At 74.0% G+C, this 56,280-nt stretch carries 53 protein-coding genes and 3 pseudogenes (2 of these 56 cut by a window edge); 18 read left to right on the top strand and 38 right to left on the bottom strand.

The window, feature by feature from the left end:
* From AB0J86_RS22790 to AB0J86_RS22800, 3 genes are all read right to left on the bottom strand, one after another.
* Positions 1 to 527, bottom strand: partial view of a HAMP domain-containing sensor histidine kinase gene (locus tag AB0J86_RS22790; protein ID WP_363859679.1) — the beginning only. The gene continues 1,048 nt to the left of window position 1, outside the view; only the first 527 of its 1,575 coding nucleotides appear in the window; the start codon lies at positions 525 to 527; its stop codon lies off the left edge, out of view.
* A 47-nt stretch (positions 528 to 574) separates the two neighbouring features.
* Positions 575 to 1,303 carry a response regulator transcription factor gene (locus AB0J86_RS22795; RefSeq protein ID WP_363859600.1) on the bottom strand — a complete coding sequence of 243 codons (729 nt, stop codon included), beginning with the start codon at positions 1,301 to 1,303 and terminating at the stop codon, positions 575 to 577.
* A gap of 89 nt (positions 1,304 to 1,392) precedes the next feature.
* The gene (locus tag AB0J86_RS22800; protein WP_363859601.1) at positions 1,393 to 2,718 is read right to left on the bottom strand and encodes an efflux RND transporter periplasmic adaptor subunit; all 1,326 of its coding nucleotides are present in this window, start codon (positions 2,716 to 2,718) and stop codon (positions 1,393 to 1,395) included.
* Between the two features lie 415 nt (positions 2,719 to 3,133).
* On the opposite strand from AB0J86_RS22800, the gene AB0J86_RS22805 reads away from it, so the two are divergent.
* From AB0J86_RS22805 to AB0J86_RS22815, 3 genes are all read left to right on the top strand, one after another.
* A complete protein-coding gene (locus AB0J86_RS22805) occupies positions 3,134 to 3,763 on the top strand; it encodes a hypothetical protein (protein WP_363859602.1) in 630 nt (209 codons plus the stop codon).
* 176 nt (positions 3,764 to 3,939) lie between these two features.
* Positions 3,940 to 5,658 (top strand): twin-arginine translocation signal domain-containing protein, encoded by a 1,719-nt coding sequence (locus AB0J86_RS22810; protein WP_363859603.1) that lies wholly within the window; start codon positions 3,940 to 3,942, stop codon positions 5,656 to 5,658.
* 11 nt (positions 5,659 to 5,669) lie between these two features.
* Positions 5,670 to 6,269: a hypothetical protein gene (locus tag AB0J86_RS22815; RefSeq protein ID WP_363859604.1), complete on the top strand. Its 600-nt coding sequence runs from the start codon at positions 5,670 to 5,672 to the stop codon at positions 6,267 to 6,269.
* 56 nt (positions 6,270 to 6,325) lie between these two features.
* Here AB0J86_RS22815 and AB0J86_RS22820 read toward each other — a convergent pair whose 3' ends face one another.
* The gene (locus tag AB0J86_RS22820) at positions 6,326 to 6,649 is read right to left on the bottom strand and encodes a hypothetical protein (protein WP_363859605.1); all 324 of its coding nucleotides are present in this window, start codon (positions 6,647 to 6,649) and stop codon (positions 6,326 to 6,328) included.
* Between the two features lie 331 nt (positions 6,650 to 6,980).
* Here AB0J86_RS22820 and AB0J86_RS22825 point away from each other — a divergent pair, with 331 nt between their 5' ends.
* Positions 6,981 to 7,277: an MTH1187 family thiamine-binding protein gene (locus AB0J86_RS22825; protein ID WP_363859606.1), complete on the top strand. Its 297-nt coding sequence runs from the start codon at positions 6,981 to 6,983 to the stop codon at positions 7,275 to 7,277.
* Between the two features lie 58 nt (positions 7,278 to 7,335).
* Here the strand turns inward: AB0J86_RS22825 and AB0J86_RS22830 are convergent, their stop codons facing one another.
* Both AB0J86_RS22830 and recO read right to left on the bottom strand, forming a co-directional pair.
* A complete protein-coding gene (locus AB0J86_RS22830) occupies positions 7,336 to 8,157 on the bottom strand; it encodes an isoprenyl transferase (protein WP_363859607.1) in 822 nt (273 codons plus the stop codon).
* Positions 8,154 to 8,975 carry a DNA repair protein RecO gene (recO, locus tag AB0J86_RS22835; protein WP_363859608.1) on the bottom strand — a complete coding sequence of 274 codons (822 nt, stop codon included), beginning with the start codon at positions 8,973 to 8,975 and terminating at the stop codon, positions 8,154 to 8,156. The genes AB0J86_RS22830 and recO overlap by 4 nt, the downstream gene beginning before the upstream one ends.
* Before the next feature lie 129 nt (positions 8,976 to 9,104).
* Between recO and AB0J86_RS22840 the strand changes: the two genes are divergently transcribed.
* Complete coding sequence (locus tag AB0J86_RS22840; protein WP_363859609.1) at positions 9,105 to 9,884, top strand: DUF4097 family beta strand repeat-containing protein; 780 nt, start codon at positions 9,105 to 9,107, stop codon at positions 9,882 to 9,884.
* 93 nt (positions 9,885 to 9,977) lie between these two features.
* Here AB0J86_RS22840 and AB0J86_RS22845 read toward each other — a convergent pair whose 3' ends face one another.
* From AB0J86_RS22845 to AB0J86_RS22885, 9 genes are all read right to left on the bottom strand, one after another.
* Positions 9,978 to 11,180, bottom strand: coding sequence for an acyltransferase (locus AB0J86_RS22845; protein ID WP_363859610.1), 1,203 nt, complete (start codon positions 11,178 to 11,180; stop codon positions 9,978 to 9,980).
* 201 nt (positions 11,181 to 11,381) lie between these two features.
* Positions 11,382 to 12,224: an NAD(P)-dependent oxidoreductase gene (locus AB0J86_RS22850; protein WP_363859611.1), complete on the bottom strand. Its 843-nt coding sequence runs from the start codon at positions 12,222 to 12,224 to the stop codon at positions 11,382 to 11,384.
* 134 nt (positions 12,225 to 12,358) lie between these two features.
* Positions 12,359 to 13,270, bottom strand: a complete 912-nt coding sequence (gene era, locus AB0J86_RS22855) for a GTPase Era (protein ID WP_363859612.1) — start codon at positions 13,268 to 13,270, stop codon at positions 12,359 to 12,361.
* A complete protein-coding gene (locus AB0J86_RS22860) occupies positions 13,267 to 13,659 on the bottom strand; it encodes a cytidine deaminase (protein WP_363859613.1) in 393 nt (130 codons plus the stop codon). Before AB0J86_RS22860 ends, era begins: the two co-directional genes overlap by 4 nt.
* Positions 13,652 to 15,037, bottom strand: a complete 1,386-nt coding sequence (locus AB0J86_RS22865) for a hemolysin family protein (RefSeq protein WP_363859614.1) — start codon at positions 15,035 to 15,037, stop codon at positions 13,652 to 13,654. The genes AB0J86_RS22860 and AB0J86_RS22865 overlap by 8 nt, the downstream gene beginning before the upstream one ends.
* Complete coding sequence (gene ybeY / locus AB0J86_RS22870; RefSeq protein ID WP_363859615.1) at positions 15,037 to 15,504, bottom strand: rRNA maturation RNase YbeY; 468 nt, start codon at positions 15,502 to 15,504, stop codon at positions 15,037 to 15,039. The genes AB0J86_RS22865 and ybeY overlap by 1 nt, the downstream gene beginning before the upstream one ends.
* 16 nt (positions 15,505 to 15,520) lie before the next feature.
* Entirely contained in the window at positions 15,521 to 16,579 is a 1,059-nt protein-coding gene (locus tag AB0J86_RS22875) for a PhoH family protein (RefSeq protein ID WP_363859616.1), read from the bottom strand.
* Between the two features lie 263 nt (positions 16,580 to 16,842).
* Positions 16,843 to 18,222: a serine hydrolase domain-containing protein gene (locus tag AB0J86_RS22880; RefSeq protein ID WP_363859617.1), complete on the bottom strand. Its 1,380-nt coding sequence runs from the start codon at positions 18,220 to 18,222 to the stop codon at positions 16,843 to 16,845.
* 170 nt (positions 18,223 to 18,392) lie between these two features.
* Positions 18,393 to 18,743 carry a histidine triad nucleotide-binding protein gene (locus AB0J86_RS22885; RefSeq protein ID WP_363859618.1) on the bottom strand — a complete coding sequence of 117 codons (351 nt, stop codon included), beginning with the start codon at positions 18,741 to 18,743 and terminating at the stop codon, positions 18,393 to 18,395.
* A gap of 78 nt (positions 18,744 to 18,821) precedes the next feature.
* Between AB0J86_RS22885 and AB0J86_RS22890 the strand changes: the two genes are divergently transcribed.
* From AB0J86_RS22890 to AB0J86_RS22900, 3 genes are all read left to right on the top strand, one after another.
* Complete coding sequence (locus AB0J86_RS22890; RefSeq protein WP_363859619.1) at positions 18,822 to 19,574, top strand: SDR family oxidoreductase; 753 nt, start codon at positions 18,822 to 18,824, stop codon at positions 19,572 to 19,574.
* Positions 19,575 to 19,795: 221 nt separating this feature from the next.
* Positions 19,796 to 20,275 carry a MarR family transcriptional regulator gene (locus AB0J86_RS22895; RefSeq protein ID WP_363859680.1) on the top strand — a complete coding sequence of 160 codons (480 nt, stop codon included), beginning with the start codon at positions 19,796 to 19,798 and terminating at the stop codon, positions 20,273 to 20,275.
* Positions 20,276 to 20,371: 96 nt separating this feature from the next.
* Entirely contained in the window at positions 20,372 to 21,820 is a 1,449-nt protein-coding gene (locus AB0J86_RS22900; RefSeq protein WP_363859620.1) for an MFS transporter, read from the top strand.
* An 81-nt stretch (positions 21,821 to 21,901) separates the two neighbouring features.
* Here the strand turns inward: AB0J86_RS22900 and AB0J86_RS22905 are convergent, their stop codons facing one another.
* The 3 genes from AB0J86_RS22905 to hrcA all read right to left on the bottom strand — a co-directional run bounded on the left by AB0J86_RS22905 (position 21,902) and on the right by hrcA (position 24,948).
* Positions 21,902 to 22,636, bottom strand: a complete 735-nt coding sequence (locus AB0J86_RS22905) for a 16S rRNA (uracil(1498)-N(3))-methyltransferase (RefSeq protein WP_363859621.1) — start codon at positions 22,634 to 22,636, stop codon at positions 21,902 to 21,904.
* 88 nt (positions 22,637 to 22,724) lie between these two features.
* On the bottom strand, positions 22,725 to 23,861 hold the full coding sequence (dnaJ, locus tag AB0J86_RS22910) for a molecular chaperone DnaJ (protein WP_363859622.1): 1,137 nt from the start codon (positions 23,859 to 23,861) through the stop codon (positions 22,725 to 22,727).
* Between the two features lie 64 nt (positions 23,862 to 23,925).
* Complete coding sequence (gene hrcA, locus AB0J86_RS22915; protein WP_363859623.1) at positions 23,926 to 24,948, bottom strand: heat-inducible transcriptional repressor HrcA; 1,023 nt, start codon at positions 24,946 to 24,948, stop codon at positions 23,926 to 23,928.
* 308 nt (positions 24,949 to 25,256) lie between these two features.
* On the opposite strand from hrcA, the gene AB0J86_RS22920 reads away from it, so the two are divergent.
* Positions 25,257 to 25,952, top strand: coding sequence for a DUF4870 domain-containing protein (locus tag AB0J86_RS22920; protein ID WP_363859624.1), 696 nt, complete (start codon positions 25,257 to 25,259; stop codon positions 25,950 to 25,952).
* A gap of 121 nt (positions 25,953 to 26,073) precedes the next feature.
* On the opposite strand, the gene hemW is transcribed toward AB0J86_RS22920, so the two are convergent.
* The gene (hemW, locus tag AB0J86_RS22925; protein ID WP_363859625.1) at positions 26,074 to 27,294 is read right to left on the bottom strand and encodes a radical SAM family heme chaperone HemW; all 1,221 of its coding nucleotides are present in this window, start codon (positions 27,292 to 27,294) and stop codon (positions 26,074 to 26,076) included.
* 18 nt (positions 27,295 to 27,312) lie between these two features.
* On the opposite strand from hemW, the gene AB0J86_RS22930 reads away from it, so the two are divergent.
* The 6 genes and pseudogenes from AB0J86_RS22930 (at position 27,313) to AB0J86_RS22955 (ending at position 33,501) form a co-directional block, all read left to right on the top strand.
* Entirely contained in the window at positions 27,313 to 28,098 is a 786-nt protein-coding gene (locus tag AB0J86_RS22930) for an enoyl-CoA hydratase-related protein (protein ID WP_363859626.1), read from the top strand.
* Positions 28,099 to 28,168: 70 nt separating this feature from the next.
* Positions 28,169 to 29,023: a hypothetical protein gene (locus tag AB0J86_RS22935; RefSeq protein ID WP_363859627.1), complete on the top strand. Its 855-nt coding sequence runs from the start codon at positions 28,169 to 28,171 to the stop codon at positions 29,021 to 29,023.
* A 367-nt stretch (positions 29,024 to 29,390) separates the two neighbouring features.
* Positions 29,391 to 30,302 (top strand): phytanoyl-CoA dioxygenase family protein, encoded by a 912-nt coding sequence (locus AB0J86_RS22940; protein ID WP_363859628.1) that lies wholly within the window; start codon positions 29,391 to 29,393, stop codon positions 30,300 to 30,302.
* A gap of 195 nt (positions 30,303 to 30,497) precedes the next feature.
* Positions 30,498 to 31,123, top strand: a pseudogene (locus AB0J86_RS22945) (zinc-binding dehydrogenase).
* A gap of 105 nt (positions 31,124 to 31,228) precedes the next feature.
* Entirely contained in the window at positions 31,229 to 32,842 is a 1,614-nt protein-coding gene (locus AB0J86_RS22950; protein ID WP_363859629.1) for a histidine kinase, read from the top strand.
* Positions 32,839 to 33,501 carry a response regulator transcription factor gene (locus AB0J86_RS22955; RefSeq protein ID WP_363859630.1) on the top strand — a complete coding sequence of 221 codons (663 nt, stop codon included), beginning with the start codon at positions 32,839 to 32,841 and terminating at the stop codon, positions 33,499 to 33,501. The genes AB0J86_RS22950 and AB0J86_RS22955 overlap by 4 nt, the downstream gene beginning before the upstream one ends.
* Positions 33,502 to 33,525: 24 nt before the next feature.
* On the opposite strand, the pseudogene AB0J86_RS22960 reads toward AB0J86_RS22955, so the two are convergent.
* From AB0J86_RS22960 to AB0J86_RS23000, 9 genes and pseudogenes are all read right to left on the bottom strand, one after another.
* Positions 33,526 to 34,107 (bottom strand): annotated as a pseudogene (locus tag AB0J86_RS22960) (DedA family protein); the annotation flags it as partial.
* Between the two features lie 178 nt (positions 34,108 to 34,285).
* Positions 34,286 to 34,957, bottom strand: a complete 672-nt coding sequence (locus tag AB0J86_RS22965) for an MOSC domain-containing protein (protein ID WP_363859631.1) — start codon at positions 34,955 to 34,957, stop codon at positions 34,286 to 34,288.
* Between the two features lie 92 nt (positions 34,958 to 35,049).
* Entirely contained in the window at positions 35,050 to 35,904 is an 855-nt protein-coding gene (locus tag AB0J86_RS22970) for a carbohydrate ABC transporter permease (protein ID WP_363859632.1), read from the bottom strand.
* Complete coding sequence (locus tag AB0J86_RS22975; protein WP_363859633.1) at positions 35,901 to 36,890, bottom strand: sugar ABC transporter permease; 990 nt, start codon at positions 36,888 to 36,890, stop codon at positions 35,901 to 35,903. Before AB0J86_RS22975 ends, AB0J86_RS22970 begins: the two co-directional genes overlap by 4 nt.
* Positions 36,887 to 38,173 (bottom strand): sugar ABC transporter substrate-binding protein, encoded by a 1,287-nt coding sequence (locus AB0J86_RS22980; protein WP_363859634.1) that lies wholly within the window; start codon positions 38,171 to 38,173, stop codon positions 36,887 to 36,889. The genes AB0J86_RS22975 and AB0J86_RS22980 overlap by 4 nt, the downstream gene beginning before the upstream one ends.
* A gap of 193 nt (positions 38,174 to 38,366) precedes the next feature.
* Positions 38,367 to 38,654 (bottom strand): GlsB/YeaQ/YmgE family stress response membrane protein, encoded by a 288-nt coding sequence (locus AB0J86_RS22985; RefSeq protein ID WP_363859635.1) that lies wholly within the window; start codon positions 38,652 to 38,654, stop codon positions 38,367 to 38,369.
* A 58-nt stretch (positions 38,655 to 38,712) separates the two neighbouring features.
* Entirely contained in the window at positions 38,713 to 39,258 is a 546-nt protein-coding gene (locus tag AB0J86_RS22990; protein ID WP_363859636.1) for an NUDIX domain-containing protein, read from the bottom strand.
* Positions 39,255 to 41,141 carry a translation elongation factor 4 gene (gene lepA, locus AB0J86_RS22995; RefSeq protein WP_363859637.1) on the bottom strand — a complete coding sequence of 629 codons (1,887 nt, stop codon included), beginning with the start codon at positions 41,139 to 41,141 and terminating at the stop codon, positions 39,255 to 39,257. The genes AB0J86_RS22990 and lepA overlap by 4 nt, the downstream gene beginning before the upstream one ends.
* 130 nt (positions 41,142 to 41,271) lie before the next feature.
* Positions 41,272 to 41,811, bottom strand: coding sequence for a DUF4240 domain-containing protein (locus AB0J86_RS23000; protein ID WP_363859638.1), 540 nt, complete (start codon positions 41,809 to 41,811; stop codon positions 41,272 to 41,274).
* 75 nt (positions 41,812 to 41,886) lie between these two features.
* On the opposite strand from AB0J86_RS23000, the gene AB0J86_RS23005 reads away from it, so the two are divergent.
* Positions 41,887 to 42,912, top strand: a complete 1,026-nt coding sequence (locus AB0J86_RS23005) for a phosphotransferase (protein ID WP_363859639.1) — start codon at positions 41,887 to 41,889, stop codon at positions 42,910 to 42,912.
* A gap of 287 nt (positions 42,913 to 43,199) precedes the next feature.
* Entirely contained in the window at positions 43,200 to 43,466 is a 267-nt protein-coding gene (rpsT, locus tag AB0J86_RS23010) for a 30S ribosomal protein S20 (RefSeq protein WP_363859640.1), read from the top strand.
* Between the two features lie 702 nt (positions 43,467 to 44,168).
* Here the strand turns inward: rpsT and AB0J86_RS23015 are convergent.
* The 3 genes and pseudogenes from AB0J86_RS23015 to AB0J86_RS23025 all read right to left on the bottom strand — a co-directional run.
* Positions 44,169 to 44,543, bottom strand: a pseudogene (locus AB0J86_RS23015) (hypothetical protein); the annotation flags it as partial.
* Positions 44,544 to 44,546: 3 nt separating this feature from the next.
* Positions 44,547 to 45,530, bottom strand: a complete 984-nt coding sequence (gene holA / locus AB0J86_RS23020; RefSeq protein ID WP_363859641.1) for a DNA polymerase III subunit delta — start codon at positions 45,528 to 45,530, stop codon at positions 44,547 to 44,549.
* Between the two features lie 263 nt (positions 45,531 to 45,793).
* On the bottom strand, positions 45,794 to 46,228 hold the full coding sequence (locus AB0J86_RS23025) for a helix-turn-helix domain-containing protein (protein ID WP_363859642.1): 435 nt from the start codon (positions 46,226 to 46,228) through the stop codon (positions 45,794 to 45,796).
* A gap of 148 nt (positions 46,229 to 46,376) precedes the next feature.
* Between AB0J86_RS23025 and AB0J86_RS23030 the strand changes: the two genes are divergently transcribed.
* Entirely contained in the window at positions 46,377 to 47,690 is a 1,314-nt protein-coding gene (locus tag AB0J86_RS23030) for an MFS transporter (protein WP_363859643.1), read from the top strand.
* 50 nt (positions 47,691 to 47,740) lie between these two features.
* Here the strand turns inward: AB0J86_RS23030 and AB0J86_RS23035 are convergent, their stop codons facing one another.
* From AB0J86_RS23035 to pepN, 7 genes are all read right to left on the bottom strand, one after another.
* Positions 47,741 to 50,086 carry a ComEC/Rec2 family competence protein gene (locus tag AB0J86_RS23035; protein ID WP_363859681.1) on the bottom strand — a complete coding sequence of 782 codons (2,346 nt, stop codon included), beginning with the start codon at positions 50,084 to 50,086 and terminating at the stop codon, positions 47,741 to 47,743.
* A gap of 227 nt (positions 50,087 to 50,313) precedes the next feature.
* Positions 50,314 to 51,264 carry a ComEA family DNA-binding protein gene (locus AB0J86_RS23040; RefSeq protein WP_363859644.1) on the bottom strand — a complete coding sequence of 317 codons (951 nt, stop codon included), beginning with the start codon at positions 51,262 to 51,264 and terminating at the stop codon, positions 50,314 to 50,316.
* A gap of 265 nt (positions 51,265 to 51,529) precedes the next feature.
* Positions 51,530 to 52,375, bottom strand: coding sequence for a DegV family protein (locus AB0J86_RS23045; RefSeq protein WP_363859645.1), 846 nt, complete (start codon positions 52,373 to 52,375; stop codon positions 51,530 to 51,532).
* Positions 52,376 to 52,551: 176 nt separating this feature from the next.
* Positions 52,552 to 53,181, bottom strand: coding sequence for a histidine phosphatase family protein (locus AB0J86_RS23050; RefSeq protein ID WP_363859646.1), 630 nt, complete (start codon positions 53,179 to 53,181; stop codon positions 52,552 to 52,554).
* Complete coding sequence (gene rsfS / locus AB0J86_RS23055) at positions 53,178 to 53,576, bottom strand: ribosome silencing factor (protein ID WP_363859647.1); 399 nt, start codon at positions 53,574 to 53,576, stop codon at positions 53,178 to 53,180. The genes AB0J86_RS23050 and rsfS overlap by 4 nt, the downstream gene beginning before the upstream one ends.
* 103 nt (positions 53,577 to 53,679) lie before the next feature.
* Complete coding sequence (gene nadD, locus AB0J86_RS23060; RefSeq protein WP_363859648.1) at positions 53,680 to 54,276, bottom strand: nicotinate-nucleotide adenylyltransferase; 597 nt, start codon at positions 54,274 to 54,276, stop codon at positions 53,680 to 53,682.
* Between the two features lie 177 nt (positions 54,277 to 54,453).
* Positions 54,454 to 56,280, bottom strand: partial view of an aminopeptidase N gene (gene pepN / locus AB0J86_RS23065; protein WP_363859649.1) — the 3' portion only. Its footprint extends 798 nt past the window's final position; 1,827 of the gene's 2,625 nt are visible here — the last part of the coding sequence; its start codon lies beyond the right edge, outside the window — the gene reads right to left on this strand; it ends in the stop codon at positions 54,454 to 54,456.

Raw genomic sequence — 56,280 nt, forward strand, 5'->3', positions numbered from 1 at the left:
ACCACGCCGTCGATCAGCAGCAGGCCGTCGGCCGTGGCGTCCACGTCACGCAGGGAGAGCGCCACCATCGCCAGCCCGCCGGCGGCGGTGGGCGCGACGAGCACGCGCCAGTTGCTCTGGCCGTCCTGCGCGCCGACCGTGTACGGCCTTCCCCGCTCGGCCCGGGTCGACAGCTCCGCGTAGTCGCCGAGCTTCGGCGGGGAGAGCCCCTCGGCCGAGAGCCAGCCGCCGAGCGCGGTACCGTCCGGCCGGAAGGTCGCCACGGCCTGCCCGGGACCGCCCGCCGGTGGCCGACCCGGCCGGGGCAGGCCGAGGTCGTGGCCGAGGTCCGGACCGAGCGCGACGTACGGCCGGATCATCCGGTTGAGCTGCTCGTCGACCCGGTCGGTGAGGTACGAGCGGAGCAGCACCAGCCCGGCCAGGTTCGCGATGACCAGCGCCACCGCGGCGAGCGCCACCACGACCACGACCAGCCGCGACCGCAGCGTCCACTGTCCCCAGGGTCTCGGCGGGAAGAACCGTCTCAGCGAGGAGAACCGTCCCAGCCAGGACGGCCGGGACGCCCGCGGATCGGTCACTCGTCGGCCATCCGGGGCAGGCGCAGGGCGTACCCGAAGCCGCGTACGGTCTGGATCAGCGGCGGGTCCCACCGGTCGATCTTCTTGCGCAGGTAGTAGACGTACGACTCGACGATGCGCCCGTCGCCGCCGAAGTCGTAGCTCCAGACCCGGTCCAGGATCTGCGCCTTGCTGACCACCCGGCCCGCGTTGACCAACAGGTACCGCAGCAGGTTGAACTCGGTCGGCGACAGGTCGATCAGCCGGCCGCCCCGGCGTACCTCGTGGGCGTCCTCGTCCAGCTCCAGGTCGGCGTAGCTGAGCACGGCGCTCACCGGCTCGACGCGGCTGCGCCGCAGGATCGCGCGGATCCGCAGCACGACCTCTTCGAGGCTGAACGGCTTGGTCACGTAGTCGTCGGCGCCGACGGTCAGCCCGGAGATGCGGTCCTCGACGGCGTCGCGGGCGGTCAGAAAGAGCACCGGCACGGCCTGGCCGCTCGCCGTGGCCCGCAGCCGCTGCGCCACCTGGAAGCCGTCCAGGTCGGGCATCATCACGTCGAGCACCACGAGGTCCGGTTCGAACTCGGCGGCGACCGCGAGCGCCTCCCGCCCGCCGCCCGCGACCCGCACGTCGAAGTCGATGAGCCGCAGGGTGGCGGAGAGCAGTGCGCAGATGTTCGGCTCGTCGTCCACCACCAGCACCCTGGTCGACCGCCGGCTCGACTCTCCCGCCCGCTGACGCACGCCCGCCCCCTCAGCTCGATTCCGCGCCACATCTCTATCGGAGCAGGCTGGGAGCCAGCTAGGAGTCCGGTCTGGTTTTGCTGAGCGGATCACCAGTTCGCGACGACCTGGTCACCCTCGGCGAGACCGGCGGTGATCTCGGTGTACCGGTCGCCGCGTACGCCGACCGTGACCTGCCGCCGCTCGCTGCCGGCGGCGGTCGGGACGAGGACGGTACCGGCCGCGCCCGTGGCGCCGTGCACCGCCGACGAGGGGACCCGCAGCGCGTCCGGCACCGACTGGACCGTGACGCGTACGTTCGCGCTCTGCCCGACCAGGGCGTCCGCGGGGACCTGGTCGAAGTCGAGCAGCACCCCGTACGTCACCATCTGACCGCTCGCCGTACCGACCGGGTCCACCTGGGTCACCCGGGCCGGGAACTCCTGGTCCGGCCGGTCGGGCAGCGTCACGGTCGCGGCGAGACCGGTCGCGAGCCGGCCGGCGTCCGCCTCGGGGAAGCGCGCCGAGACCGCCATCGCCGCCACGTCGCCGAGGGTGACGAAGGTACCGGCCGGGCTGACCCCGCTGCCGACCGCGCCGGCGACGGCGAGCACCCGGCCCGCCACCGGCGCCGTGATCGTCGTACCGGCCAGTGCCTGCTTCGCCTGGTCGAGGGCGAGTCCCGTGCTGTTCACCCGCTGCTGGGCGCGCAGGATCGGGTCGGTACCGCCGCCGGACTGGCCGGCCGCACCGGCGCAGCCCGGCCCCGAGCCGGTACCGCCGCCGCCCGCGTCGCGGCCGGGCCCGCCGCTGCCCCCGCCGGGCGTACCGGTGCGGCTCGGCGACGCCGACGCGCCCGGCGTACCGGGGCGACCCGGCGTGGGGGTGGTGGTGGCCGGCGCGGTCGTGCTCGGCGTCGGGCCGCCCGGCGGTGCGGTGCCCACGGTCCCGTTCGGCGTGCGCGCCACCGCCGCCACGGGCGCGACCCGGCCGCCGCCGGACCCGCGGCCGGATCCCGACGGGGCCGATCCGGCCCGCTCGGCCGCGTCGCGGTCCGCCCTGGCCTGGTCGTACGCCCGCTGCGCCGAGTCGACCCGGTCCCGCGCGTCGGCGTCGTCGAGCACGGCCAGCACCTGTCCGGCGCTCACCTGGTCGCCGGGGTGCACCCGCACCTCGGTCACCGTCCCGGAGGTACCGAAGCCGAGGCTGCGGGTCTGGCCCGGCCGCAGGGTGCCCGTGGTCGCCACGGCCAGCGCCACCTCGCCCCGGTCCACCCGCGCGGTCGCGGCCCGGCCCGGGGCGGCCGGCCGGTCTCCGGTGAGGGCGTACGCGCTCGCCGAGCCGAGCAGTACGACCAGCGCTCCGGCGCCCACCGCGATCCACCGTGCCCGCCGGCTCCCCACGATCCGGCGCAGCCAATCCAGGCCGATACCCATGGGGGGCGAGTGTCGTCGGCGCGGCTCGCGGTTGGCTGGGCCGTTGCTCGGAGTTTCCTCAGAGCGCCCCTCGCACCGCGTCGGCAAGGCCGGCGGCCCGGTGCGCGCGGGCGGCCCGGCAACGCCGGCGGTCCGGCGGGGCCGAGAGGTCGAAGGCGAGGGCGGTCCGGCGAGGGCGCGGCATTCCGAGCCGACTCCGAGCTTGGTCCGATGTGGTCCGGAGGTCTCCCCGGTTGCATGGCGGTCGCCCGGGCGTTCTTCCGCTTCCGGGTGGCACCCAGGGGTCCCCGGGCGGCAGCTTCCTCGGGTGCCCGCCCGGGCGCCTCGGGTGTCCGGCCCGGGGTCTCCCACCGGCGCCCGCCCGGGAGCTTCCCCCAGGTCCATCCGGACAGGGCGAGAGCAGGAGGAGATCGCGATGACGGTACGGAGCCGGCGGACGGGCCGATCCCTGGTGCTGGCGCTGGCCGCCGGGGCGGCCGTACTGGCGGTGGCCGCGGCCTGCGGAGGCTCGGACCCGGGCGGCGCCAGCGGCGACGCACGCGACGGCGGTACGGCCGGCAACGCGTTCGCCGCCTACACCGACTGCCTCCGGCAGCAGGGCATCGACGTACCCACCGCGCGGCCCTCGGGACGCCCGTCGGGCCGCCCGTCCGGCTGGCCCTCCGGCCGTCCGAGCGCCTGGCCGTCGGGCCGCCCGAGCGCTTGGCCCTCGGGCCGTCCCTCCGGCGCACCGTCGCTCGGCGCGTCCGGTCGCTTCCGCGGCGGCCAGCCCGGCGGCTTCGCCGGCTTCCGCCCGCCCGGCGTCGACGACACGACCTGGCAGAAGGCCCAGGAGGCGTGCCATGCCACGCTGCCCAGCGGCGGTCCTGGCCGGGGACCGGGCGGCGCCGGCCGTGGCCGGGGACCGGGCGGCAGCCCCGCCTACGCCAACTGCCTCGCCGACCACGGCGTTCCGGCCGGTACCACGCCGGACCCGAGCGACCCGAAGGCCAGCGCCGCGTTGCAGGCGTGCCAGGTGCTGAGCCCGGCGCCGGCCGCCAGTTGACCCCGCCGGCCGGCTGACCGCGACGCGCACGCCCTCCCCCCGGTCAGCGGGCCGTCCCGCCCGGCACCCATGCGGGCAGTCGCATGTTCGCATGGGTGCCGCAAGCGGGTCACCTGCCGTTATCCGTGATCAGAAACATTGGCGGCGACCAGACTCGGCAGAGATGGAGCCACCACATGGGCCACGGCCATCCGCATCACCACCACGACGACATCGTGACCGGCAGCGCGGCTGACGCGTCGCCGGCCGTCGACCTTTCCGTACCGGACCGCGAGCTCTCCCCCGCCGACCGGTCCCGGCGCGGCTTCCTGCGCAACGCCGGCCTGCTCGGCGCCGGCGCCGCGGCGACCGTCCTCGCCACCCCGGAGCTGGCCCACGCCCACGGGCCGAGCGAGGACCACGGCCACGCGCCGGGCGGCGACCGCGGGCGTACCGGCGGCTTCCAGTGGCTCGCCGGTGACCACCACATCCACACCCAACACAGCAGCGACGGCATGTACCGGGTGCTCGACCAGGCCCGACACGCGCACGCGGACGGCCTGGACTGGATGGTCGTCACCGACCACGGCAGCGCCACCCATGCCAAGATCGGCGTGGAGATCGTCAACCCGGACATCGTCGACGCCCGCGAGCAGCTCAAGGACCTGCTGGTCTTCCAGGGCCTGGAGTGGAACATCCCGGCCGCCGAGCACGGCACCGTCTTCGTCCACCCCGGACGCAACGAGGTCGCCGTCCTCAAGGAGTTCGAGAACGCGTACGACGGCTCGGTCCGCAACGCCGGCGACTCGACCCCCGCCAACGAGGCGCTCGCCATCGCCGGCATCAAGTTCCTCGGCGACGCGGTGCGCCGGCGCCGGGTGGACGCCGCGCTCTTCCTCGCCAACCACCCGGCCCGGCGGGGCGTCGACTCGCCGCACGAGATCCGGGCCTGGCGGGACGCCGACCCGACGGTGGCGATCGGCATGGAGGGCGCCCCCGGCCACCAGGCCGGCGGCATCCCGAAGCCGAACGGTCCGGGTGGCGCCCGGGGCATCTACGACAACAACCCGTCGGCGCAGTCGTTCCCCGGCTACCCGCTGGAGAGCTACCGCACCTGGGGCGGCTTCGACTGGATGACCGCCACGGTCGGCGGCCTCTGGGACAGCCTGCTCGCCGAGGGCCGGGCCTGGTGGATCACCGCGAACTCCGACTCGCACGTCAACTACCTCGACACCGCCCAGCGCGGGCCGAACGGCAACTTCGACGCCAACGGCCGCTACGACGACCCGGTGCACGGGCCGTTGCTGCTGGGCGCCAACGACTTCTGGCCGGGCCAGTACAGCCGTACGCACGTCGGCGCGACCTCGTTCGCCTACAAGGCGGTGATGGACGGGCTGCGCGCGGGTCGGGTCTGGGTCGACCACGGTGGCCTGATCGGCGGCCTGGACGTGCGGGCCCGGGTGGCGGGCGACCGCCGGCCGGACAGCGGCACGCCGCTCGGCGGCTCGCTGGTCGTGAAGCGGGGCACCAAGGTGGAGCTGACCATCGACATCGACCTCGCGCAGACCCCGAACTGGTCGCAGTTCGTGCCGGTACTGGCCCGGGTCGACGTGATCACCGGCCGGGTCACCGGTCCGGTCGCCAACGGTGACACGTTCACCGCGCCGACCGCCCGGGTGGCGAAGTCCTTCGAGGTCAAGCGCGGCTCCCGGCGGGTCTCCTTCACCTACTCCTTCGGCGCGGTCAACGAGCCGTTCTACGTGCGGCTGCGGGGCACCGACGGCAACCGCACCGCGCCGGGCCTGATGGGCGCCGCGGTCGACCCGGTCGGGCCGGCGATGGACGTGCCCGGCGACGCCGACCCCTGGACCGACCTGTGGTTCTACGCCAACCCCATCTTCGTGCTGCCCCGGTGAACTGCGTCGGGGTGAGCCTGGGCCACGCGGACAACCCGGCGGCCGAGCACTGGTTGCGCGAGGTCGTGCGGCCGCTCGGCCTGCCGGGGCTGGTCGCCTGCACGCACCTGGTGCGGGTGCCGTACCCGCACGTCGCGATCAGCCTGGCGGTACCGGCGGCGGAGCGCGGCGGGGCGGGTCGGCCGGGCGAACCCGCGCCGGCCGACGGTCCGGTCGAACCGGCGGGCGGCCCGGTCGGCGCTCCGGCCGGCGGCCACGCGGGTGCGGCGCTGGCCGGTCTGCCGGTCGCGCCCGACGGGCTGCGCGAGGCGGCGGAGCTGGCCGCGGCCGAGCACACCGCCCGCCGCTCGGGCCGGGCCGTGCTCTTCCCCGGGGTGGAACGGCTGGTCGGGACGATGACGGTGGCGGAGGTGCTGGCGGAGACCGCGATCGACCGGGTACGCGTACTCGGTGGTGAGCCGGCCGGCCCCGGGACGCTGCTGCAGACCCGGGACTTCGTCCGTCCGCAGTGGCTGGACGGGGTGCTGACGCTGGTCGCCACGCCCGCCGGGGCCGGCCGGATCGCGCCGTTCGAGGTGCCGAACCCCACCCCCTGCTGCGCCGACCACTGACCGGTCGGGAGGGGCCCCTGTCATCGTGGACGACAGGGGCCCCGGACGGCCGCCGGTCAGCTGCGCCGGAAGGCGTACTGGCGGGTCCGTCCCGCCGCGCCGGTCGCGGTGCGGCCCGACCGCGCGGTCCGGTCCGTACCGGCCGGGGCGCGCACCGGTCCCCGGCCGCGCTCGGGCGCCGGGGCGACGGCCGGGACGGTCGGTGCCGCCAGCTCCGGCCGGGCGGACGCGCCGCGGATCGCGCCGAGGTCGACGCGGAGATCCGCCTCGCGGGCGTCGCCGTCCCACCACCCCGCGCCGCCGGCCTGGGCGGTACGGCCCGCCTCGGCGGTGCGGCCGTCGGTACGGGCCTCGTTCTTCGAGCTTCGGTTGCCTGGCATCCGGTGCCTCCTTCTGCTGACGGGGATACGCGCCGTGCCGACGGCGACGAATCACGCTGGAGAGGGGTGCCCGGAACGTCTCGCGACCGGCTTCACCGCGCGAGGGCGGGACCGGAGGGCAGGATGCGACGCCCCGGGCGCTCGGACCCGTACCGCGCTGCTCGCGGCGGTCCGGCACACACTGGAGGGGGCGTCAGTTACGCATGTCCCGGACCATATCGGCTCCCGGGCGCGCACCGCATCCGAATTTCCCGGGGGCCGGGCCGGGCTCATGGGCGCCGATCCGGTCGGCCCGGGGGCGGCGGGGAACGGCGGGTGGCACGATCCAGGGATGCTGATCGCGTTTTCGGTGACCCCGCTCGGGGGCGGGGAGTCCGTCGGTGACCTGGTGGCCGAGGCGGTACGGGTGGTACGCGAGTCCGGACTGCCGAACCAGACCGACGCCATGTTCACGCTGGTCGAGGGCGAGTGGGACGAGGTGATGGCGGTGGTGAAGCGGGCGGTCGACGTGATCGCCGCCGAGGTGCCCCGGGTCAGTCTGGTGCTCAAGGCGGACATCCGCCCCGGTGTCACCGACGCGCTGACCGCCAAGGTGGCGCACATCGAGGCCCGGCTCGCCGAGGGCTGATCACCCTGGACGGCGGCGGCCGGGCGTCGATCCCCGCCGAGCGCCCTTCCGGCGGCGACTACCCGCCGACCGGCGGAGCCACCGGGTTGGGCAGGGCGCCGCCGAAGCGGCGGTCCCGCTGGGCGAACAGCTCGCAGGCGTACCAGAGGTGCCGGCGGTCGAAGTCGGGCCAGAGCGTGTCGAGGAAGATCAGTTCGGCGTACGCGCTCTGCCAGAGCATGAAGTTCGACGTGCGCTGCTCGCCGGAGGGGCGCAGGAAGAGGTCGACCTCGGGCACCTCGGGGTGGTAGAGGTAGCGGGCGATCATCCGCTCGTTGACCTTGCTCGGGTCGACCTTCCCGGCCGCGACGTCCCGGGCGATGGCGGCGGCGGCGTCGGCGATCTCCGCCTGCCCGCCGTAGTTGACGCAGAACTGGAGCGTCAGCGTGGAGTTGTGCCGCGACATCTGCTCCGCGGTCTGGAGTTCCGAGATCACGCTCTTCCAGAGCCGGCCGGCGCGCCCCGACCAGACCACCCGTACGCCGAGGTCGACCAGCTGGTCCCGGCGCCGGCGGATCACATCCCGGTTGAAGCCCATCAGGAAGCGCACCTCGTCCGGCGAGCGCCGCCAGTTCTCGGTGGAGAACGCGTACGCGGACAGGTAGGGGATGCCCAGCTCGATGGCGCCCTCGATGGTGTCGAAGAGCGAGAACTCGCCCTGCTCGTGCCCCTTGGTCCGGGCCAGCCCCCGTTCCTTCGCCCAGCGGCCGTTGCCGTCCATCACGATGGCGACGTGCCGGGGCAGCGCCTCGGCCGGCAGCTTGGGAGGCCGGGCCCCGGAGGGATGCGGCGTCGGCGGTACCGGCGGCCGGAGGCCCTGCCGGTCGGTGGATCGGATCACGCTCTCGTCCCCTTTTGCTCTTGCCTGTCACCGCTGCCCCGTGCCGTCGCCGGACCGCCCCGGTCGACCAGCGGCAGCGAGCGTAACCCGCGCTCCAGATGCCACTGCAGGTGCGCGGCGACCAGCCCGCTGCACTCCCGGCGGATGCCCGTCTCGGTGGCGTCCGCGTGCCCCCAGTCGCCCGAGGTCAGCGCGGACATCAGCGCGATGGTGGCCGGCGCCGGGTGGGCCGCGCCGGGCGGGCGGCAGTCCGGGCAGACGGAGCCCCCGGCCGGTACGGAGAACGCCCGGTGCTGGCCCGGGGTGCCGCAGACGGCGCAGGCGATCAGGGCCGGCGCCCACCCGGCCAGCGCCATCCCGCGCAGCAGGTACGCGTCGAGCACCAGCGTGGTGGCGTGGCTGCCCTCGGCGAGGGCGCGCAACGCGCCGAGGGTGAGCAGGAAGAGCCGCAGCGACGGTTCCCGCTCCACCGGGGTGAACCGCTCGGCGGTCTCGGCGATCGCGCTCGCGGTGGTGTAGCGGGGATAGTCGTCGAGGAACCGCTTGCCGAACAGGTCTATCCCCTCGACCTGGCTGACCGTGTGCAGCGAGCTGCCGAGGTTGCCCTGCGGGTCCCCGGCGAGTTGCAGGTCGACGTGGCCGAACGGTTCCAGCCGGGCCCCGAAGCGCGACGTGGTGCGGCGTACCCCCCGGGCGACCGCCCGCAGGCGGCCGTACCGGCGGGTCAGCAGCGTGATGATCCGGTCGGACTCGCCGAGCTTCTGTACGCGCAGGACCACCGCGTCGTCGCGGTAGAGCTGGCGGCGGTACCCGGGCACGGTCCCATTCTCCCCCGCCGCCGGATCGGGCTCGCCGGGACCCTGAGCGCCTTCTCAGGGTTCGTTCAGGGATGGGCCGGCGGGCTTCCCCTGATGTGGGGACGGGCCGGCGCCCCATAGCGTGTCGGCATGCTTGCGAAGCAGATCCTCGTCACCGCGGGCGCGCTCGGCCTGCTCACCCTCACCGGCTGCGGCGCCGCGTTCTCGGAGCGGCGGTTGGACTACAGCGACACCGAGCCAGTCAAGATCACGGAGATCTCGGTGGCGCCGGGCGCGGGCGACGTGCTGGTACGCACCGACGCCGTCTCCTCCGTCGAGATCAAGCGGGTGGTGCGCTACCGCGGTGCCGAGCCCCGCCAGACCGGGTACCGGATCGAGGGCACGAAGCTCTCGATCGACACGGACTGCGGGCCGCGGTGCAGCCTGTCGTACGAGATCGTGGCGCCGAGCGGCGTCGCCGTGCGCGGCGAGAACGGCTCGGGCGACGTACGGATCAGCGGCGCCGGCGAGGTGGACATCAGGGTCGGCTCCGGGGACGTCGAGGTGCGCGAGACCTCGGGCAGCGTCCGGGCCGAGACCGGCTCCGGCGACATCACGCTCAGCGACGATCGGGGGGCCGTGACGGCCCGCGCCGACTCGGGCAACGTGAGCGGTCAGGGCCTCGGTGGCGGCGCGGTCAAGGCCGAGACCGGCTCCGGCGACATCGCGCTGACGCTCAGCTCGGCGGCCTCGGTGTCGGCCCGGGCCGGCTCCGGCGACGTCGCCGTGGCCGTGCCGGCCGGCAGCTACCGGGTGCAGGGCGCCAGCGAGTCGGGGTCCCGGGCGATCGAGATCGCCAACGACCCGAATGGGTCGCTGCTGCTGGACGTCCGCACCGGCAGCGGCGACGTGAGCGTCCGCCCGGCCTGACGGCCCCGGCGGGCCCGCCCCGGCGCCGAGTCCGGCCCGGCCCGGACTCGGCGCGGCCGTCGCGGGGGACCCGGGGACCGCCGGCCCGGGCCGTCAGCGGCGGGAAGCGTCCCGCTCCGCGGCGACCGTGGTGGTGGCGGTACGCGGGGCCGGGAGGCTGCGTTCCAGCGGCGCCGTACCGGGTTCCGTTCCCGCGGGCGGGGACCCCCGGGAGCCGTCGCCGGTCGGCGACCCGGCCGCGACCAACGGCGCTCGCCGCGGCGACGGCACCCGCGCGCCGGTCGTTCTCGCCGGGCCCGCCCCCAGCGGCAGCAGCTCCGGGCGGCGGCGGGCGGCGAGGTCCTCCACCCAGCCGGTCAGCAGCACCGCCACGGCGACCAGCGCGACAACGCCCGCGAGGTGCAGGACGAACCCGCCCGAGCGCGCCGGATCGAGCCCCGCGCGGTCGAGCAGCGGAATGAGCGCGATCACGAACGGCATGTGCCAGAGATAGATGGTCAGCGCCCGCCGGTTGAGCAGGGTGACCGCGCCGTCGAGCCACGCCTGGTGTCGCAGCCACGCGGCGCCGGCCGGGGCCAGGGCGAGCAGCACCAGCGTGAACGCCGTCGACCAGGTGGCGTTGGCGAGCCGGATGTCGTTGAGGTCGTACCCGCGCGCGCCCTGATGGGTGAGGGCCCACCAGGCGCCGAAGGTCGCCAGCGCCGCGACGACCGGGACGAGCACCCGGCGCGACAGCCGCCGCAGCAGCCCGTCGTGGTGGGCGAACCCGATCAGCCAGGCCCCGAAGTAGAGGCCGAAGTCCCGCAGCACGAGCGGCGCGCCCGGGAACCGGAGTTCGACCACGACCAGCAGCACGTACGGTGCCAGCAGGGTGAGCAGCGGCGCGCGGCGGAAGAGCCAGAGGGCGAGCGGCGAGACGAGGACGAACCACAGGTAGTCACGCAGGTACCAGATCGCGCTCAGCGCGAGCGCGCCCCACGAGTTGGTCGGCGGGTCGTGCAGCGGCGCCAGCCAGAGCAGCAGCCGCCAGGTCACCGGCAGCCCTCCGGTGAGCAGCATCGCCGGTACGAAGATCGCCGCGAGCAGCCAGAGGGAGGGCAGGAGCCGGCGCAGTCGCCGTACCACCGCGCTCGGGCCGGTCCGGTCCAGCGAGGCCGCCATGAGCGACCCGGCCAGCGCGAACATCACCGACATGGCGGGAAACGCCAGGGTCAGGATGGGCCAACCACCGGTGTGGTACACGACAACACGTACGATCGCCAAACAACGAAGCAGGTCTATGTACCGATTACGCATCAGCCTGCCAGAAAATCTGGGCAATAAGGGGCGAGTTCCTTTCTACCCCCCTACCCCGCCGAGCCAAACTATCCACCAGATGACCCATAGGTGAACAATCACACAAAAGCCGCACGGTCCGGCGAGGAGCCTCCCGCTCAGGGGCGGGGCGAGATGCGGGTCCAGGAGCGGCCGGCGTCGCGGCGAGGCGGGCGGGCCCCGCTACGTGAACGGGACGCCGAGGGGGACCGCGCAGAAGCTGGCGCCGAGCAGGTCGGCGGTCTCCGCCTCGCCCTCGATCTGCCCGACCCGGTCGGCGTACGGCTCCGCGTCGTCGCGCGGGTCGTACCCGATCTCCCGCGCCTCGCGCAGCGACCACCAGCGCCGGGTGTTGTCGCTGATCCCCCAGAGCACGCGGAATCCGGTCACGTCGGCGGCGAGGCAGGCGGAGATCAGCCGCGCGCAGTCGTCCGGGGAAAGCCAGCTGTCCAGCCCGCGCTGGCCGGGCGGCTCGGGGAAGCAGGCGCCGAACCGGAGCGCGAAGACGGTCATCCCGAACCGGTCGGCGTAGAGGCTGCCGAGCGACTCGACCGCCGCCTTGCTCCAGCCGTAGTAGGTGTCCGGGCGCGGGGGCACGGCCGACGGTACGCCGTCGGGCCCCTCGGGTGCCGGCACGCCGGGCGGCCCGGGGTCCGTACCGGGTCGCCGGTAGAAGCCGGCGGCGTGGATCGACGAGGCGAGCAGCACCCTGGGTACGCCCGCCGACCGGGCCGCCTCCAGCAGGTTGCGGCTGCCCTCGACGTTGACCCGCAGCAGCTTCTCCCAACTCTCCTCGTTGGGCAGTGCGGCCAGGTGGACGACCGCGCTGGCGCCGGCGCAGGCCGCGGTCAGGGCCGGCACGTCGGCCAGGTCGGCGTGGACCAGCTCGACGGCCTCGTCCGGCCCGGGCGGGGACTGCTCGGCCGTGTCGAGCAGGCGCAGCGTGCGCCCGGGGCGGGCCAGCCGCGGCCGGAGCCGGCTGCCGATCCGGCCGGCGGCACCCGTGACGAGGACCAGTTCGGACAATGGGGCCTCCCCTCGGCACCGGTCGGGTCCCACTCGGAGACCCGACCGTACCCAGGGATCGTAGATCCGCTGGGCGCCGGCCGCTGTCCGGCGAGCGGGCGCCCGGCCCGTCCGCCAGCCGCCGCCGGCCCGGCTCAGAAGCCCAGCTTGCGCAGCTGCTTCGGGTCGCGCTGCCAGTCCTTCGCCACCCGTACGTGCAGGTCGAGGTAGACCCGGGTACCGAGCAGCTCCTCGATCTCGCGGCGGGCCCGGGTGCCGACGTCCTTGAGCCGGCTGGCCCGGGCACCGATGACGATCGCCTTCTGGCTGGGGCGCTCCACGTAGACGTCGGCGTAGATCTTGATGAGCTGCCCCTCGGGGATCATCTCCTCCACCACCACGGCGATGGAGTGCGGCAGCTCGTCGCGGACCCCCTCCAGCGCCGCCTCCCGGATCAGCTCGGCGACCATGACCTGCTCGGGATCGTCGGTGAGCATGTCGTCCGGGTAGAGCTGCGGCGACGGCGGTAGGTACCCGGTCATCACGTCGACGAGCGTGTCGACCTGGTGGCCGGAGACGGCGCTGACCGGCACCACGTCGGCGAAGTCGCCGAGTTCGGCGACCGCGAGCAACTGCTCGGCCAGCCGCTTCCGGTCGACCAGGTCGGTCTTGGTCACCACCGCCAGCACCTTGGCCTTGAGTTCGGCCAGCTCGCCGGTGATGAAGCGGTCGCCGCGCCCGATCGGCTCGTCGGCCGGGACGCAGAGGCCAATCACGTCGACCTCGCTCCAGGTCTGCCGGACCAGGTCGTTGAGGCGCTCGCCGAGCAGCGTACGGGGGCGGTGCAGGCCGGGCGTGTCGACGAGGACGAGCTGCGAGTCGGGCCGGTGCAGCACGGCGCGGATGACGTGCCGGGTGGTCTGCGGCTTGCTCGACGTGATCGCGATCTTCTGCCCGACGATCGCGTTGGTCAACGTCGACTTGCCGGCGTTGGGGCGACCGACGAAGCAGGCGAAACCGGCCCGGTACGGCTCGGCCTCCTGGGCGCGCTGGTTCCGGGCGGTCATGTGGTGACCGTACCGAGCAGGGTGCCGTCCGGCGCGGCGACGTGGACGGGCGCGTCGGTGGCCAGGTCACGCACGGCGGCGTGGCCGGCCCCGTCGAGCGTCGACGCCTCGGTCACCACCGCGGCGGCCTCCAGCCGGGTGGCCCCGGCGGCCACCGCCGCGGCGACGGCGAACTGCAACGCGGTGAGCGCCAGCGAGGGCAGCGCGACGGTCGCGCCCGCGTAGGTGCGGCCGTCCTGGTCGCGCACCGCGGCCCCCTCGACGGCACCGACCCGCGCCCGCGCGCTGCGGGCCAGCGTCACCAGCTTGGCGTCCTCGGCGCTCAGTTCGGCCGCGCTCGGGCCGGAGAGCCCGTCCGGCGCGGTGGGTACGACGGGCGACTCAGGCATCTGCGGGTTGCCTCTCCTCGGCACGGTGGGAATTCGATCGCGACTCGGCCCCGTCGGGCCGGCCGCCACGGTCGGGCTCGTCGCCGTCCTCGACCCGGCGGACGAGCACGGAGTCGATGCGGTTGCGGCGACCGGTGGTGCCCTCGGCGATCAGGCGCAGTCCGGCGACCTCGGCCTCGGCCCCGGGGATCGGCACCCGCCCCAGCGCCTGGGCGAGCAGGCCGCCCACGGTCTCCACCTCGTCGGCGGGCAGCTCGACGTCGAAGAGTTCGCCCAGGTCCTCGACGGGGAGGCGGGCGGTGACCCGGACGTCGCCGTCGTCGAGGTGCTGCACCGGGGGCCGCTCCACGTCGTACTCGTCGGTGATCTCACCGACGATCTCCTCCAGGATGTCCTCGATGGTGACCAGGCCGGCGGTACCGCCGTACTCGTCGACCACGATGACCAGGTGGGTACGGACCGCCTGCATCTCCGAGAGCAGGTCGTCGACGGGCTTCGACTCGGGAACGAAGGTCGCCTCCCGCATGAGGTCGCTCACGGGCAGGTCCTGCGCGGCGTCGGCGCCCTGGGCGCGGCGGATCAGGTCCTTGAGGTAGAGGACGCCGAGCACGTCGTCCACGCTCTCGCCGATCACGGGGATGCGGGAGAACCCGGAGCGCAGGAAGAGCGTCAGCGCCTGGTGCGGGCGCTTGTGCGCCTCGATCCACACCATCTCGGTACGCGGGACCATCACCTCGCGCGCGATGGTGTCGCCGAGCGCGAAGACCGAGTGGATCATCTGCCGCTCGCCGTGCTCGACCACACCGCGCTGCTCGGCCAGGTCGACCAGCTCCCGCAGCTCGACCTGGGTGCCGAAGGGCCCCTCGCGGAAGCCCTTGCCCGGGGTGACCGCGTTGCCGATCAGGATCAGCAGCGAGGCCAGCGGGTTGAGCACCCGGCCCAGCCAGCGGACCAGCGGCGCGGTGGTACGCCCGACCGCGTACGCGTGCTGCCGGCCGAGGGTACGGGGCGCGACGCCGACGACCACGAAGCTGACCACCGTCATCGCGCCGGCGGTGACCAGCGCGGCCGTCCAGCCGGCGCCGAACGAGTCGACGGCGACCAGGGCGACGAGCGTGGTGGCGGTCAGCTCGCAGAGCAGCCGCAGCAGCAGGAGCAGGTTGAGGTGCCGGACCACGTCGGTCGCGACGATCTGCAACGTGCGCGCGCCGCGTACCCCGTCGCGGGCGAGTTCGCCGGCGCGGGCCGGGGAGACGGCGGCCAGCGCGGCCTCCGTCATGGCGAAGAGGCCGGCGAGCACCACCAGGCCGGCCCCGGCGAGGATCAGCTGGACGTCGGGTAGACCGGCGGCGGCGTCACCGGCCGCGGAGAGGGGCATCACCGCGCTCGCGTGGCCCGCCAGCCGGACAGCAGTCGCGCCTGCAGCGCGAACATCTCCCGCTCCTCCTCCGGCTCGGCGTGGTCGTAGCCGAGCAGGTGCAGCACGCCGTGCACGGTCAGCAGGTGCAGCTCGTCGGCGGTCGAGTGACCGGCGCCGGCGGCCTGCTTCGCCGCGACCTCCGGGCAGAGCACGATGTCGCCGAGCAGGCCCGGCTCGCCGCTGCTCACCTCGCCCGGACCGTGGTCCACGCTGCCCTCGTCCATCGGGAAGGCGAGCACGTCGGTCGGCCCGTCCCCGCCCATCCAGCGGTGGTTCAGCTCGGTCATGTAGTCGACGTCGACGAGCAGTACGGAGAGCTCGGCGAGGGCGTTCACGCCCATCTCGTCGAGGGCGTAGCGGGCCACGGCGAGCACGGCATCGGTGTCGACGTCGGCACCCGACTCGTTGGCGATCTCGATGGACAACTGTTTCCCCTGCTTACTAGCGGCGCCGGCCGGTCCGGCCGCCGTGCGCGGCGCGGCCTGGTACCGCGTGCACGCCCTGACCCTGCTGGGTCTCCCGCTCGGCGTCCCAGCGGGCGTACGCGTCGACGATCTCGCTGACCAGCCGGTGGCGTACCACGTCGGAGCTGGAGAGCTGCGCGAAGTGCACGTCCTCGACCCCCTCCAGGATCTCGCGCACCACGCGCAGACCGCTGGTGGTTCCGCCGGGCAGGTCGATCTGCGTGACGTCGCCGGTCACCACGATCTTGGAGCCGAAGCCCAGTCGGGTGAGAAACATCTTCATCTGCTCGGGCGTGGTGTTCTGCGCCTCGTCGAGGATGATGAACGCGTCGTTGAGGGTACGGCCCCGCATGTAGGCCAGCGGGGCGACCTCGATGGTGCCCGCGGCCATCAGCTTCGGGATCGAGTCGGGGTCGAGCATGTCGTGCAGCGCGTCGTAGAGCGGCCGCAGGTACGGGTCGATCTTCTCGTTGAGCGTGCCGGGCAGGAAGCCCAGCCGCTCCCCCGCCTCGACGGCGGGACGGGTCAGGATGATCCGGTTGACCTGCTTGGCCTGGAGCGCCTGCACGGCCTTGGCCATCGCCAGGTACGTCTTGCCGGTACCCGCGGGGCCGATGCCGAAGACGATGGTGTGCCCGTCGATCGCGTCGACGTACCGCTTCTGACCGAGGGTCTTGGGGCGGATGGTGCGACCGCGACGGGAGAGGATGTTGAGCGTGAGGACCTCGGCGGGCCGCTCGGTGCTGCCCTGTTCGAGCATCCCGACGGTACGCCGGACGGCGTCTGTGGTCAGTGTCTCGCCCTTCTCGATCAGCTCAAGCAGCTCGGTGAAGAGCCGCTCGGCCAGCGCGTTGTCGCCGGGGGCGCCGGTGATAGTGATCTCGTTACCGCGGACGTGCACGTCACTGTTGATCGAGCGCTCCACGAGCCGCAGGATCTCGTCTCCCGCGCCGAGCAGGTTAACCATGATCTGCGAATCAGGAACCGTGATCCTGGTCTGCACCCGGGCCTGGCCCGGAGAGGGAGTTCCGGTCATAGGTCGGGCCCGCGGGCCCTCCGCCACCTGCTCTCGATCTCGGTGCCGCGCCCCACTGGCGCAACGTGCGAAGTCTGCTGCCATCGTATCGGGTCAACGCCGCCGGCACCCGGCCCATTTCCGGCTGGTCGGCGCCGCGAGCGGGGTCCGGGCGGCCCCGGCGGCGGCTGCCGGGGCAACCGGACATCCCGCCCCGAACCGCCCGGCGGGCGCGGGCCGCCGACACGGCCGGCACCGCCACCGACCCGCCGCGCGCCCGGCGGTCAGTCCGGGGCGCGAAAGTCGAACCGGTCGAAGGTCTCCTGGTTCCGGGTGAAGCGGTAGGTGGCCCAGTGCATCCGCACCACCACGCCGTGCTCGTCGCGGGTCAGCCGCAGCAGCTCGCCGACCTCCCGCCCCGAGACGGTACGCAGCACGTCGGGCTGGTCGGGCAGCGGCGCGAAGACCGCCGGGGGCCTGCCGACCGGGTCGCCGGCCCCCCGGGCGCGCAGCGCGCCGTCGCGCCACGAGAAGACGTACTCGTAACCCTCGCCCCACCAGCGGCCGAGCAGCCCGCGGTAGCGCTCCGGCGCCGGCTCGCCCGGAGTCCACGGCGCGATGTCGGCCGGGTCCTCCTCGGCCGAGACGGCGAGCAGCCGGTGCGGCAGCTCCAGGCTCGCGCTCGCGGTGCCGGACGAGGCGAGCACGGCCACGCCCATCGCGGGGGGCGTGCCGGCGCCGCCACGGCGGCCGTAGACGCCGGCCAGGAAGCCCGGCATGGCGCCGTCGTGCCCGACGTGCGTCACCCGCGGCGGCTCCTGCGGGATCAGGATCAGCCCGAGCCCGAAGCCCACGCTCCAGAGCGCCTCGTCGGTGACGGTGAGCGGCCAGCGCATCTCGTCCAGCGTCTCGGAACGCAGCACCGCCGCGCCGGGGTCCACCGCCGCCGGGTCCGCGAGGAAGGCCGCCCAGCGGGCCATGTCCGGCGCCGTGCTCCAGAGCTGGGCGGCCGGGGCGACCGCCGAGAAGTCGGTGCCCGGCTCGGGCCGGGCGTGATCGGAGTACGCGTCGACCAGGAACCCGGTCGCGGCCTCGGGACCAGGGGCGACGTCGGTCCCGGTGAGCCCGAGCGGGGTCAGGATCCGGTCGGCGAGCACCTCGGCCCAGGTGCCGCCGCGCAGCCGCCCCACCGCGTGCCCGAGCAGCGCCATGCCCAGGTTCGAGTAGTGGTAGCGCCGGGCCTGCGGCAGCACCCGCTCGGCCCGGTCGAGGTCGGCGAGGAGCTGCTCCACCCCCGGCGGGCGGAGCGTGTCCCAGACGTCGCCGACGGGCTCGCGCTGCAGCCCGGAGGTGTGCGAGAGCAGCCGCCGTACGGTCAGCTCGCCATGGGCCGGTACGTCCAGGTGCCGGCCGATCGGGTCGTCGAGGTCGAGCAGCCCGTCGTCCCGGCACTGGAGCACCAGTACGGCCGTGAAGGTCTTGGTCACCGAGCCGATCCGGAAGCGGGTCCCCGGGCCGAGCGGCGCCGGGTTGCCGGAACCGCCGACGGCGAGGCTCCAGAGTGGACGGTCGGCCCGGTGCAGCGCGACCGAGAGGGCCGGTATCCGCGCCTCCGCCTGGACCTCGCGCACCATGCGCTCCAGCCGGCGGTTCACCTCGGTCATCGGCCCCTCCCCGTGGAAACCTGGCCCCTGAGAAACCCGGCGAGCATACCGCCGGGACGGATCCGGACGGCCCGGGAGCCGCCCGGCCAGGATTCGCGCCACGCCCCGGGATCGCCGCGGTCCGGCCGGGCCGCCGCCCCGGTTCAGCCGGTGAGCGCGCGCCGCCGCGGTCAGCCGGCCACCATCGGGCCGATGGGTGCCCCGCCGAGCAGATGGGCGTGGGCGTGGAAGACCTCCTGCCCGCCGTACTCGCCGGTGTTGAAGATCAGGCGGAAGCCGTCGAGCAACACCCCCTCGCTCTCGGCCACCGCGGCGACGGTCTCCAGCAGCTCGCCGCCGAGCGCCGGGTCGGCCTGCGCCAGCGTGGCGACGTCGACGTAGTGCTCCTTCGGGATCACCAGCACGTGCACCGGAGCCTTCGGGTTGATGTCCCGGAAGGCGAGGGTGGTCTCGGTCTCACGGACGACGGTCGCGGGGATGTCGCCGGCGACGATCTTGCAGAAGAGGCAGTCGTTCTCCATCCCGGGATGCTATGCCCGCGCCGTCCGGGGCGGGTGGCGCGGGCGCGCCGCCGGCCGGGCGTACGGCATGATGATCGGGTGGCAGGACGAGCGGTACTGGTGACGGGCGCCTCCCGGGGCATCGGGCGCGAGGTGGCGATGGCCTTCGCGCGGGGCGGCGACCGGGTCGCCATCCACCACCGCGACTCCGCCCCGCTGGCCGAGCAGCTGCGCGACTCGCTGCCCGGCTCGGGACACCTGGTGGTCCAGGCCGACCTCGCCGACCCCGAGGCGGTGCGCACCGCCGTCGACGGCGCGGCGGAGTCCCTCGGCGGGCTCGACGTGCTGGTCAACAACGCCGGCCGGTGGGGTTCCCACCCGGTGCTGGAGACCTCGTACGAGCAGTGGCAGCAGCAGTGGCGTCGCATCCTCGACACGAACCTGGTCGGCCCGGCGAACGTGATCTGGTGCGCGGTACGGCACCTGCGGGCGAGCGAGGCCGGGCGGATCGTGAACGTCTCGTCCCGGGGCGCGTTCCGGGGCGAGCCCGACGCCCCGGCGTACGGCGCGAGCAAGGCCGGTCTCAACGCGCTCGGCCAGTCGCTGGCGATCGCCCTCGCCCCGTACGGGATCGCCGTGGCCACCGTGGCGCCCGGCTTCGTCGAGACGGACATGACCAACGAGCACCTCAAGTCGGCGCGCGGGACCGAGGTCCGGGCGCAGAGCCCGTTCAACCGGGTGGCGCGGCCCGACGAGATCGCCGCCGCCGTGCACTGGCTCGCCTCGCCCGAGGCGGAGTGGGCCTCGGGCACGATCGTGGATCTCAACGGGGCCTCCTACCTGCGCAGCTGACCAGGCCCGGCCGGGCACAGGGCGGCCGTCGACCGGCCCGGCCGGGCACAGGGCGGCCGTCGACCGGCCCGGCCGGGGCACGGGGCGGCAGCTGACCAGGCCCGGCCGGGCACAGGGCGGCACCGGGGGCGCGGCCGGGGAGCGGCCGGGGGCCGTCGATAGGTAGTTCGCGGGATAATCCGCCACGGACCCAAATCGGTAGACTCGCGGGCGTGACCGCCATGACGCCGACCCGCAGCGAACCGGACCTCTCCTTCCTGCTCGACCACACCAGCCACGTCCTGCGCACCCGGATGGCCGCCGCGCTCGCCGAGATCGGGCTCACCGCGCGCATGCACTGCGTCCTGGTGCACGCGCTGGCGGAGGAGCGGACCCAGATCCAGCTCGCCGAACTCGGCGACATGGACAAGACCACGATGGTGGTGACCGTCGACGCCCTGGAGCAGGCCGGCCTCGCCGAGCGGCGGCCGTCCCGCGCCGACCGCCGCGCCCGGATCATCGCGGTCACCGAGGAGGGCGCCCGGGTGGCCGTACGGAGCCAGGAGATCGTCGACCGGGTGCACCAGGAGGCGCTCGCCAGCATCCCCGCGGACGAACGGGAGGTGCTGCTGCGCGCCCTGGATCGCCTGGCCACCGGCCACCTGGCCGAGCCGGTCGAGCACTCCCAACCGGCGCGGCGCGCACGCCAGCGCGGAAACTAGATCCCAAAGGGATCGTCTGCAACAGAACTATCTGCTACGGTCCCTCTTGTGTCCACTTCACCCGGGGACCACGCGTCCCCTTCGCACGTTTCGTCCGTGTCCCGGTCCCGCTGGCTCGCCCTCGGGATCCTCGCCTCGGCGATGCTGATGACGATCCTCGACGGCAGCATCGTCACCGTGGCCATGCCGGCCATCCAGCACGACCTGTCCTTCTCCCCCACCGGCCTCAGCTGGGTGGTGAACGCCTACCTGATCGCGTTCGGCAGCCTGCTGCTGCTCGCCGGCCGGCTCGGTGACCTGGTCGGCCGCAAACGGGTCTTCCTCGCCGGAACGGCCGTCTTCACCGCCGCCTCGCTGCTGGCGGGCGCCGCCACCGGCCCCGCCACGCTCGTCGCCGCCCGCTTCCTCCAGGGCGTCGGCAGCGCGCTGGCCACCGCCGTCAGCCTCGGCATCCTGGTGACGCTCTTCGACCGGCCCGGGGAACGGGGCCGGGCGTTCGCGGTCGTCAGCTTCACCGGAGCCGCCGGCGCCGCGCTCGGATCGGTCCTCGGCGGCCTGCTCACCGACGCGCTCGGCTGGCACTGGATCTTCTTCATCAACCTGCCGATCGGGCTCGCGACGCTCGCGCTCGCCGTACCGGTGCTCCCCGCCGACCGCGGGCTCGGCCTCGCCGCGGGCGCGGACGTGGCGGGCGCCCTGCTGGTCACCGCCGGGCTCGTGCTCGGCATCTACGCCGTGGTCGGCATCGAGACGTACGGCTGGGCCGCGCCGCGCACGCTCGGGCTCGGCGCCGCCGCCGCGGTCCTGCTCGCCGCGTTCGTCGTCCGCCAGGCCACCGCGCGCGACCCGCTCATGCCGCTGCGGATCTTCCGGTCCCGCGCGGTGACCGGCGCCAACCTGGTGCAGGTACTGGTGGTGGCCGCCTGCTTCGCGTTCCAGGTGATCGTCGCCCTCTACCTCCAGCGGGTGCTCGGCTACGGCGCCACCGCGACGGGTCTGGCCATGCTCCCGGCCGCCACGGCCATCGGGGTGGTCTCGCTCGGCTTCTCGGCCCGGCTCAACGCCCGCTACGGCGAGCGCCGGATGCTCCTGGTCGGCCTGGTGCTGCTGATGGGGGTGCTCGGGCTGCTGATACGCGTCCCGGTGCACGCCGACTACCTCGTCGACCTGCTTCCGGTCATGCTGCTCACCGCCGGCTTCGGGCTCACGCTGCCGGCCCTGACCGCGCTCGGCATGTCCGGCGCGCGCGACGAGGACGCCGGCCTCGCCTCCGGCCTCTTCAACACCACCCAGCAGATCGGCATGGCGCTCGGCGTGGCCGTGCTCTCCACCCTGGCCGCCGCCCGCACCGACCGGCTGCGGGCGGGCGGCGCGGCCGAGGCGGCGGCCCTCACCGGCGGGTACCACCTGGCCTTCGCGGTCGGCACCGGCCTGCTCGTCGCCGCGTTCGTGGTCGCGTTCACGGTGCTGCGCCAGCCGGCGCGGCAGCCGTCCGCAGCCCCGGGGCGGTCGCCGGCACCCGCCACCGCCGGCGAGCGGCCATGACGCGGGGCTGAGCGCCGGAGCCACGAAGAACGCGGCCAGCGGCTCGACGGGTCACGCCCGGGTGCCGGCACCCGGGCCGGCTCACCAGCGGCCGAGCCGGGCGGAGAGGACCGCCAGGGCCGCGACCCCGGCGGTGGACGTGCGCAGTACCGCCGGGCCGAGGCGTACCGGCACCGCGCCGGCCGCCGCGAACGCCTCAAGTTCGGCCGGCGCGATCCCGCCCTCCGGCCCGACCACCAGCACGACCTCACCCGAGCCGGGCAGGTCGACCGTGGCCAGCCGCTGCTCGGCCTCCTCGTGCAGCACGAAGGCGGCGGTGGCGGCGCCCAGCCGCGCGGCCACCCGCCCGGTCGACTCGTCCGGCGATCCGGCGACCACCGGGAGCCAGGGCCGCCGGGCCTGCTTCGCCGCCTCCCGGGCGGTGGCGACCCACCGGTCCCGGGCCCGGGCGCCCCGCTCGCCCCGCCACTGGGCCACCGACCGGGCCGCGCCCCAGGGGACGATCTCGTCGACCCCCGCCTCGGTCATCGCCTGCACCGCGAGTTCGCCCCGGTCGCCCTTGGCGATCCCCTGCACGACGACGAGGCGCGGGTCGGGCGGGTCCACGTACCCGACGGAGTTGATCTCCAGTTCGAGGCTGCCCCGGCCGACGGCGGTGACCACGGCACGCGCCGTGCCACCCCGCCCGTCGGCGAGCAGCAACTCCTCGCCGGCGCGCAGTCGCTGCACCGTGGCGGCGTGGTGGCCCTCCGGCCCGCCCAGGGTGCAGCTCCGCTCGGACGGCAGCGACTCGACCAGGAAGAGCGGCAGGGACACGGCAACAGGTTACTGATCCGCCGGCCCCCGCCCCGCGCGGGCGGCGCGCCCGTGACCGGGGGCGAGGACCGGGAGGCGGGTCAGCGGGTCAGTGGCCGTTCCAGGCGTCGCGGACCCGGGAGAAGAAGCCGCCCTGCTTGCTCAGCTCCGCGACCTCCTCGCCGCGGGTCTTGGCGAACTCGCGGAGCATCCGCTCCTGCTCGCCGTCGAGCTTGGTCGGGGTACGCACGTCCAGGTGGACGAAGAGGTCACCGCGACCGGTACCGCGCAGGTGCGGTACGCCGCGGGCGCGCAGCCGCAGGGTGCTGCCCGGCTGGGTGCCCGGCTTGACGTCGACGGTCTCCTCGCTGTCCAACGTCTTGATGGTCAGCCGGGTACCGAGCGCCGCGGCGGTCATCGGCACCGTGACGCGGCAGTGCAGGTCGTCGCCCTTGCGGGAGTAGACGTCGTGCGGCCGCTCGTGGATCTCGACGTAGAGGTCACCGGCGGTACCGCCGCCGGGGCCGACCTCGCCCTGCTGGGCCAGCCGGATCCGCATGCCGTCCTCGACGCCCGCCGGGATCTTGACGGTGAGCGAGCGGCGGGTCCGGACCCGCCCGTCGCCGGCGCAGGTCGGGCACGGGTGCGGGATGACGGTGCCGTAGCCCTGGCAGACGGTGCAGGGCCGGGAGGAGACCACCTGGCCGAGGAAGGTCCGCTGCACCGACTGGACCTCACCGCGACCACCGCACGCCTCGCAGGTGGCGAGGTGGGTGCCGGCGGCGGTACCGGCGCCGGAGCAGGTGGTGCAGAGCACGGCGGTGTCGACCGTGATCGGCGCCTCGACCCCGAACGCCGTCTCCTGGAGGTCCAGTTCGAGACGGATGATCGCGTCGGCGCCGGGCCGGGTGCGCGGCCGGGGGCCGCGGCTCTGGCCGGCCGCGCCGAAGAACGCGTCCATGATGTCCTGGAATCCGACGAACGGCCCACCGGCTCCCGGACCGCCCGCGCCGGCCCCGCCGCCGCCCGGGGCGAGCGGGTCACCGCCCAGGTCGACGATCTGCCGCTTCTTGTCGTCGGTGAGGACCTCGTACGCGGCGTTGATGTCCTTGAACTTCTCGTGGGCCTCCGGATCCGGATTGACGTCCGGGTGGTACTGCCGCGCCAGCTTGCGGTAGGCGCGCTTGATCTCGTCGTCGGAGGCGTCCCGGTTCACACCGAGAATGCCGTAGTAGTCCCTGGCCACAGCGTTCCGTGTCCCCATGTCTGTCTCGCGTTACCGTCCGCCGGTCGTCAGGTGGGCTTTTCGATCAGTTCTGCGCCAGCAGGTCGCCGACGTAGCGTGCCACGGCACGAACCGTGGCGATGGTGCCGGGGTAGTCCATGCGGGTCGGCCCGAGCACACCCAACCCACCGACGATAGTGGCTCCCGGCCCGTAGCCGGTGCTGACCACCGAGGCCGCCCGCAGGTTGTCGATCTCGTTCTCGTCGCCGATGCGTACCCGCAGGGTGCTCGGCTCGACCTCCCCGATCAGTTTGAGGAGGATGACCTCCTCCTCCAGCGCCTCCAGGATCGGGCGCAGCGAGCCCTGGAAGTCGAGCAGGCCGCCGCGGGTGAGGTTGGCGGTGCCGGCGAGCGCGATCCGCTCGTCCTGCCGCTCGACGAGCGTCTCCAGCAGCACGGTGGAGAGGCTCGTCATGGCGCCCTTCAGATCCGGGGCGGCCTCCTCGACCAGCGCCTGGATCAGTGGCGGGGTGTCCGAGAACCGGGTGCCGCAGAGCTTCTCGTTGATCACCCGGCGCAGGTCGGTGACGTCGTCGGCGGGGATCGGCGCGGGCAGCTCCACCAGCCGCTGCTCGACCCGGCCGGTATCCGCGATCATGACGGCCATCAGCCGGGTGGTGGAGATCGGCACCAGCTCCAGGTGACGCAGCGAGGAGCGGGTCAGGCTCGGGTACTGCACCACGGCCACCTGGCGGGTCAGCTGCGCGAGCAGCCGGACGGTGCGGTGCACCACGTCGTCCAGGTCGACCGCGCCGACCAGGAAACGCTCGATCGCCCGGCGCTCGGCCGGGGTGAGCGGCTTGACCCGGGAGAGCCGGTCCACGAAGAGGCGGTAGCCGCGGTCGGTGGGGACCCGCCCCGCACTGGTGTGCGGCTGGCGGATGTAGCCCTCTTCCTCCAGGACGGCCATGTCGTTGCGTACGGTGGCCGGCGAGACGCCGAGCTGGTGGCGCTCGACCAGCGCCTTGCTGCCCACGGGTTCCTGAGTGGCGACGTAATCCTCGACAATTGCTCGCAGCACGTCGAGTTTGCGGTCGTCGAGACCCATGTCCACCTCCCTACGACCGGAAAAGGTCGCCGTACGTACGCGTACCGACACCCACCTGCTTGGCACTCGAATGTAACGAGTGCCAGTCTACGTCGAAGCCCCACCCGCGCGCGATGATCACTTGCGCGGCGCGTTCACGTCCGCGGGCTCCGCCGTTAATAGCACCGCCACCCGCCGGCGGGGTGATGTCGCCGCGAGCGTGGATAAGCCTCCCCCGCGCGACATAACAGCTCCAGTGGCCGATTGTCCAGAGAAAGTGTCGGTTGTTGGTCTGGCGTCCCTTGATTGCGGCCCTTACCGTGACCTGCATGACAGAGCCACCTCGCCCACCAGGTGAGAGCGGGTCGGGGTCGCCCCAGGACCCGGCCTCCTCCCCACCATCCGCCGGTGGATATTCGACACCGGGCGAGACACCCGCGCCCGGTTACCCGCCGCCCGCACCCCCGCCGCACGAGACGCCCGCGCCCGGATACGCACCACCGCAGTACGAGACGCCCGCGCCCGGATACGCGGCCGACCCGCCGCCCGGTTCGCCGCCGCCCGGTGGCTACGGCGGGGCCGGCGGTTATCCGCCCCCCGGCGGCTACCCGCCGGGTGGCTACCCGACCGGGGGCTACGGTCCGGGCTACGGCGGCCCGGCGCCGGCCGGATACGCCAACGGCGAGGAGAAGACGTGGGCCCTCATCGCCCACTTCGGCGGTCCCGTCGCCGTGATCGTCGGCGCCGGGCTGCTCGGCTGGGTGCCGCCGCTCATCGCGATGCTGGCGAAGGGGCCGCAGTCGCCGACGGTACGGGCCCACTCCGTGGCCGCGCTGAACTTCCAGATCACCTGGGCCATCGTCCTCGCGGCGAGCTGGGTGCTCACGGCCGTGACCTGCGGCATCCTCTTCTTCATCCCGGCCATCATCTGGGTGGTACCGGTGATCTTCGGGATCATCGGCGGGGTGAAGGCGAACGACGGCCAGCTCTACCGCTACCCGATGACCTACAACTTCGCGAAATAACCGCGAGTGAGCGCGGCGGCGCTACGGTGACTTCCTGTCGCGCCACGACCAGCACCACCCACCACACCGCCGCGACCGGAAAGACACCGGCGCCGCGAAGCGAACGAACGCGGCGAAACGGTCAGGTCAGATCGCGGACCACGGCGTCGGCGAGGAGCCGGCCGCGCAGCGTCAGTACCGCGCGGCCGGCCGCGTACTCCGCCTCGCCCAGCAGCCCGTCCGCCAGCGCCCGGGCCGCGCCGGCCCGGCCCTGTCCGTCGAGCACCGACAGCGGCAGCCCGCTGGCCAGCCGCAGCCGCAGCATCACGTCCTCCAACCGCCGGTCGGCCGCCGAGAGCAGCTCGCGGGCCTGCCCCGGGGACGCGCCGGCGGCCAACCGGGCCGCGTACGCCGCCGGATGCTTGACGTTCCACCACCGCACGCCGCCGACGTGGCTGTGCGCCCCGGGCCCGAGTCCCCACCAGTCGCCGCCCGACCAGTAGAGCAGGTTGTGTCGGCAGCGGGCGGCCGGCGTACGGGCCCAGTTCGACACCTCGTACCAGGAGAAACCGGCCTCCGCCAGGGCCGCCTCCGCGGCGAGGTAGCGGTCCGCGGCCACGTCGTCGCTCGGGTACGGCAGCTCGCCCCGGCGCATCCGGGCCGCCAGCCGGGTACCGTCCTCGACGATCAGGGCGTACGCGCTGACGTGATCCACCCCGGCGGCGACCACCTGCGCCAGCGACCCGGCGAAGTCCTCCGCGCTCTCCCCCGGCGTGCCGTAGATCAGGTCCAGGTTGACGTGGTCGAACCCGGCGTCGCGGGCCTCCCGGGCGGCGGCGGTGGCGCGCCCCGGGGCGTGCTGCCGGTCCAGGATCCCCAGCACGTGCGGCGACGCCGACTGCATCCCGAGCGAGATCCGGGTGTAGCCGGCCGCCCGCAGCGCCTTGAGCGACTCCGGCGTGACGGACTCGGGGTTGGCCTCGGTGGTCACCTCGGCGTCGGCGGCGAGCCCCCAGGTGCGGTCGATCGCGTCCAGGATCCGGGCCAGGTCGTCGGCGGGGAGCAGGGTGGGCGTACCGCCGCCCACGAAGACGGTGTCGACGCGGGCCGGCGGGGCGTCGGCCAGGGCCCGCCCGGCCAGCGCCAGCTCGGCGAGGACCGCGTCGGCGTACGACTCGCGGCTCGCCCCGCCGCCCAGCTCGCTCGCGGTGTACGTGTTGAAGTCGCAGTACCCGCACCGACTGGCGCAGAACGGGACGTGGACGTACACGCCGAACCCCCGGGCGCCGACCTCGGCGCGCGCGGAGTCGGGGAGAGAACCGTCGACGGGTACGGGTTCACCATCTGGGAGGGCGCCGGGCATACCCACTAGTGTGCCGGCATGACCTCAGCCGACGCGCTCGTGCGGGTGTCGACCGCCGATTCGGTGGCGACGCTCACCCTGGACAGCCCGCGCAACCGCAACGCCCTCTCCACCCCGCTGATGACGGAACTGCTCGCCGCGCTGGCCGGGGCCGTCGCCGACGAGGCCGTCCGGGTGATCGTGCTCTCGCACACCGGCCCGGTCTTCTGCTCCGGGGCGGACCTGAAGGAGACGGCGGCGGCGTACGAGCGGGGGACGGTGCCGGCGGCGATGCTCGGCGACGTGCTCACGGCGGTCTGGGAGTGCCCGAAGCCGGTGGTGGCCCGCGTCGCCGGACCGGCGCGCGCCGGCGGCCTGGGGCTCGTCGCGGCGGCCGACCTGGCGGTCTGCGCCCAGGAGGCCACCTTCGCCTTCACCGAGGTGCGCATCGGCGTGATCCCGGCGGTCATCTCCGCCACCGTGCTGCCCCGGCTGACGCCGCGCGCCGCCGCCGAGCTGTACCTGACCGGGGAGACCTTCGACGGGCGGCGGGCCGAGCAGATCGGCCTGGTCACGGCGGCGGTCCCGGCCGAGGAGCTGGACGCGACGGTGGCCGGCTGGTGCGCCGCGCTGGTGCGGGGCGCGCCGGGCGCTCTCGCGGGAGCGAAGGAGCTGCTGCGCCGCCGGCCGGCCCCGGGCGGGTTCCGCGCCGAGCTGGCCGAGTTGGCGGAGCTGTCGACCGGGTACTTCCGCTCGCCGGAGGGGCGCGAGGGGGTGCTGGCGTTCCGGGACAAACGCTCGCCTTCCTGGGTGACCGGTCGATAACGCTCAGGTGACGGCTCGGGGGACGCAACGGGACGTACGCTGGATCGCAGACTGAGACAGGGGGTGCCGGTTGCGGACTCGGGCTCTGGTGGTGGGTTCGGTGGTACTGGCCGTGGTCGCCGGGTTCGGGGCGTATCTGGGATCGCGCGAGTTCGGCCACCAACTGGCGATACCGAGGCCGCGCGGGTGCACCGTCGAGGCGGACGGCCGGGTGGTGCTCAACCCGGAGCAGATGGCGAACGCCGCCACCATCGCGGCCATCGGGGTACGCCGGAAGATGCCGGAGCGGGCCGTGGTGGTCGCGCTGGCGACCGCCTTCCAGGAGTCCAAGCTGGAGAACCTGGCCGGTGGCGACCGGGACTCGATCGGGCTGTTCCAGCAGCGCCCGAGCCAGGGGTGGGGCACCCCGGAGCAACTGCGGGATCCGCGGTACGCGACGGAGCGCTTCTACGCGTCGCTGAAGCGGGTACGCGGCTGGGAGCAGATGCGCGTCACCGACGCCGCGCAGCGGGTGCAGCGCTCGGCCCATCCGGAGGCGTACGAGAAGTGGGCCGACGAGTCGGCGGTGCTGACCCGGGCGCTGCTGGGCCAGGCGACCGGGGCGGTGGCCTGCACGGTCGCGCGCAAGCCCGCGATGCGGGGCAGCGTGGCCACGGCGGCGCTGACCGAGGGGCTGACCGCCGACTGGGGGAAGCCGCCGCTGGCGGAGGTGGCCGAGTTGACCGGGCTGGCGGTACGGGCCGCCGACGACCAGTCGGGGTGGCGGTACGCGCACTGGCTGGTCTCGCACGCCGACGAGCACGGGGTGAAGCGGGTACGGTTCGGCGCGCTCGAATGGCGGGCCGACGACGGCCAGTGGTCGCGGGTGAAGGATGCGACCTCGGCGGACCGGCTGGTGGTCGCCGAGGTCTTCGCCGACGTCTGACGAGGCGTCGCGCTCTCCCGGGCGCAGGCATCCGCGCGGCTGACGACCACGTCGCCGGCGGCGTCTCGGGCCGGCGGCACGCGGGTCGGATTACGGGCACCACCCGACGTCGCCGGGCCACGAATTGGTTGGCAGCGGCCCGATTTCCCTGCTTCCTTTTACCCGCAGTGATCGCACAATCGGACAATAGCCAAGTTATTGGTCAGCCCTGATCCCCGAAATCACTCACCGCGTCCGGGCCGCTTCGCTAGGTCCCACGATCCGCCAAACCGCCGCGCGACAGTCGAGAGCGCGACGCGACGTCGCAGGAGCGCGAGTTACCATCGGCAGCCTGTTTGCCAAAACAAGGCTTCCTCATGGGGAGGGGATGGACGCGGTGTTCGATTACGGTGGCCGGACCGGTTACGAACCGATCAGTGACGTCGAGCGCAAGGAATTCCACGAGCAGGGCTTCCTGCTGCTCCGCAACGTCCTGACGGAGGACCACCGCGCGGCGCTGGAGGAAGCGGTCGACCGCGTGTACGCGGAGGAGAAGGCCGCCGGCCGGACCACCAAGGACGGCACGCTGCACCTGCTCGGCTTCCTGGAGCGCGACGAGCTCTTCGGTGAGCTGCTGACCCATCCGATCGCCTTCCCCTACATGTGGGGGCTGGCCGGCTGGAACATCTACACCCACCACAACCACCTCGACGTGACGCCGCCGGCGCTGGAGCCGGAGAAGCCGTACTGGGGTTGGCACCAGGACGGGTACCGGCAGAACTCGGATCCCGAGACGATGGACCCGAACGTGCCGCGGCCGATGTTCTCGCTCAAGGTCGCGTACGTCCTCTCCGACCTCTCCGAGAAGGGCCGGGGCGCCACCAAGGTGATCCCGGGCAGCCACCTGTGGAACTCGCTGCCGCGCCCGGCCGACCTGACCGTGCACAACCCGGACCCCGAGGGGACCGTCGAGATCACGGCGAACCCGGGTGACGCGTTCATCTTCGACCGCCGCCAGTGGCACTCGCGCTCGACGAACCTGTCGAACATCACCCGCAAGATGCTCTTCATCGGCTACACGTACCGCTGGATCCGGCCGCTGGACGAGCTGCACCCCGACAAGGACGGCGAGTGGTACCGCAACCGCACGCCGGTCCAGCGCCAGCTGCTCGGCGAGGGTACGCACACCGCCAACTACTGGGGCATCAACTGGGACGGCTACATCGACGACGAGATCCCGCTGCGCAAGGAGCTGAAGGAGCGCGGCCTGCTCGACCGCAACATCCCCTGGCTCCGCTGAGCGGCGTCCGGCACACCTGACCGGGGGTACCGCCCGCGACCACACGTCGCGGGCGGTACCCCCGGTCTCGTCGTATCGCGGGGCGGTCCCGCGGGCGCGCCGCGCCGGCCCCGCCCCTCCCGGTTCCCGCTCGACCTCAACCGTGGTCGAGCCCTCAACCTTGACCCCGTCGTCGACGAGAAGACGGGGTGCGTGATGAGAGCAGCGGCGTTCGACCGGCCGGGCGGCCCGGAGGTGCTACGGCTCATGGAGATCGAGACACGACGGGCCGGCGCCGGGCAGGTCCGGGTCAGAGCCGCCGGGGTGCAGCCGTACGACTGCGCGGCGCGGGGGACACCCTGCTCGTCCACGGCGCGGCCGGCGCGGTGGGCACCGTCGCGGTCCAGCTGGCGGTCGGGTGGGGCGCCACCGTGATCGGTACGGCCCGCGAGGCCAACCACGAGTACCTGCGCTCGCTCGGCGCGATTCCGGTCGCGTACGGGGAGGGGCTGGCGGACCGGGTCCGGGCGGCCGCCCCCGACGGCGTCGACGCCGCCCTCGACGGGGCCGGCGGGGACGCCCTGGAGGTCTCGCTGGCCCTGGTGGCCGACCGGGACCGGATCCTCACCCTGGCCGAGCACGGCCGGGCGGCGGAGCTCGGCATCCGGGTCACCCCCAACCTGCGGTCGGCGGCCCGGCTCGCGGAGCTGGCCGACCTCTACGCCCGGGGGAACCTGCGCATCCACGTCCGCGACACGTTCCCGCTGAAGCGGGCGGCGGACGCGCACCACGAGGTGGAGACCGGGCACGGCCGTGGCAAGGTCGTGCTCACCGTCGGCTGATCCCCGCCGGGACGTCGCGGACCGGACGGCGAGCCCTCGCCGTCCGGCGCCCCGCCCGGGAAACGGCCGCCCGCCGGCCGGGCGCCGGCGCCGTACGCTGGGCGGATGGTCGGAGCATTCCCCCGAGGCCGTACGGCCTGGTGGGATCTCGCGCTCTGGGCGGTGCTGGTCGCGGTGGTCGCGGCCGAGTCGTGGCCGCACTTTGGCCAGCTGGCGGCCGGGGTCGGCTGGTCGGGCCTGGTGGTGCTGGTCGGCCGCTGGCGACCGGGGTCCGCGTTGCTGCTCGGCACCGCGGCGAACCTCGTGCAGCTGGCGGAGCTGTCCGGATCCCGGGCCTGGCCGGTGCTGGTCTCCGCGGCGGCCGGTCTCCTGGCCGGCCGACGGATGGGCGACACCCTGGCGGCCGCCGCGATCTTCTCGGGCGTGGGCGGGGCGGGGCTGCTGGTCGCGGCGGCACGGGGCGACGTCTGGCGGTGGCTCGACGTCGCGGTGCCGCTGCTCTTCTTCGGCGTGCTGCCGTGGCTGGCCGGCCGGTACGCCCGGCTGCGCGCGCTGCTGGCCGCCGCCGGTTGGGAGCGCGCCGAGCGGCTCGAACGGGAGCGGCGGCTGGTCGCCCGCGAGGCACGGCTGCGGGAGCGTACGCGGATCGCCCGGGACATGCACGACTCGCTCGGCCACGAGCTGAGCCTGATCGCGATGCGGGCGGGTGCCCTGGAGCTGGACCGTGACCTCGGGGAGCGGTACCGGACCGCGATCGGGGAGCTGCGCGCGACCTCGGTCGAGGCGACCGAGCGGCTGCGGGAGATCCTCGGAGTGCTGCGCGACGAGGCCGAGGCCGAGGCGGTGCCGGTGGCGCCGGCCGGGGAGCGCGTCGAGGAGCTCGTCGCCCGGTGGCGGCCGGCCGGGACCGACGTCGAGCTGGTCGCCACCGGTACGCCCGGGGCGGTGCCGCCGCTGGTCGACCGGACGGCGTACCGGGTGGTGCAGGAGGCGCTGACCAACGCGGCACGGCACGCACCGGGTGCGCCGGTCGCGGTCCGGCTCCATCACGGCGCGACGACGCTGACCGTCACGGTGACGAACGGCTCCCCGGCGACCGGTGCTCCGCCTCCGCCCGAGGCTACGTCCCCGACGGTCTCCGGCGGCGGGCACGGGCTGCTCGGCCTGCGGGAGCGGGTGCGGCTGGTCGGCGGGTCGCTGCGCGCCGGCGGTCGGTCCGGTGGGTACGAGGTCGTCGCGGAGCTGCCCTACGCCGCCGCCTCGGCTGGCGTCGAGGACGGCGGCAGGGACGGCGGCGAGGACGGTGTCGGGGCCACGCCGGAGGCGGGGTCGCCGTCGGCGCGGCACCTGTCGCGGGTGCGGCGGGCCGCCCGTCGGGGCATGGTCGGCGCGGTCGCCGTACCGGTGGTGATCGGGACGGCCGTCTTCCTGGTCCTGCTGGTGCTGCGCTGGTACGAGGTGACCCACTCCGTCCTCGACCCCGCGGCCTACGACGCGTTCGCCGTCGGAGCGCAGCGCGGCGTCCTCGCCGGCGAGCTGCCGCCCCGGCAGGTGGACGGGCGGCCGCGGGTGCCGGAGCCGCCCGTGCCGGCGGGCGCCCGGTGCGAGTACTACCGGACGACGCGCGACCTGTTCGCCGGCCCGATCGACGTGTTCCGGTTGTGCTTCGCGGAGGGGCGGCTCGTGGACAAGACGGTGGTACCCGGGACGGCCCGATGATCCGGGTATTGATAGCGGACGACGAGCCGATGATCCGGGCCGGCGCGCGGGCCATCCTCGGCTCCGATCCGGAGATCGAGGTGGTCGCGGAGGCCGGCGACGGCCGGGAGGCGGTCGCCCTGGCCCGCGAACACCGGCCCGACGTCGCGCTGCTGGACATCCGGATGCCGGGGGTGGACGGGCTCACCGCCGCCGAGGAGCTGCGCCGGTCGGTGCCGGAGACGGCGGTGGCGATGCTCACCACGTTCGGCGAGGACGAGTACGTAGCCCGGGCACTGGCCGCCGGTACCAGCGGGTTCCTGCTCAAGGCGGCCGATCCGCGCGACCTGGTGGCGGGTGTCCGGGCCGTCGCGGGGGGTGCCGCCTATCTCTCACCGAGGGTGGCCCGGCGCATCATCGGCGAGGTGAGCGCCGGGCGGCTGACCCGGGGCGCGGTGGCCCGGGAGCGGATCGCCGACCTGACCCCGCGCGAACGCGAGGTGCTCGCGCTCGTCGGCGCCGGTCTATCGAATGCGGAGATCTCCCGGCGTCTCTTCCTCGTCGAGGGGACGGTGAAGAGTTACGTGAGCGCCATCCTCGCCCGGCTCCAGGTCAGGAACCGGGTGCAGGCGGCGATCGTCGCCTACGAGGCCGGGCTGGTCGACGACGCCGGCGGCTGACGCGGCCCGCGGAGGCGCGGAGTTCCTCGCGCGGCGGGCCCAGCGGACCAGCTCGACCAGCACGGTGACGCTCGCGGCGAGCCCCAGCCCGAACAGCAGCCCCTTGACCTTGTCGTGCTCGAACGCGGCGCCGCCGAGGTATCCGACCAGGGCCGAGTAGAGTCCCCACGATCCGGCCGCGAGCGCGTCGAACAGGGCGAACCTGCGCCGGGGGTAGCCGACCGCGCCCGTGGTGAGCGTCGCCGCGGTCCGGCCGCCCGGTACGTACCGCGCGACGACGAGCAGCAGCCCGCCGCGTACGGCGAGGGCGTCCGCGGCCCAGTCGAACGCCCTGCGGCGGCGGCTGCCGGGCCGGAGCCGGTGCGGCAGGCGACTCCCCGCGCGCCGGCCGATCTCGTAGGAGATGTGGTCGCCCACGAACGCGCCCAGCGCGGCGACCCCGATGACCGGTAGCAACTCCGGTTCGCCGCTGGCGGCGAAGACCCCGGCGGTGATCACCATGGTCTCGGACGGCACGACCGGGAAGAACCCGTCGAGCACCGCGATGGCGAACAGCGCGAGGTAGACCCACGGCGACGTGATCGCCGACTCCAGCATTTCCATCATGGAACGGACGGTACGAAGCTCACGGCGCCGCCATCAGCGGACGAAAGAGGTGCGACGCCCCTGACTTTTCTCAGGGGTGCGGCCGTGACCTTCGACAGATCCGGCCGGCGGGGCGGATCGGGCCGATGGGCGGATCCGGCGCTGGGCGTGCGGATCCGGGCGGAGCGGAGCCGGCGGATCAGTCGGCGCCGGCTCCCGCCGGGGAGGTCGTCGACGGCGGGGCGAGCCGGCGCTGGACCCGTGCCCGCACGTAGCCGGGGAGTTCGGGGGCGTCCAGCAGGCGGGGCAGCAGCGCCGGTTCGCCGGTGAGGGCGCGGAAGACGTCGCCGATGGTGACCCCGTGCTCCGGGCGGTGCACCACCTCGATCGCGTCCCCGGCGCCCACCTCGCCCGCGCCGACCACCCGCAGGTACGCCCCGGGCGTGCCGCGCCGGGTGAACCGCTTGATCAGGTCCGGTACGCCCCAGTAGCCGGCGAACGTGGCGCAGGGGGTGCGGACCGTGCTCACCTCCAGCAGCGCCGAGCCGACCGCCCAGCGCTCCCCGATCACCGCCCCGGTCAACTCCACGCCCCGGGTGGTGAGGTTCTCGCCGAAGGCGCCCGGCGGGAGTTCACGCTCCAACTCCCGCTCCCACCAGGCCGCGTCCTCGCGCCCGTACGCGTAGACGGCCTTGTCCACCCCGCCGTGCGCCGACCGCTCGCCGATGAAGTCGCCGGCCGCCCCCTCCGGCCCGAGGCTGACGCGGCCGGCGGCGGGGCGCTTGTCGATGCCGCTGCGCCCGCTGCTGTCCCCCGCCCAGGCCGCCTCGGTGACGACGCCGAGGTTGACCGATACCAGTTCACCCGTCATGGCGCCAGCCTACGGTCCGCCCGTGGCGACCCGGCCACCCCTTTTCGCGCCCCGCCGGCCCAGCATGTGCGCCGCCGGCCCGCGCCTCGGGCTCAGCCCTTCACGGCGCCGGCGGTGAGGCCGGTGACCATGCGCCGCTGCACCACCACGAAGAAGATCATCACAGGCAGGGTGAGCAGGGTCGAGGCGGCCATGACCGCCCCCCAGGCGGTGTCGTCCCGGCCGAAGAAGAAGGTCAGCGCGACCGGCGCGGTGTAGCGGTTCTCCGTACTGATGAAGGTGAGCGCGAAGATCAGCTCGTTCCACGCGGTGATGAACGAGAAGATGCTCGTGGCCACGAGGCCGGGCGCCACCAGCGGCAGCAGGATCCGCCAGAAAACCTGGAACCGGTTCGCCCCGTCGATCGCCGCCGCCTCCTCCAGGTCCTTCGGCACCGCCGCCACGAAGCCGCGCAGCATCCAGACCGCGAACGGCAGCGAGAAGCCGAGGTAGACCAGGATCAGGCTGGGCAGCGTGTTGTAGAGCCCCAGTCGACGGATCATCAGGAAGAGCGGGATGACCAGCGCCTCCAGCGGGATCATCTGCACCACCAGCAGCATGACCAGGAACGAGGTCCGCAGCCGGAACCGGTAGCGGGCCACCGCGGTCGCCGCGAGCAGCGCGATCAGCCCGCTGAGCAGCACCGTGGCGCCCGCGACCAGCGCGCTGTTGGCCAGGAACCGCGGGAAGCCGACCCCGGGGATCAGCTCGCCGGCCAGGACGTCCCGGTAGTGCTCCAGCGTCGGGTGGGCGGGCAGGGGCCGGGGCGTGGCGGAGAAGATCTCCCGGTTCGGCTTGACCGACGTCGAGATCATCCAGAACACCGGGAAGACGGCGAAGGCCGCCACCACCAGGCCGGCGAGGTTGGCGGCCACCCGTGCGGGGCGAGGCCGGCGCCGCGTCGTCACGACTCCTCCTGGCGTAGCACCATGCGTACGTAGATCGCCGTCACCACCAGCAGGATGACGGTGAGGATCACCGCGATCGCCGAGCCGACCCCGTACTTGGGCGGGGGCGAGAAGGCCACGGCGTACGAGTAGATGGCCAGCATGAAGGTCGACCGGTCCTGGGTGCCGCCGGCCAGGACGAACTGCTGGGTGAAGACCTTGAAGTCCCAGATGGTGGAGAGGACCACGAGCACGCCGAAGACCGGGCGCAGCAACGGGAAGGTGATCTTCCAGAAGATCCGCCAGGACCCGGCGCCGTCGGCCCGGGCCGCCTCGTACAGCTCGCCCGGCACGCTCCTGAGCCCGGCGAGCACGCTCACCGCCACGAAGGGGAAGGAGTGCCACACCACCACGAGGGTGAGCACCCCGAAGAAGGTCAGCGGCGAGTTGAACCAGCCGTACCCGGTCCAGTCGGTGCGGCCGAACAACGCCCGCGACAGCCCGTCGGGCAGCTCGTTGAAGGCCCAGGTGACCAGGCCGCTGGTGTCGTCGAAGAGCCACTTCCAGACGATCGCGCCGGTCAGCGCCGGGGTCGCCCAGGCCAGCATCACGCAGCCGCCGACGAAGGCCGCCATGCGCCGGCCGAGCCGGTTGAGCAGCAGGCCGACCAGGGTACCGAGGATCATCGTGAGGACCACGTTCGCGGCGGCGAAGAGCACGGTGTTGCGCAGCACCGTGCGGAAGAACGGGTCGCCGAGGATCTCGCCGTAATTGCCCAGCCCGACCCACGGCCACTCCCGGTCGCCGCGCAGCTCGCGGATGCCCAGCTGGTGGAACGACATCACCACGACCTGGCCGAGCGGCCAGAGCAGCAGTACGCCGATCACCGCGAGGCAGGGCAGGAGCAGCAGGTACGGTATCCGGTCCGGCCGGCGCCGGGGCCGGCGTACGCGCACCGCGCGCTCGCCGGCCTCGACGGTCTCCGGTACCCCGGTCAGCGTGCTCACTTGGCGTTGAGGATCTGATCCATCTCGGTGGCCGCGGTGGCGACCGCCTGGTCCAGACCCGTGCCCTTGATGATCGAGCTGTTCATGGTCTGGGTGACGGTCTTGTTGCGGCTCACCTCGACCCACTTCGGAGTGTTCGGAGTGGACTTGGTGTGCTGCATGACGGTGGCGAACGGCGCCATCAGCTTGTCGTTGGCGTACGCGTCGGGCGAGGTCAGATCGGAGTAGACCGGGAAGAACTTCAGGCCGGTCGCCCACTTCTGCGCGTTCTGCTTGTTGAGCAGCACCGTCACGTAGTCCCAGGCCAGCTCCTGCTTCTTGCTGTCCTGCCAGATGGCGACGTCGGAACCGCCGGCGAAGGCGGGCGCCGGCTGCCCGGTCGGGCCGGGGATCGGGAACGCGCCCCACACCTTGGCGATGTCGGGGTTGGCCTTGGTCATCGCGGTCTGCGACCAGCTGCCGGCGACGGCCATCGCGGCCTTGCCGGTGGCGAACTGCGTCTGCGCGTCGAGCTCGTTCCAGCCGGCCGCCGCGGGCGGGGCCACCTTCTGCACGGTGACCAGGTCGGTCCAGAACTTGATCGCCTTCTTCGCCTCGGGCGTGGTGTAGCCGGACTTCCAGGTGTCGCCCTGCTTGGTGGCGATCTCGCCGCCGGCCGACCAGAGGAACGAGTAGAAGGGCAGCTCCGAGTTGCCGGGCAGGGCGAAGCCGTAGGTGCCGGGCTTGCGCTGCTGCACGGTCTTGGCGACCGTCACCAGGTCGTCCCAGGTCTTCGGCGGTTGCAGACCCAGCTCGCTGAACCAGTCGGCGCGGTAGTAGATGGCCCGCACCCCGGCGTACCAGGGCACGCCGTACTGCTTGCCGTCGAGCTGCGCGTTGCGCAGCAGGTCGGGCAGGATGTCCTTGCCCTCGGGCCAGTTGGCGAACCGGTCGCTCACGTCGGCGAGCGCCTCCTGGGCGGCCCAGCCCTGCGTCTCGGTGTTGCCGAGTTCGGTCACGTCGGGGCCGTCACCGCCGGCCAGCGCGGTCTGGAACTTCTTCGGCGCTTCCAGCCAGGGGATGTACTGCACGACGACGTCGGTGTCGGGATGCTTCTGCCTGAACTCGGTCTCGACGCCGTCCAGGAAGGCGTTCTGCTGGTCGCTGCCGGCGCCCATCATCCAGACCGTCAGCTTGCTCGTGTCGGCGCCCTCGTCGTCGCCGGACCCGCCGCAGCCGGCGAGCAGCATCGCGGCCGAGGCCATCACGGCGGTGACCGGAACCAACCCTCTCCACCTGTTCACGACACGTCTCCCTCGCACCCATCCGGCACTAACCTTCCCCGCCGCACCCTAGTGGGAAAAAATCCTTTACGACAGGGGATGGCTGCGGAAACTCTCCGGGCGGCCCGGGAGGGTCACCACCAGCAGCGTAGGGGGCGCCGGGCCGTACGGCCGGGCGCCCCCTACGCAGATTGCCAGAGAAACTAGCGCGACATCAGTACCGGCTCACGCTGCGGCGCCCGCCGATGCCCGAAACGATCGCCACCGCGATCGCGGCCACGACCACCTGGACGAGCAGCTCGCCCCAGTCGACGCCGGAGGTCTCGGTCGCGATCCCCACCGCCCGGGCCAGCACCGTGCCCAGTAGCGCCGCACCCACACCGATCAGCATGTGCAGCCACATCGGCATGTTCTGGCGGCCCGGCACGATCAGGCGTCCCAGCGCACCGACGATCAGGCCGACGATGAGCGCGGAAATGATGCCCACAACAGTGAGTTCCATGGTCGTCCTCCTCCGGGGGTCCACGTCTTGTCCGTGTGACCGCTTAGTTCCCGGGTGCTCAGGAACCCAAACCGGATCGAAGTCCGAGTTGTCGCGCCGCGTCCCGCACGGCGGCGTCCATCGTGGCGAACGCGAGCGGCGGCGGGTCGACCAGGTCGTACCAGGCCAGGTCGGCGGACTCGGCCGGGTTCAGGCTGATCTCCCCGTCCGGGAGCGTGGCGAGGTAGTAGCTGTCGAGCACGGGCAGCCGCTCGCCCTGGAAGTCGTAGTCGCCCAGGTACATGCCGACGAAGTCACCCAGCCTGATCTCGACGCCCAGCTCCTCCCGGGCCTCGCGCACCGCCGCGTCGGCCGGGTGCTCCCAGCCGTCGCAGAAGCCGCCCGGCATCTCCCACCGCCCGGCCATCGGCTCGGCGGCCCGCAGCAGCGTCAGGAACCGGGTACGACCGTGGGAGTCGTCCAGCACGATCAGCCCCACGGTCGGGCGAGCGTTGACGAAGAGCTGGTAGCCGCAGCCCGGGCAGCTGGTCGGCGGTGCCGCCGGCAGCCGCCCACCGCAGCGGGGACAGAACGAGGCGTCGGGGCCGTACCCGCGCGGGGTCACTTCTTTCCGCCGGACGAGCGTCCGTCCCCCCCGCTGTCCGAGGTGGAGAGCGCGGCGATGAAGGCCTCCTGCGGTACCTCGACCCGGCCGACCATCTTCATCCGCTTCTTCCCCTCCTTCTGCTTCTCCAGCAGCTTCCGCTTGCGGGTGATGTCACCGCCGTAGCACTTGGCCAGCACGTCCTTGCGGATCGCGCGGATGGTCTCGCGGGCGATGACCCGGCTGCCGATCGCCGCCTGGATCGGCACCTCGAACTGCTGGCGCGGGATGAGGGTACGCAGCTTCGCGGCGATGTTGACGCCGTAGTTGTACGCCTTGTCCTTGTGGACGATCGCGCTGAACGCGTCCACCGGCTCGCCGTGCAACAGGATGTCGACCTTGACCAGGTCCGACACCTGCTCGCCGGAGGGCTCGTAGTCCAGCGAGGCGTAACCCTTGGTACGGCTCTTGAGCTGATCGAAGAAGTCGAAGATGATCTCGGCGAGCGGCAGGGTGTAGCGCAGCTCCACCCGGTCCGTGGAGAGGTAGTCCATCCCCAGCAGCGTGCCGCGCCGCCCCTGGCACAGCTCCATCACCGCGCCGACGTAGTCGTTCGGGGTGAGTACGGTCGCCCGCACCACCGGCTCGTGCACCTCGGCGATCTTGCCGGTCGGGTACTCGCTGGGGTTGGTGACCGTGACCTCGGTACCGTCCTCCAGCACCGCCCGGTAGACCACGTTCGGGGCGGTCGAGATCAGGTCCAGACCGAACTCGCGCTCCAGCCGCTCGCGGATGATCTCCAGGTGGAGCAGGCCGAGGAAGCCGCAGCGGAAGCCGAAGCCGAGCGCGCCCGAGGTCTCCGGCTCGTAGCTGAGCGCGGCGTCGTTCAGCTTGAGCTTGTCCAGCGCCTCGCGCAGGTCGGGGTAGTCCGAACCGTCGATCGGGTAGAGGCCGGAGTAGACCATCGGCTTCGGGTCCTTGTAACCGCCCACCGGCTCGCTGGCCGGCCGGGCGTTGATGGTGACCGTGTCGCCGACCCGGGACTGCCGGACGTCCTTCACGCCGGTGATCAGGTAGCCCACCTCGCCGACCCCGAGCGCGTCGGCCTTCTGCATCTCCGGCGAGATGACACCGATCTCCAGCAGCTCGTGCACGGCGCCGGTGGACATCATCTTGATCCGGTCCCGGGCCTCGATCCGCCCGTCCACCACCCGGACGTACGTCACCACGCCCCGGTACACGTCGTAGACGGAGTCGAAGATCATGGCACGGGCCGGCACCTCCGAGTTCCCGGTGGGGGCCTTGAACTGCCGGACGATCTCGTCGAGCAGGTGCGGCACGCCCTCCCCGGTCTTGCCGGAGACCCGAATGCAGTCGCTCGGGTCGCAGCCGATCAGGTGCGCCAGCTCCTCGGCGAACTTGTCCGGCTGCGCCGCCGGCAGGTCGATCTTGTTGAGCACCGGGATGACGTGCAGGTCGTTCTCCAGCGCCAGGTAGAGGTTCGCCAGCGTCTGGGCCTCGATCCCCTGCGCCGCGTCGACCAGCAGCACCGCGCCCTCGCAGGCCGCCAGCGAGCGCGAGACCTCGTACGTGAAGTCCACGTGCCCCGGAGTGTCGATCATGTTGAGCACGGCGCGCTCGCCCTGCTGGGCGCCCTCGCGCACGGTCCACGGCATGCGGACCGCCTGGCTCTTGATGGTGATGCCACGCTCCCGCTCGATGTCCATCCGGTCGAGATACTGGTCACGCATCTGCCGCGGGTCGACCACGCCCGTGAGCTGGAGCATCCGGTCGGCCAGGGTCGACTTGCCGTGGTCGATGTGAGCGATGATGCAGAAGTTCCGGATGCGACCGGGGTCGGTAGCACCGGGAGCGTTCACGCCGGAGTCGGGCGTCGGTGGCACAGCGGTCCGTTCTTCTCGGCTGGATGATGACAGCGCGGGCCGGCAGAGTCCGGCCCGTTCCTATGGTCCCACGGGGCGGTAATCCCGCGCTCGCGGTGCTCGCGGCGCCCAGCGGCGGCACGCTCGCTCGCTACTCGGGCGGTGGTTCGGTGAAGAGGGCCGCGAGGCGGGGCAGGTGGCGCCGCGCCTCCTCCTCGTCGTCGAAGTCCCAGAAGTCGTCGCTGATCTCCGGGTACGGCACCGGGTCCGGGTCGGGCGGCAGCTCGGCGGCGGTGGCCTGCCGGTACGCGTCGGCGGCGATGCCCAGCATGCGCTCGCTCTCGAACTCCTCCCCGGTCGCGGCGGCCTGGCGGATCGGGGGCAGCTCGGCGAGGGTGTCCGGTTCGGCGACGGCCCGGGCGAAGACCTCCCGTCCCTGGCCGATCAGCCAGCCCCGGAAGTACTCGAACCCGTCGTCCGAGGCGCCGCCGTTGATCAGGTACGCCGCGCCCCACAGGTCCACCCGGTACGACGCCGCCAGCACCCGCCGCAGGTGCCGCTGCCAGCCGGCGATCTCGGTGACGTCCCGCCGGGCCAGCAGCGCGGCGGCCCGGGTGGCGATCGCCTCGGTGTCCCCGCCGGCACCGGTCCGAGCCTCGTCGATCAGCGCCCAGAACGCATCGGTCCTCATGACCCGGCAGTCTGACAGACCGGGCGCCGCCCGCGCCGGCAGCGGGTGCGGCCAGGGGTCGGGCACGATGGACGGGTGCGCCCCATCTCGCTGCCGGCCGTCCCGTACGACGCGACGGCGGTACGCCCCGACTGGGCCGAGCTGCCGGCGCCACTGCGTACCGCGATCGAGGACCGGCTCGGGGCGCCGGTGGTCGCGGCCCGGACCGCCGGGGCGGGCTTCACCCGGGGGTTCGCCGCGGTGCTCGACACGGCCGGCGGCGACCGGGTCTTCGTCAAGGCCGCCTCCCTGAGCGACCAGCCCGACCTGTGCGACTGGTACGCCCGCGAGGCCGCCGTCACCGCCGCCCTGCCGGCGGGGATCGCGGTACCGCGACCGCGCTGGAGCCTGGTGGCCGCCGGTCACTTCGTGCTCTGCCTGGCGGCGGTCGACGGGCGGGTGCCCGCGCTGCCGTGGCGCCCCGCCGAGCTGGAGGCCACCCTCGCCGGGTACGCCCGGATCGCCGTGGCGCTGCGCGAACCGCCGGCCGAGCTGCTCCGCGTCGGGCTGCCCACGCTGGCCGGGCTGGCCGTCGCCGACCTCGCCTGGTGGCGGGAGATCGCCGCCGGCCACGAGCCGATGCCCGCCCTGCCGCCACCGGTACGCGAGCGGCTGCCCGAGCTGGTGGCGCTGGAGTCCCGCCTCCCCCGGTACGCGGAGACGGGGTACGCGGAGACCGGGTCGGTGATCCACTGCGACCTGCGGCTGGACAACGTGCTGATCGACGGCGACGGGCGGGCGTGGTTCTGCGACTGGAACTGGCTCTGCCACGGGCCGGCCTGGTTCGACCTGGCCGGGCTGCTGGTCACCGCGTACGCCTCCGGGCTGGACGCGGATGCGATCTTCGCGGCCCAGCCCGCGGCCGCGGGCGCCCCGCCCGACGGGCTGGACGCCGCGCTCGCCGCGCTCTGCGGGTACTGGCTGGTCCGGGCCGAGGCCGGGCCGACCACCGCCTCGCCGCACGTACGGGGACACCAGCGGTGGAGCGGGGAGCTGGCGCTGGCCTGGCTGGCCGAGCGCCAGGGCTGGACGGAGCTGGCGCCCGGCGGCGACCTCCGGTAGCGGCGGTCAGGGGGTCGACGGGATCCGCCCGCCCACCGCTCCGGCCTCGACGCGGGGGTGCGCCTCGGTGGCCTCGGCCCGCGGCCGAACCTGGGTACGGTCTTCGGTCCGGCCGCGGGCGCCGGCCTCGCCCCGGGCTGCGCGGGGGCCTGAGCTGCGGTGCGCCGTCCGGCCGTTTTGGTCCCGACCGCGCCGACCTGGTAACCTGGCTCTTCGCGCGCGGCGACGCGATACCGTCGCCTGCGCGGCAAGCAGACCAACCCGAGCTACCAGGACGAGGCTGTCGCGTGGCGAACATCAAATCCCAGATCAAGCGCAACCGGCAGAACGAGAAGCGCCGGCTGCGCAACAAGTCGGTCAAGTCGTCGCTGAAGACCGCGATCCGCAAGTTCAACGCGGCGAGCGAGGCCGGCGACGCCGAGCTGGCCACCACGCTGATGCGCGACGCGTCGCGGATGCTGGACAAGGCGGCGAGCAAGGGTGTGATCCACCAGAACCAGGCGGCCAACCGCAAGTCGGCCATCGCCAAGCGCCTCGACTCGATCGCCGCCTGACACCCGGGTGCCCGTAGGCCCCGCCTCGGGCGTACGCCCGACGTGAATCTTTCGAGACGCCGCCCGAGCTGACTCGGGCGGCGTCTTGGCGTGCCCGCCGCCCCGCGCTCATTCGACCCGGTCGGCGCGTCGCGGACCGCGCGGCGTCTTGGCGGGGCCATCGCCCCGCGCGCCCACTCGCCGCGGCCAGTGCGTTTCACCACCGGTACGCCGCCCGCCCGGGTGCGCGCGGCGCCGCTCGTACGACGGGTGCCCGCCCGCACGATCCGGGCGGCGCCGCTCGTACGACGGACGTCACCCGTAGCGGCGCCTGCCCGACTGGCGGGCCCGTTGCGGGGCGGAGGTGGGCGGGTCGAGGCCCGGTGGCCACTGCCACGGCTGCTGCTGTTCGAACTGCTCCAGCGGGTGCGCGTTGAGCGAGCAGCCCTTCGGCCGGCGGGGTCGGCCCGTCGCCGGCGGTTCGGTCCGCTGGACACCGCGTGGCTGCTGGGTCGGGCCCGGCTCGGGCGGCCCGTCGTCGTCGATCGGCCCCTCCAGGGTGAGGCACCGCTCCCGTACGGACCGGGGCAGGGCCAGCGGGAGCCGCCGAGCGTCCCGGACCAGGGTGAACCAGCCGGGCCTGCGGCGTACCGGTCGCGGCGGGACGGGCACGCGGATCGGCGGGGCGGGCGCGGCGAACGCGACGGTGACGGACGATTCCGGTACCGCGGCCCGGCCCACCGCCGGCTGCATCTCGCGGCGGAACCGCTCCCGCTCCGCCTGCGGTACCCGGGCCGCGGAGCGCGCCACGGCCGCGGCCACCTCGTCGTTGACCTTGACCATCGCGGCGACCGAGGCCGGCAGGAGCAGCACGGCCCACCAGCTGACCAACTCCGCCAACCCGAGCAGCACCGCGAAGCAGACGGCCCCCTCGAAGAAGAAGAAGCAGAGCAGCCCGCCCGGGTTCACGTGGCGCAGGCCGAGCACGCGCGAGTACAGCGGCCGCAGCCGCTCCTCCTCGGGGCTCGGTCCCGCCCAGGCCGGACTGGCCTGCCGGGTCACCACGGACCGCCCCTCATCGCGGGCAACCTTTCCCATGGATCATCCGGCACCGCTTCCCCGCCGGGCCCGGGCGACGGCGAAGACGGCCCGTTCCAGCGCATAGCCCCGGTCGTCGGAGCCGCCCTTGACGGCGGCGTTGCACTCGGCCGCCGCCTGCATGGCGTCGACCAGCCCCTCGGGGGTCCAACCGCGCCCCTGGCGCTGCGCGCGCTCGATCTTCCAGGCCGGCATCCCGAGGGTGCTCGCCAACTGGTACGCGCTGCCGCGACCGGCCGAGGCCACCCGGGCGACCGTACGGACGCCGTCGGCGATCGCGTCGGCGATCGGTACCGGGTCGACGCCGACGTGCAGCGCCCAGCGCAACGCCTCCAGCGCACCGGGCACGTCGCCGACCATGGCGGCGTCGGCGACCGTGAAGCCGCTCACCTCGGCCCGTCCCCGGTAGTAGCGGGCGACCGTGTCGACGCCGATCTTCCCGTCGGTGTCGGCGAGCAGTTGGGAGCAGGCGGAGGCGATCTCGCGCAGGTCGTTGCCGACCGCGGCGAGCAGCGCCTCGGCCGCCTCCTCGGTGCAGCGTCCGCCGCCGCGCTTGATCTCCTCGCGAACGAAGGCGACCCGCTCGCGGTGCCCCTTGAGCTTCGCCGCGGCCACGACGTGCGCGCCGGCCGTACGCAGCCCCTCGGCGAAGGCCTTACCCTTCGCGCCGCCGGCGTGCGCCACGATCAGGTGCACGTCGGGGTCGGGGTTCTTCGCGTACGCCAGCAGCGCGGCGACCAGGTCCTTGCGGGCGTCCTGCCCGGCCCGCAGTACGAGCACCCGCCGGCCGCCGAAGAGCGACGGGCTGAGCATCTCGGCGACCTCGCCCGGGGTCAGCGCGCCACCCTCGTACTCCCGGACGTCCGCGTCGGGATCGAGGTCCCGCGCCGCCGCGACCGCCTCGGCGACCGCGCGGCTGGCGAGCAGTTCCTCGTCGCCGAGGACGAGGAGAACGGGAGCGAGGTTGGCAGCGGTCACGTCCGTCATACTCGCACGCGATCAGCGCGCATTCGGCCTGCTCTCCGCTCTCTTCGCGGTTGACCCCGCACTTAGCGCAAATCAAGACATTTATCTTAATCCCGGGTAATCTCCTCCAGAATATCGTGGAACTTCCACGCGTACCTGCTTCAAAGTGTTCGCCCAACTGCGCTGAGTACGCGAACGGCGCGTCCTGCCAGGGGTCCTGGCCGCCGCTCCCCCGGCCCGGTTCCCGGGGCCACCGCGAGCACGCCCACCCCGGGCGAGCGCCACTATCCGGCGGTCCCGGCCCGGGGCCCGGTCGACCGGGAGACCTTCCGCACGTACGTCGTCCTGGTGCCGAGCGGCCGGCCCGCGCCGTCGACGGCCCGGAGTTCGGGTACCGCGGCTCCGCGCTCGTCCACAAGCACCGAGTGCTCCTCGCCCGCGCCGAAGGCGTGCCGCTCGCCCCACTGCCGGAGCGCGACGACCGTGGTGAACAGGTCCTCACCGGCCTCGGTCAGCACGTAGGTCTGCCGCCTGCCCGAGGGCGCCGGCTCCTGGGCCAGGATGCCGTGCTCGACGAGCCGACGTAGGCGGTCGGTGAGGATGTTGCGGGCGATCCCGAGACGGTCGCGGAATTCCGTGAAGGTGGCGGCGCCGTCCATCGCGTCGCGGACGATGAGCAGACTCCACCGGTCGCCGACGAGGTCGACGGTTCGCGCCACCGGACAGGTCGGATCCGTCCAGCGATCACCGCCGGGAGCGACCGGCTGCCGAGCTGCCATGATCCACGTACCCCCAATGAGTTGCGTTTCGAAACCATTCTGCCCTACCCTCCAATCGGTTGCAAAATGCTACTGAACGGGGAAGCTGGTGCCGGAGGGCTTGGACGGTCGGCGAAGGTCGCTGCTCGCGGTGGTGTGCGCGGTCGCAGTGGCGAACATCTACGCCGCGCAACCGGTGCTGGCGGACGCCGGCGCCGATCTCGGATTGCCGGCAGCCGACCTGGGCTGGCTGGTCGCCGCCGGTCAGGTCGGGTACCTGCTCGGGCTCGTCGCGCTCGTACCGCTGGGCGACGTGCTCGACCGGCGCCGGCTCATCGCCGCCCAGCTCGCGCTGACCGCCGTGGGGACCGGCGTCGTCGCGGCTTCGAGCACCGCCCCGTTCGCGCTGATCGGGCTGGGCGTCGCGGGGCTGTTCTCGGTGGTGGTGCAGATCGCCGTCGCGTACGCCGCGGCACTGTCACCCGCGCGCGAACGAGGCCGGAACATCGGCGTCGTCACCTCCGGCGTGGTGATCGGCATCCTCGGCGCCCGTACCGTCGCCGGCTTCCTGGCCGACCTGGCCGGCTGGCGTGCCGTGTACGTCGCGCTGGCCACGGCCTCGCTGCTCCTGGCGGTCCTGGTACTGGCCGCGCTGCCGCCGGAGCGCCGCGAGCAGGACCGCGCCGGTTACCGGCGGAGGGTCGCCGCGATGGGGCGGCTCGTCGCCGGGGACCGGGCGTTCCGCGGCCGGGCACTGATCGCCTTCTTCCTGTTCGCCTCCTTCGGGACGCTCTGGAGCGGCATCGCGCTTCCGCTCGGCGCCGCCCCCTGGCACCTGACGCCGACCCAGATCGGCCTGTTCGGGTTCGCCGGTCTCGCCGGCGCCCTCGCCGCCGCCGGTGCCGGCCGCTGGGCCGATCGCGGATACGCCAGTCCGGTCGCCGGCTGGTCCCTGCTCGCCCTGATCGTCTCGTGGGCGCTCAGTGGACAGGCCGGACGTTCGCTGTGGCTGCTCGGCGCCGGGATCATCCTGCTCGACTTCGCGGTGCAGGCCGTACACGTCAGCAACCAACATCTCCTCACCTCGTCGCACCCCGAGCGGAGCAGCGCGACGATCGGCGCGTACATGGTCTTCTACTCGCTCGGCTCCGCCCTCGGGGCCATCTCGACGGCTTGGGCCTACGCGGCCGAGGGCTGGCCGGGAGCGGCGCTGCTCGGTGCGGGCTACGCCGCCGCCGGACTCGTCGTGTGGGCGGCACACCGGCGGCATCCGGTGCCCTCGCCGACCAACGCTGCGCCCTCGGCGATCAGCGCTGCGCCCTCGGCAATCAGTGCTGCGGTGACCGACGCCGCTCAGGGTCGGCGCACGCCGCCGCCGACCGACGCGGTACCAGGCCGGCTCGGGCGAAACCTGCGGTTGTGACGCCGCCTCGACCGGAGCCCGGCGCGGCACAGCGTTCTCCTGTTCGCGTACTACCTCCTTCCGCGCTCGACGGAGCCGAGCCCGTGCCTGGCCACCGCGAGACGACCGTCCCGGACTACCGCCGCCGAGTCGCCGTCGGCGTCGGTACGCAGCACCCGGGCGCCGCCCCGGGCCAGCCGGGACAGGATCGCCGGGTTCGGATGGCCGTACCCGTTGTCAACCCCGACCGAGACCAGCGCGACGGTCGGGTCGACGGCGTCGAGGAAGGCGGGTTCCTGGTAGGCCGAGCCGTGGTGGGCCACCTTGAGCACGTCCGCCCGCAGGTCCGCGGCCGGCAGCCGGTCGAGCAACGCCCGCTGCTCCTCGGTCTCGGCGTCGCCGGCGAGCAGCACGGTCACCCCGTGCACGCGGGCCCGGAGCACCAGGGAGTTGTTGTTCGGATCCGACCTCGTACCGCGCATCGGCTGGGGCGGTCCGAGCAGCGTCAGCTCCACCTGTCCCGCCGCGTACGTCCAGCCGGCCTCGACCGGCCGTACCGGCGCACCGGCCGCCGCGGCCGCGACGCGGACCGCCTCCCGGCCCGCCGCCGGTTCGGGCCACTGCGGAGTGGCGACCGCCGCCACCCGGCGCCCCCGGAAGACTCCCTCGACGCCGCCGGTGTGATCCAGATGGAAGTGACTGATGATCAGCAGCGGTACCGCCCGCACCCCGAGCCGGCGCAGGCAGCGATCGGCGGCCGAGGGATCGGGTCCGGTGTCGACCACCACCGCCTGGCCGGCCGCGACCGGTAGCACGACCGTGTCGCCCTGACCGACCGCGCAGGCCACGATCGCCCAGCCGGCCGGCGGCCAGCCGGTCGCCACGAGGCGCACCGGCAGCGCCCCGACGACCACGGCGACCGCGACGACCGCCAGCAGCCGGCGCACCAGCGGGTGGCGGGCGGCCACCAGCAGCGCCACGGTGAGCCCGCCGAGCAGCAGCCCACCGGCGGCGCCGCCCAGCCAGGGCAGGGTGCCGGCGGGCAGCCGCGCCCCGTACCGGGCCACCAGCACCAGCCACCAGGCGGGCCAGCCGCCGAGCCAGGCGGCGAACTCCGCACCGGCCGGCCAGAGCGGCGACACCACGGCGGCACCGACCCCCAACACGGTGGCCGGGGCGATCGCCGGTACCGCGAGCAGGTTGGCCGGCACCGCCACCACGCTGATCGTGCCGGAGAGCCCGGCCACCACCGGCGCGCAGGCGAGCTGCGCCGCGGCCGGGATCGCCAGCGCCTCCGCCACCCCCGCCGGCACGCCCCGCCGTCGCAGCGCGTCGCGCCACCGGGGCGCGATCAGCAGCAGCCCACCGGTGGCCAGTACCGAGAGCGCGAAGCCCGGGTCACCGGCGAGGTCCGGGTCGACGACGACCAGGACCGTGACGGCGCCTCCCAGTGCGGGCAGCGCGGCGCGGGGGCGACCGGTGGCGAGCGCGAGGAGCCCGACCGCCCCCATCGCGGCGGCGCGCACCACGCTGGGCGAGGGGCGGGCGAGGATCACGAAGCCGACCAGCGCCAGGCCGCAGAGGACGGCGGCGAGCCACGGTCCGGCGCGGCCCCAGCGCGCCAGCAGCAGCACGAGACCGATCACGATCGCCACGTTGGAGCCCGACACGGCGGTCAGGTGGGTCATCCCGGTGGTACGGAAGTCCTCCTCGACCTCGCTCGGCAGCCGGCTGGTGTCGCCGACCACCAGACCGGGCAGCAGGCCCCCGGGCTCGTCGGGCAGCGGGGCACAGGCCCGTTGCAGCCCCGCCCGCAGTACGCCGGCGGCGCGCTGGGCCCACGAGGGGCGTCCCCGCGGCTGCGGTGCCGTGTCGACCGAGAGGACGGCGGCGGTCAGGTCGCCGCCGCGCGGTACGGCCAACCGTCCCTGGGCGACGAGGCGCTGGCCGGGCAGGAGCCGCCGCCAGCCCGGGTCGCTGGCCAGGACCAGGATCCGGGCCGGGGCCTCGATCCGGCCGGTCCCGTCGGCGGCGCGCAGCCAGACGAGCCGCGCCGGCACGAGGTGCGTCGACGGTCGACCGGCCGGCCCGGAGACGGCCCGAGGGTCGTCGCGTACCACCAGCTCCGCGGTGACGTTCGTGCGCTCGACGGCCAGCCGGGCGAGGGCCGCCGCGTCGCGTACGGCCAGCCGGGGGGCCGTGGCGGCGCCGCCGCAGACCGCGCCGAGCAGCACCGCGACCACCAGCCAGCCGTACCGCTCGACCGTGCCGGAGCGGCCGGCCCGGAGCAGGTGGGCGGCGGCGCCGAGCGCGGCCGCCCCGGCGACGGCGACGACGACCAGGACGGTCGGGGCGCGCAGGTGGAGCCCGGCCAGCGCGGTGAGCCAGGTGGCGACCGCGAGGCCGGCCAGCCGCAGGTCCGGTGGCCGGTCACGCGGTGGTTCGACCGGCGCGGGGACTGCCGGCGGGGCGAGGGCTGCGGGCGGGGCGAGGGCTGCGCGCGGGGCGAGGGCTGCGCGCGGTGAGGGCGCCGTGGGCACCGCAGGCGCCGCTGGCGCCGTCGGGGTCGCCGGGGTTGCCGGCGGCGCGGGCGGATCCTCGGCTCGGGACCGGAACCGCCGGCCCGCCGGGTGGTCGCCGGTCATCAGACCGTCACCAGGTCTTTCAGCTCCTCGTAGCGCGCGTCCCCGATGCCCTGCACCTGACGCAGGTCGCCGACCGAGCGGAAACCGCCGTGCTGTTCGCGGTGGTCGAGGATGCGCTGCGCGAGCACCGGCCCGACCCCGGGCAGGTTGTCGAGCTGCGCCAGCGTCGCGGTGTTGAGGTTGATCTTGCCGCCGCCGGCGCCGGCCGGGCCGGAACCGCCGGGGCCCGCGCCCGGCTCGGCCACCCCGGCGACACCGGGCGGGGCGGTGACGCCGACCAGGAGCAGCTCGCCGTCGGCGACCTTCCGGGCCAGGTTCAGCAGCGCGGGATCGACTCCGGGGAGCACGCCCCCGGCGGCGTCCAACGCGTCGGCCACCCGCGCCCCCACCGGCAGGCGGACCAGCCCGGGCCGGCGTACCTTGCCGGCGACGGCGACCACCAGCTCCGCCGAGCCGGGGCTCGGGCCACCGGTCCGGGCCGGGTCGGGACCGGCGGACGGACCGGCGGCGTCGGCGACCGGAACCGGCTCGGTGCGGGGCCGGGCGTACCACGCCCAGCCGGCGGCGCCGAGCACCACGACGCAGGCCACCACCGCGATGGCCTTCACGCCGCGACGCCCCGGATCGAAGGCGCTCGGACCGGCCAGCCGGGCGAGACCGCCCGCGACGGGTGCGGGTGCGGGTGCGGGTGCGTCGAGTGTCGGCCCCGCGTCGGTCGCTCCGCTCGGCGACGCTCCACTGGGCGGCGCTCCACTGGGCGATGCCTCTCTGGGCGATGCCTCTCTGGGCGGCGCTCCACCGAGTGGCGGATCGGCGGAGAGCGGGGTGTGGAGTAGCCGCTCGGTTGACAACGGCTCGGCGGGCAGCGGCGCGCGGGCCAGCGGGCCGGTGGCTCTGGCCAGCAGCCGGGCCAGCCGCGCCCGCACCAGGTTCTCCTCGTCGTCCGGCACGGGAGGAAGTCAACCGTTGGGCACCGGCCCGCGCCGGCTCCGTCGGCTCGGCTGTGGACGGTACGGGCGGCTGTGGAAAAAGCCCTGATCATGGCTCGATCTGCTAAGGACGCACCGTCCAGCAGACCAACGCCGTCCGACCAGGACCAACACCGTCCGACTAGGACCCACGCCGTCCGGCCAGGCCCAACACCGTCCGACTAGGACCATCACCGTCCGATGGGGGCCACGCCAGCCGGCGCCCACGGACCGCCGACCCGGCCGGCTACCGCCGGTGTACCACCACGCAGACCAGCCCCGGGCCGGCGTGTACCGCGGCGACGGCGCCGGCCTCGGTGACGTACCGCTCCCGCAGCCGGTCGCCGAACCGGGCCGCCAGCGCCTCGATTAGCGCCTCGGCCCGGTGCGGCGCGCCGAGGTGGTGCACCGCGACGTCGACCCGGGCGTCCCCGGCCGCCTCCAGCGCCAGGTCCACCAGCCGGGCCAGGCCCCGACTCGGGGTACGCACCTTGTCCCGCAGCGCGATGGCACCGTCGAGTACGTGCAGGATCGGCTTGACCGACAGGGCGGTACCGAACAGCGCCGAGGCGGCGTTGATCCGGCCGCCCCGGCGCAGGAATTCGAGCGTGTCGACGTAGAACAGGGTGTGGGTGCGGGCGACCGCGTCGAGCGCGGCGTCGCGTACCTCGGCCAGGCCGGCACCCGCCGCGGCGGCCGCGCTGGCCGCGAGCACCGGGAAGCCCAGGCCCATCCCGATCGAGCGGGTGTCGACGACGGTGACCCGGTCCCCGACCTCCCCGGCGGCCAGTGCCGCCGCCTCGGCGGTACCGGAGAGCTGGGCCGACAGGTGCAGCGAGACGACGCCGGTGGCGCCCCGGTCGAGCAGCTGGCGGTAGACCTGGGCGAACTGTTCCGGCGCCGGTCGGGAGGTGCTGGCGCTGACCCGCCGCGCGGTCAGGGCCCGGACCGCGTCGGCGGGGGTGACCTCGTCACCCTCCCGCCCGTGGGTGCCGTTGAGGACGACCGTCAGCGGCACGACGGTCAGGTCGCGGGCCCGGCTCGACTCGGCCGGAAGGTATGCGGTGGAGTCGGTGACGACCGCGACGGGCATCCCGGCACGGTAACCGATCGGGGCCGGCCGCGCCGAGGCCGGCCGGTCGGAGCCCCGGCGGGGCGCGCCCCGCCCGCCGCGACGGCGGCACCGGACCGCCCGCGACGGGATCAAGCGGAGCGGCACCGGCCGAACGGCGAAGGGCGGGCCCCGTCGCCGACGGCGGGGCCGCTCGCTCAGACGGCCTCGGTGACGGCGGCCTGCGTGATGAGCCCGGCGTTGTGCGCGCGGAGCTGCCAGCCCCGTACGCTGTCGTGCCGCAGCTCGGTCCAGTGGCAGTTCTGCAGCGACCCGACGGTACGCAGCACCGCCGTCCCCCAGCCGAGCAGGTAGCCGCAGCCCTGGCGGGCGCCGCCACCGTGGGTGGCCACCACGACCAGCCCGCCCGGCACGGAGTCGGCCGCGTCCTGCAGCCCGGCGCCGACCCGCTTGCCCAGGTCGTCGAGGCTCTCCACCTCGCAGCCCGGGTCCTGCTCGCCGGCGCGCCAGCGGGCGTGCTCGGCGGGGTACCGCTGGGCCACCTCGGTCATCGTGAGGCCCTGCCACTGTCCGTAGTAGCGCTCCCGCAGCCGGGGGTCGGTGCGTACCGGCAGCCCGGTCAGCGCGGCCAGGGCGGCGGCCGTGTCGGCGGCCCGGCGCAGGTCGCTCGCGACGATCGCGTCCGGCTTGAGCGCGGCCAGCAGCGGCGCGGCGGCCGTGGCCTGCTCCCGTCCCAGGTCGTTGAGGGGGACGTCGGTCTGCCCCTGGACCCGGTCGGCGGCGTTCCAGTCGGTGTTGCCGTGCCGCCAGACGATCAGACGGGTCATTCGGCGGGGCCCGCCTCGGCGTCGACGAGGTCGCGGTCGACGAACGGGATCTGCGGGCAGTCCTTCCAGAGCCGGTCGAGGGCGTAGAACTCGCGCTCCTCGGTGTGCTGCACGTGGATCACCACGTCGACGTAGTCGAGCAGCACCCAGCGTCCGCCCCGCTCACCCTCGCGTCGCACCGGCTTCGCCTTCTCCGGCAGTTCGAGCAGGCGCTCCTCGATCGCGTCGACGATGGCGAGTACCTGGCGCTCGTTGGGCGCCGAGGCGAGCAGGAAAGCGTCGGTGATCACCAGCTGGTCCGCCACATCGATGATGGCGATATCCTGCGCCTTCTTGTCGGCGGCGGCCTGAGCGGCTGCCTGGGCCAATTCAAGAGCGCGTTCGGAAGCTGTCACCGTTCTCCTTCGTTCGACCGTACGTACGTGCTACCAAGCCTCTCACACGTCGACGGTTTACGACTCGGCAGTTTAGCCAGCTACGGTGACGAACCCGGCCAAATCACTCCCGGTAGAGTCCCCGTTTGGCGATGTACTGCACCACACCGTCGGGTATCAGGTACCAGACCGGCGCGCCGGCCGCGACCCGTTTCCGGCAGTCGGTGGAGGAGATCGCCATCGCCGGCACCTCGACCAGGCTCACCGTGTCGGCCGGCAGGTGCGCGTCGGTCAGTTCGAACCCAGGCCGGGTCACCCCGATGAAGTGGGCCAGCTCGAACATCTGGTCGAGGTCCTTCCAGGAGAGGATCTTCGCCAGCGCGTCCGCTCCGGTGATGAAGAAGAGCTGCACCTTCGGGCCGTACTCCGCCTGCAGGTCCCGCAGCGTGTCGACAGTGTAGGTGGGCCCACCGCGGTCGATGTCGGTGCGGCTGACCTGGAAACGCGGGTTCGAGGCCGTCGCGATCACGGTCATCAGGTACCGGTCCTCGGCCGGGCTCACCGGCTCGTCGGCCTTCTGCCACGGCTGGCCCGTCGGTACGAAAACGACCTCGTCGAGCGCGAAGCGGTCGGCCACCTCGCTCGCCGCGACCAGGTGGCCGTGATGGATCGGGTCGAACGTGCCGCCCATGATCCCTACCCGCCGGATGTCCTCCTCCACCGATTGATCGTATGCCGCGGGTCCGGCCCCACCTGCCGGAGCATGACGGAGGTCGCACTCCCGTGCGGGCGGAGCCCGGCCCGCGCCGCTGGGGCACGCCGGGTCGCCGGCCGGCGGAGCCCGGCCGGGGCCGCCGGGGCACGCCGCGGATCGCCCTCGGCGTCCCCCGGGGACGGCCTACCGGAACCGGGCCCGCGCCGCCAGGGCGCGCCGCAGGTCGTCCGCGGCGTCGGTGACGGCTCGGCGCAGCCCTTGCACCAGGTCGTCGCGCTCCAGCAGCGCCGTGGCCAGCTCCGAGGTCCGCGGCGCCACGGCGTAGCGGGGGAAGGCCAGCCCGGCGACCCGCTCGGCCAGGAAGGGGGTACGCAGCCGCGCCGCCGCCGGCATCTCGGCGAAGTACCGCTCGACGTAGGGCTCGGTGAGGTCGCGCTGCTCCGGCTGCCAGAAACCGGCCGCGGTGGCCCGCACCAGCCGGTTCGACAGGGTGGTGTCGCTGACGACGGCCTCCCAGGCCCGGCGCTTCGCGGCCGGGTCGGGCAGCGCCGCCCGGCACTGCGCGGCCCGCTCCGCGCCGGCCGCGCTCCGGTCGGCGGCGAGTTCGGCGTCGATCTCCGGCGCACCCACCGCGCCGAGGACGGCGAGCCGGTTCAGCACCGCCCACCGCAGCTCGGCGTCGACGGCGATCCCCTCCGGTACCGCGTGGCCGGCGAGCCAGCCGCCGAGCCGGTCGGTGTCGTCGCCCGCGGCGATCAGCCCGCGTACCGCGGCGAGCCGCAGCGACCGGGACTCCGGATCGTCGCTCGCGGGCGTCGCCGCGAGCAGCCGTTCGCAGGCGTGCGCCACCTGCCGCAGCGCCTCGGCCCGGGCCGGCGCGTCGAGGTACCGGTCGATCAGGGAGCCGCCGAGGCCGAGCACGTCCTCCACCACGATGACCTCGCGCTCGGCCGGGAGCGCGGTCAGCACCAACCCGACCAGGTCGGCGACCGGCCGCTCGGCGTCGGTGACCGCGTCGAGCGTCTCCCGCCACAGCAGCGCCCGGGCGAGCGGATCGGTCAGCGCCGGCAGCACCCGCGGTACGGCGGCCGTCGAGGCGGGGTCGAGGCGTACCTTCGCGAACGTCAGGTCACCGTCGTTGAGCAGCAGCACGTCCGCCGCCGGTACGCCGGCCAGCGCGGCGAGCACCGTACGCTCCCCGTCGGCCCCCGGTTCGAGGTCGGCCTCGAACCGCTGGCGCGGCACGGCCCGCCCGCCCGCGGACTCGTCGAGGTCGTAGCCGGCCACGCCGATGCGGTGCGGGCGCAGGACGGGCTGCTCCGGCGGGGCGGTCTGCACCACGGCGACCTCGGCGTAGCGCCCGTCGTCGGCCACGGTCACCTCCGCCCGCAGCGTGTTGACCCGCGCCCGCCGCAGCCACAGCTCCGCCCAGCCGGCGAGGTCCCGCCCGGTGGCCGAGGAGAGCGCGGCGAGCAGGTCGGCCAGGGTCGCGTTGCCGAAGCGGTGCGCCGCGAAGTGCGCCCGCAACCCGGCCAGGAACGGCTCGTCCCCGATCCAGGCCACCAGCTGACGGAGCACGCTGGCGCCCTTGGCGTACGAGATGCCGTCGAAGTTGACCAGCGCCTGCGCGGCGTCGGTGACCTCCGGCGGCGCGACCGGGTGCGTCGAGGGGCGCTGGTCGGCGGCGTACCCCCACGCCTTGCGCCGCATGGCGAAGGTGGTCCAGGCGTGCCGGTGGCGGGTGGCCTCGGCGGTGACCCGGGTGCCCAGGTACTCGGCGAACGACTCGTTCAGCCACAGGTCGTCCCACCAGCGCATGGTCACCAGGTCGCCGAACCACATGTGCGCCATCTCGTGCGCGATGGTGGTGGCCCGCTGCTCGCGCTGGCTCTCGGTGACGGCGGAACGGAAGACGTAGTCGTCCCGGAGCGTCACCAGTCCCGGGTTCTCCATGGCGCCCGCGTTGAACTCGGGCACGAACGCCTGGTCGTACTTGCCGAACGGGTACCG

It is taken from the genome of Micromonospora sp. NPDC049559 (assembly GCF_040676675.1).
In the GTDB taxonomy this organism is placed as follows: Bacteria; Actinomycetota; Actinomycetes; order Mycobacteriales; family Micromonosporaceae; genus JBFAPK01.

Bases quoted from the DNA above. Each gene is read 5' to 3' on its own strand.
- AB0J86_RS22865 (WP_363859614.1), bottom strand. From the start codon at position 15,037: ATGCCCCTCTCCGCGGCCGGTGACGCCGCCGCCGGTCTACCCGACGTC.
- AB0J86_RS22895 (WP_363859680.1), top strand. From the start codon at position 19,796: ATGACGCCGACCCGCAGCGAACCGGACCTCTCCTTCCTGCTCGACCAC.
- AB0J86_RS22965 (WP_363859631.1), bottom strand. From the start codon at position 34,957: ATGACGGGTGAACTGGTATCGGTCAACCTCGGCGTCGTCACCGAGGCG.
- hrcA (WP_363859623.1), bottom strand. From the start codon at position 24,948: ATGGGTCTCGACGACCGCAAACTCGACGTGCTGCGAGCAATTGTCGAG.
- AB0J86_RS22940 (WP_363859628.1), top strand. From the start codon at position 29,391: ATGGACGCGGTGTTCGATTACGGTGGCCGGACCGGTTACGAACCGATC.
- AB0J86_RS22820 (WP_363859605.1), bottom strand. From the start codon at position 6,649: ATGCCAGGCAACCGAAGCTCGAAGAACGAGGCCCGTACCGACGGCCGC.
- hemW (WP_363859625.1), bottom strand. From the start codon at position 27,294: ATGCCCGGCGCCCTCCCAGATGGTGAACCCGTACCCGTCGACGGTTCT.
- AB0J86_RS22955 (WP_363859630.1), top strand. From the start codon at position 32,839: ATGATCCGGGTATTGATAGCGGACGACGAGCCGATGATCCGGGCCGGC.
- AB0J86_RS23050 (WP_363859646.1), bottom strand. From the start codon at position 53,181: ATGACCCGTCTGATCGTCTGGCGGCACGGCAACACCGACTGGAACGCC.
- AB0J86_RS22825 (WP_363859606.1), top strand. From the start codon at position 6,981: ATGCTGATCGCGTTTTCGGTGACCCCGCTCGGGGGCGGGGAGTCCGTC.
- AB0J86_RS22880 (WP_363859617.1), bottom strand. From the start codon at position 18,222: ATGACCGAGGTGAACCGCCGGCTGGAGCGCATGGTGCGCGAGGTCCAG.
- holA (WP_363859641.1), bottom strand. From the start codon at position 45,530: ATGACGGACGTGACCGCTGCCAACCTCGCTCCCGTTCTCCTCGTCCTC.
- AB0J86_RS22860 (WP_363859613.1), bottom strand. From the start codon at position 13,659: ATGCCTGAGTCGCCCGTCGTACCCACCGCGCCGGACGGGCTCTCCGGC.
- AB0J86_RS22920 (WP_363859624.1), top strand. From the start codon at position 25,257: ATGACAGAGCCACCTCGCCCACCAGGTGAGAGCGGGTCGGGGTCGCCC.
- era (WP_363859612.1), bottom strand. From the start codon at position 13,270: ATGACCGCCCGGAACCAGCGCGCCCAGGAGGCCGAGCCGTACCGGGCC.
- AB0J86_RS22950 (WP_363859629.1), top strand. From the start codon at position 31,229: ATGGTCGGAGCATTCCCCCGAGGCCGTACGGCCTGGTGGGATCTCGCG.
- AB0J86_RS22800 (WP_363859601.1), bottom strand. From the start codon at position 2,718: ATGGGTATCGGCCTGGATTGGCTGCGCCGGATCGTGGGGAGCCGGCGG.
- AB0J86_RS22845 (WP_363859610.1), bottom strand. From the start codon at position 11,180: ATGCGTAATCGGTACATAGACCTGCTTCGTTGTTTGGCGATCGTACGT.
- AB0J86_RS22885 (WP_363859618.1), bottom strand. From the start codon at position 18,743: ATGGAGAACGACTGCCTCTTCTGCAAGATCGTCGCCGGCGACATCCCC.
- AB0J86_RS22840 (WP_363859609.1), top strand. From the start codon at position 9,105: ATGCTTGCGAAGCAGATCCTCGTCACCGCGGGCGCGCTCGGCCTGCTC.
- AB0J86_RS22810 (WP_363859603.1), top strand. From the start codon at position 3,940: ATGGGCCACGGCCATCCGCATCACCACCACGACGACATCGTGACCGGC.
- AB0J86_RS22875 (WP_363859616.1), bottom strand. From the start codon at position 16,579: ATGACCGGAACTCCCTCTCCGGGCCAGGCCCGGGTGCAGACCAGGATC.
- AB0J86_RS22985 (WP_363859635.1), bottom strand. From the start codon at position 38,654: ATGGAACTCACTGTTGTGGGCATCATTTCCGCGCTCATCGTCGGCCTG.
- AB0J86_RS23045 (WP_363859645.1), bottom strand. From the start codon at position 52,375: ATGCCCGTCGCGGTCGTCACCGACTCCACCGCATACCTTCCGGCCGAG.
- AB0J86_RS22805 (WP_363859602.1), top strand. From the start codon at position 3,134: ATGACGGTACGGAGCCGGCGGACGGGCCGATCCCTGGTGCTGGCGCTG.
- AB0J86_RS22930 (WP_363859626.1), top strand. From the start codon at position 27,313: ATGACCTCAGCCGACGCGCTCGTGCGGGTGTCGACCGCCGATTCGGTG.
- AB0J86_RS23000 (WP_363859638.1), bottom strand. From the start codon at position 41,811: ATGAGGACCGATGCGTTCTGGGCGCTGATCGACGAGGCTCGGACCGGT.